The sequence below is a fragment of the Streptomyces sp. BR1 genome (genome assembly GCF_052373795.1).
Lineage (GTDB): Bacteria > Actinomycetota > Actinomycetes > Streptomycetales > Streptomycetaceae > Streptomyces.
The window spans coordinates 113027-169153 of the sequence record NZ_CM126252.1 but is presented as its reverse complement, the minus strand read 5'-3'; the positions used below and the strand labels follow the sequence as shown (position 1 = coordinate 169153).

At 70.9% G+C, this 56127-nt stretch carries 47 protein-coding genes and 2 riboswitches (1 of these 49 running past the window's edge); of the genes, 21 read left to right on the top strand and 26 right to left on the bottom strand.

Going from position 1 to position 56127, the window contains the following annotated elements; all coding sequences use genetic code 11:
- A protein-coding gene (locus tag ACT1U9_RS00735; RefSeq protein WP_444536396.1) for a penicillin acylase family protein crosses the window boundary here: on the top strand, nucleotides 1–2360 show its 3' portion. It extends 52 nt beyond the left edge of the window; 2360 of the gene's 2412 nt are visible here — the last part of the coding sequence; the start codon falls outside the window, past its left edge; its stop codon occupies nucleotides 2358–2360.
- 16 nt (nucleotides 2361–2376) lie between these two features.
- Here the strand turns inward: ACT1U9_RS00735 and ACT1U9_RS00730 are convergent, their stop codons facing one another.
- Nucleotides 2377–3123, bottom strand: coding sequence for a hypothetical protein (locus ACT1U9_RS00730; protein WP_444536395.1), 747 nt, complete (start codon nucleotides 3121–3123; stop codon nucleotides 2377–2379).
- A 131-nt stretch (nucleotides 3124–3254) separates the two neighbouring features.
- Complete coding sequence (locus tag ACT1U9_RS00725; RefSeq protein ID WP_444536394.1) at nucleotides 3255–4016, bottom strand: TetR/AcrR family transcriptional regulator; 762 nt, start codon at nucleotides 4014–4016, stop codon at nucleotides 3255–3257.
- A 478-nt stretch (nucleotides 4017–4494) separates the two neighbouring features.
- Nucleotides 4495–4700, top strand: a riboswitch (cobalamin riboswitch).
- Here ACT1U9_RS00725 and ACT1U9_RS00720 point away from each other — a divergent pair.
- Nucleotides 4698–5858, top strand: a complete 1161-nt coding sequence (locus tag ACT1U9_RS00720; RefSeq protein WP_444536393.1) for a HoxN/HupN/NixA family nickel/cobalt transporter — start codon at nucleotides 4698–4700, stop codon at nucleotides 5856–5858. It overlaps the preceding riboswitch by 3 nt.
- On the opposite strand, the gene ACT1U9_RS00715 is transcribed toward ACT1U9_RS00720, so the two are convergent.
- A complete protein-coding gene (locus ACT1U9_RS00715) occupies nucleotides 5851–6690 on the bottom strand; it encodes an NAD(P)H-binding protein (RefSeq protein WP_444536392.1) in 840 nt (279 codons plus the stop codon). The two genes, ACT1U9_RS00720 and ACT1U9_RS00715, sit on opposite strands and share 8 nt — an antisense overlap.
- 116 nt (nucleotides 6691–6806) lie before the next feature.
- On the opposite strand from ACT1U9_RS00715, the gene ACT1U9_RS00710 reads away from it, so the two are divergent.
- Nucleotides 6807–7796 carry a helix-turn-helix transcriptional regulator gene (locus tag ACT1U9_RS00710; RefSeq protein ID WP_444536391.1) on the top strand — a complete coding sequence of 330 codons (990 nt, stop codon included), beginning with the start codon at nucleotides 6807–6809 and terminating at the stop codon, nucleotides 7794–7796.
- Between the two features lie 68 nt (nucleotides 7797–7864).
- Here the strand turns inward: ACT1U9_RS00710 and ACT1U9_RS00705 are convergent, their stop codons facing one another.
- Entirely contained in the window at nucleotides 7865–8734 is an 870-nt protein-coding gene (locus ACT1U9_RS00705) for an AraC family transcriptional regulator (RefSeq protein WP_444538968.1), read from the bottom strand.
- A 639-nt stretch (nucleotides 8735–9373) separates the two neighbouring features.
- Between ACT1U9_RS00705 and ACT1U9_RS00700 the strand changes: the two genes are divergently transcribed.
- Entirely contained in the window at nucleotides 9374–10471 is a 1098-nt protein-coding gene (locus tag ACT1U9_RS00700; protein ID WP_444536390.1) for a SagB/ThcOx family dehydrogenase, read from the top strand.
- On the top strand, nucleotides 10468–11730 hold the full coding sequence (locus tag ACT1U9_RS00695) for an MFS transporter (protein ID WP_444536389.1): 1263 nt from the start codon (nucleotides 10468–10470) through the stop codon (nucleotides 11728–11730). Before ACT1U9_RS00700 ends, ACT1U9_RS00695 begins: the two co-directional genes overlap by 4 nt.
- A gap of 16 nt (nucleotides 11731–11746) precedes the next feature.
- On the opposite strand, the gene ACT1U9_RS00690 is transcribed toward ACT1U9_RS00695, so the two are convergent.
- Genes ACT1U9_RS00690 through ACT1U9_RS00675 form a run of 4 tightly spaced genes read right to left on the bottom strand, consistent with a single transcriptional unit; the run spans nucleotide 11747 to nucleotide 16075 of the window.
- Nucleotides 11747–12178 (bottom strand): hypothetical protein, encoded by a 432-nt coding sequence (locus ACT1U9_RS00690; RefSeq protein ID WP_444536388.1) that lies wholly within the window; start codon nucleotides 12176–12178, stop codon nucleotides 11747–11749.
- Nucleotides 12175–14139: an FAD/NAD(P)-binding protein gene (locus tag ACT1U9_RS00685; RefSeq protein ID WP_444536387.1), complete on the bottom strand. Its 1965-nt coding sequence runs from the start codon at nucleotides 14137–14139 to the stop codon at nucleotides 12175–12177. The genes ACT1U9_RS00690 and ACT1U9_RS00685 overlap by 4 nt, the downstream gene beginning before the upstream one ends.
- A 20-nt stretch (nucleotides 14140–14159) precedes the next feature.
- Nucleotides 14160–15263, bottom strand: a complete 1104-nt coding sequence (locus ACT1U9_RS00680; protein ID WP_444536386.1) for a 3-dehydroquinate synthase II family protein — start codon at nucleotides 15261–15263, stop codon at nucleotides 14160–14162.
- The gene (locus tag ACT1U9_RS00675; protein ID WP_444536385.1) at nucleotides 15260–16075 is read right to left on the bottom strand and encodes a 2-amino-3,7-dideoxy-D-threo-hept-6-ulosonate synthase; all 816 of its coding nucleotides are present in this window, start codon (nucleotides 16073–16075) and stop codon (nucleotides 15260–15262) included. Before ACT1U9_RS00675 ends, ACT1U9_RS00680 begins: the two co-directional genes overlap by 4 nt.
- A 430-nt stretch (nucleotides 16076–16505) precedes the next feature.
- Here ACT1U9_RS00675 and ACT1U9_RS00670 point away from each other — a divergent pair, with 430 nt between their 5' ends.
- A complete protein-coding gene (locus ACT1U9_RS00670; RefSeq protein ID WP_444536384.1) occupies nucleotides 16506–17357 on the top strand; it encodes an AfsR/SARP family transcriptional regulator in 852 nt (283 codons plus the stop codon).
- 107 nt (nucleotides 17358–17464) lie between these two features.
- On the opposite strand, the gene ACT1U9_RS00665 is transcribed toward ACT1U9_RS00670, so the two are convergent.
- Both ACT1U9_RS00665 and ACT1U9_RS00660 read right to left on the bottom strand, forming a co-directional pair.
- Nucleotides 17465–18517 carry a ParB/RepB/Spo0J family partition protein gene (locus ACT1U9_RS00665; RefSeq protein WP_444536383.1) on the bottom strand — a complete coding sequence of 351 codons (1053 nt, stop codon included), beginning with the start codon at nucleotides 18515–18517 and terminating at the stop codon, nucleotides 17465–17467.
- 81 nt (nucleotides 18518–18598) lie between these two features.
- Entirely contained in the window at nucleotides 18599–19078 is a 480-nt protein-coding gene (locus ACT1U9_RS00660) for an RrF2 family transcriptional regulator (protein WP_444536382.1), read from the bottom strand.
- Between the two features lie 91 nt (nucleotides 19079–19169).
- Between ACT1U9_RS00660 and ACT1U9_RS00655 the strand changes: the two genes are divergently transcribed.
- The 4 genes from ACT1U9_RS00655 to ACT1U9_RS00640 all read left to right on the top strand — a co-directional run bounded on the left by ACT1U9_RS00655 (nucleotide 19170) and on the right by ACT1U9_RS00640 (nucleotide 24520).
- Complete coding sequence (locus ACT1U9_RS00655; protein WP_444536381.1) at nucleotides 19170–20447, top strand: MFS transporter; 1278 nt, start codon at nucleotides 19170–19172, stop codon at nucleotides 20445–20447.
- A gap of 170 nt (nucleotides 20448–20617) precedes the next feature.
- Nucleotides 20618–21835, top strand: coding sequence for an FAD-dependent monooxygenase (locus ACT1U9_RS00650; RefSeq protein ID WP_444536380.1), 1218 nt, complete (start codon nucleotides 20618–20620; stop codon nucleotides 21833–21835).
- Nucleotide 21836: 1 nt separating this feature from the next.
- Entirely contained in the window at nucleotides 21837–23486 is a 1650-nt protein-coding gene (locus tag ACT1U9_RS00645; RefSeq protein ID WP_444536379.1) for a class I adenylate-forming enzyme family protein, read from the top strand.
- The gene (locus ACT1U9_RS00640; RefSeq protein WP_444536378.1) at nucleotides 23483–24520 is read left to right on the top strand and encodes a methyltransferase; all 1038 of its coding nucleotides are present in this window, start codon (nucleotides 23483–23485) and stop codon (nucleotides 24518–24520) included. Before ACT1U9_RS00645 ends, ACT1U9_RS00640 begins: the two co-directional genes overlap by 4 nt.
- Nucleotides 24521–24524: 4 nt before the next feature.
- On the opposite strand, the gene ACT1U9_RS00635 is transcribed toward ACT1U9_RS00640, so the two are convergent.
- Nucleotides 24525–25841 carry an aldehyde dehydrogenase family protein gene (locus tag ACT1U9_RS00635; RefSeq protein ID WP_444536377.1) on the bottom strand — a complete coding sequence of 439 codons (1317 nt, stop codon included), beginning with the start codon at nucleotides 25839–25841 and terminating at the stop codon, nucleotides 24525–24527.
- 288 nt (nucleotides 25842–26129) lie between these two features.
- On the opposite strand from ACT1U9_RS00635, the gene ACT1U9_RS00630 reads away from it, so the two are divergent.
- Entirely contained in the window at nucleotides 26130–26780 is a 651-nt protein-coding gene (locus ACT1U9_RS00630; RefSeq protein ID WP_444536376.1) for an HAD family acid phosphatase, read from the top strand.
- Nucleotides 26781–26842: 62 nt separating this feature from the next.
- Here ACT1U9_RS00630 and ACT1U9_RS00625 read toward each other — a convergent pair whose 3' ends face one another.
- The 3 genes from ACT1U9_RS00625 to ACT1U9_RS00615 form a co-directional block, all read right to left on the bottom strand.
- Nucleotides 26843–28156 (bottom strand): FAD-binding oxidoreductase, encoded by a 1314-nt coding sequence (locus ACT1U9_RS00625; RefSeq protein WP_444536375.1) that lies wholly within the window; start codon nucleotides 28154–28156, stop codon nucleotides 26843–26845.
- A 118-nt stretch (nucleotides 28157–28274) separates the two neighbouring features.
- On the bottom strand, nucleotides 28275–28565 hold the full coding sequence (locus tag ACT1U9_RS00620) for a hypothetical protein (RefSeq protein ID WP_444536374.1): 291 nt from the start codon (nucleotides 28563–28565) through the stop codon (nucleotides 28275–28277).
- 20 nt (nucleotides 28566–28585) lie between these two features.
- Entirely contained in the window at nucleotides 28586–30256 is a 1671-nt protein-coding gene (locus ACT1U9_RS00615; protein WP_444536373.1) for a sodium:solute symporter family protein, read from the bottom strand.
- Nucleotides 30257–30549: 293 nt separating this feature from the next.
- Between ACT1U9_RS00615 and ACT1U9_RS00610 the strand changes: the two genes are divergently transcribed.
- A complete protein-coding gene (locus tag ACT1U9_RS00610) occupies nucleotides 30550–32217 on the top strand; it encodes an alkaline phosphatase family protein (protein WP_444536372.1) in 1668 nt (555 codons plus the stop codon).
- An 18-nt stretch (nucleotides 32218–32235) separates the two neighbouring features.
- Here the strand turns inward: ACT1U9_RS00610 and ACT1U9_RS00605 are convergent, their stop codons facing one another.
- Entirely contained in the window at nucleotides 32236–32439 is a 204-nt protein-coding gene (locus tag ACT1U9_RS00605; RefSeq protein ID WP_444536371.1) for a hypothetical protein, read from the bottom strand.
- 6 nt (nucleotides 32440–32445) lie between these two features.
- Here ACT1U9_RS00605 and ACT1U9_RS00600 point away from each other — a divergent pair, with 6 nt between their 5' ends.
- The 4 genes from ACT1U9_RS00600 (at nucleotide 32446) to ACT1U9_RS00585 (ending at nucleotide 35591) form a co-directional block, all read left to right on the top strand.
- Nucleotides 32446–33000 carry a DinB family protein gene (locus tag ACT1U9_RS00600; RefSeq protein WP_444536370.1) on the top strand — a complete coding sequence of 185 codons (555 nt, stop codon included), beginning with the start codon at nucleotides 32446–32448 and terminating at the stop codon, nucleotides 32998–33000.
- Nucleotides 33001–33206: 206 nt separating this feature from the next.
- On the top strand, nucleotides 33207–33881 hold the full coding sequence (locus tag ACT1U9_RS00595; RefSeq protein WP_444536369.1) for a class I SAM-dependent methyltransferase: 675 nt from the start codon (nucleotides 33207–33209) through the stop codon (nucleotides 33879–33881).
- Nucleotides 33882–34220: 339 nt separating this feature from the next.
- A riboswitch (cyclic di-AMP (ydaO/yuaA leader) is annotated at nucleotides 34221–34404 on the top strand.
- Nucleotides 34405–34408: 4 nt separating this feature from the next.
- Nucleotides 34409–35221, top strand: a complete 813-nt coding sequence (locus ACT1U9_RS00590; protein ID WP_444536368.1) for a transglycosylase SLT domain-containing protein — start codon at nucleotides 34409–34411, stop codon at nucleotides 35219–35221.
- Between the two features lie 73 nt (nucleotides 35222–35294).
- Complete coding sequence (locus ACT1U9_RS00585) at nucleotides 35295–35591, top strand: metal-sensitive transcriptional regulator (RefSeq protein ID WP_444536367.1); 297 nt, start codon at nucleotides 35295–35297, stop codon at nucleotides 35589–35591.
- A gap of 66 nt (nucleotides 35592–35657) precedes the next feature.
- Here the strand turns inward: ACT1U9_RS00585 and ACT1U9_RS00580 are convergent, their stop codons facing one another.
- Nucleotides 35658–36302, bottom strand: coding sequence for a beta-glucanase (locus ACT1U9_RS00580; RefSeq protein ID WP_444536366.1), 645 nt, complete (start codon nucleotides 36300–36302; stop codon nucleotides 35658–35660).
- Nucleotides 36303–36668: 366 nt separating this feature from the next.
- On the opposite strand from ACT1U9_RS00580, the gene ACT1U9_RS00575 reads away from it, so the two are divergent.
- Both ACT1U9_RS00575 and ACT1U9_RS00570 read left to right on the top strand, forming a co-directional pair.
- Nucleotides 36669–36872 carry a cold-shock protein gene (locus ACT1U9_RS00575; protein WP_142215547.1) on the top strand — a complete coding sequence of 68 codons (204 nt, stop codon included), beginning with the start codon at nucleotides 36669–36671 and terminating at the stop codon, nucleotides 36870–36872.
- Nucleotides 36873–37131: 259 nt separating this feature from the next.
- A complete protein-coding gene (locus ACT1U9_RS00570) occupies nucleotides 37132–38658 on the top strand; it encodes a DEAD/DEAH box helicase (protein WP_444536365.1) in 1527 nt (508 codons plus the stop codon).
- Nucleotides 38659–38692: 34 nt separating this feature from the next.
- Here ACT1U9_RS00570 and ACT1U9_RS00565 read toward each other — a convergent pair whose 3' ends face one another.
- From ACT1U9_RS00565 to ACT1U9_RS00550, 4 genes are all read right to left on the bottom strand, one after another.
- On the bottom strand, nucleotides 38693–39103 hold the full coding sequence (locus ACT1U9_RS00565) for a GntR family transcriptional regulator (protein WP_444536364.1): 411 nt from the start codon (nucleotides 39101–39103) through the stop codon (nucleotides 38693–38695).
- A gap of 12 nt (nucleotides 39104–39115) precedes the next feature.
- Nucleotides 39116–40096: an ABC transporter permease gene (locus ACT1U9_RS00560; protein WP_444536363.1), complete on the bottom strand. Its 981-nt coding sequence runs from the start codon at nucleotides 40094–40096 to the stop codon at nucleotides 39116–39118.
- Nucleotides 40093–41028, bottom strand: coding sequence for an ABC transporter ATP-binding protein (locus tag ACT1U9_RS00555; RefSeq protein ID WP_444536362.1), 936 nt, complete (start codon nucleotides 41026–41028; stop codon nucleotides 40093–40095). The genes ACT1U9_RS00560 and ACT1U9_RS00555 overlap by 4 nt, the downstream gene beginning before the upstream one ends.
- A 103-nt stretch (nucleotides 41029–41131) precedes the next feature.
- The gene (locus ACT1U9_RS00550) at nucleotides 41132–42181 is read right to left on the bottom strand and encodes an NAD(P)H-dependent flavin oxidoreductase (protein ID WP_444536361.1); all 1050 of its coding nucleotides are present in this window, start codon (nucleotides 42179–42181) and stop codon (nucleotides 41132–41134) included.
- A gap of 564 nt (nucleotides 42182–42745) precedes the next feature.
- On the opposite strand from ACT1U9_RS00550, the gene ACT1U9_RS00545 reads away from it, so the two are divergent.
- Both ACT1U9_RS00545 and ACT1U9_RS00540 read left to right on the top strand, forming a co-directional pair.
- Nucleotides 42746–44017: a helix-turn-helix domain-containing protein gene (locus ACT1U9_RS00545; RefSeq protein ID WP_444536360.1), complete on the top strand. Its 1272-nt coding sequence runs from the start codon at nucleotides 42746–42748 to the stop codon at nucleotides 44015–44017.
- Between the two features lie 188 nt (nucleotides 44018–44205).
- A complete protein-coding gene (locus tag ACT1U9_RS00540; RefSeq protein WP_444536359.1) occupies nucleotides 44206–44871 on the top strand; it encodes a DUF4232 domain-containing protein in 666 nt (221 codons plus the stop codon).
- Nucleotides 44872–44877: 6 nt separating this feature from the next.
- Here the strand turns inward: ACT1U9_RS00540 and ACT1U9_RS00535 are convergent, their stop codons facing one another.
- Nucleotides 44878–45996, bottom strand: coding sequence for a sulfite oxidase (locus ACT1U9_RS00535; protein ID WP_444536358.1), 1119 nt, complete (start codon nucleotides 45994–45996; stop codon nucleotides 44878–44880).
- A gap of 64 nt (nucleotides 45997–46060) precedes the next feature.
- On the bottom strand, nucleotides 46061–46189 hold the full coding sequence (locus tag ACT1U9_RS00530; protein WP_444536357.1) for a hypothetical protein: 129 nt from the start codon (nucleotides 46187–46189) through the stop codon (nucleotides 46061–46063).
- Between ACT1U9_RS00530 and ACT1U9_RS00525 the strand changes: the two genes are divergently transcribed.
- Complete coding sequence (locus tag ACT1U9_RS00525; protein WP_444536356.1) at nucleotides 46188–47564, top strand: FAD-binding oxidoreductase; 1377 nt, start codon at nucleotides 46188–46190, stop codon at nucleotides 47562–47564. The two genes, ACT1U9_RS00530 and ACT1U9_RS00525, sit on opposite strands and share 2 nt — an antisense overlap.
- A gap of 88 nt (nucleotides 47565–47652) precedes the next feature.
- Here the strand turns inward: ACT1U9_RS00525 and ACT1U9_RS00520 are convergent, their stop codons facing one another.
- The 4 genes from ACT1U9_RS00520 to ACT1U9_RS00505 form a co-directional block, all read right to left on the bottom strand.
- Nucleotides 47653–49002 carry a vWA domain-containing protein gene (locus ACT1U9_RS00520; RefSeq protein ID WP_444536355.1) on the bottom strand — a complete coding sequence of 450 codons (1350 nt, stop codon included), beginning with the start codon at nucleotides 49000–49002 and terminating at the stop codon, nucleotides 47653–47655.
- Nucleotides 48999–49868 carry an AAA family ATPase gene (locus ACT1U9_RS00515; RefSeq protein ID WP_444536354.1) on the bottom strand — a complete coding sequence of 290 codons (870 nt, stop codon included), beginning with the start codon at nucleotides 49866–49868 and terminating at the stop codon, nucleotides 48999–49001. Before ACT1U9_RS00515 ends, ACT1U9_RS00520 begins: the two co-directional genes overlap by 4 nt.
- 119 nt (nucleotides 49869–49987) lie before the next feature.
- Nucleotides 49988–52594 carry a SpoIIE family protein phosphatase gene (locus tag ACT1U9_RS00510; RefSeq protein ID WP_444536353.1) on the bottom strand — a complete coding sequence of 869 codons (2607 nt, stop codon included), beginning with the start codon at nucleotides 52592–52594 and terminating at the stop codon, nucleotides 49988–49990.
- A 123-nt stretch (nucleotides 52595–52717) separates the two neighbouring features.
- Entirely contained in the window at nucleotides 52718–56089 is a 3372-nt protein-coding gene (locus tag ACT1U9_RS00505; protein ID WP_444536352.1) for a patatin-like protein, read from the bottom strand.
- Nucleotides 56090–56127: the final 38 nt, after the last annotated feature.

Below are 56127 nucleotides of genomic sequence, written 5' to 3'. Positions count from 1 at the left end.
TCGCGCTCTGTCTGGCGTCGGTCACGGCGGCGCTGCTGCCCGGATCCGCGTCCGCCGCCCCGTCGACCCCGGCCGTGCGGCAGCCCTCCGGTGACCACGGCTACACCGCACAGATCCGCCGTACCGAGTACGGCATCCCGCACATCCTGGCCCATGACTACGCGGGCCTCGGATACGGGTACGGGTACGCGTTCGCGCAGGACAACGTGTGCCAGCTCGCCGACGAGGTGGTGACGTTGCGGGGTGAGCGTTCCACGTATTTCGGCGCCACGGCCGACTCCGGTGACGGCACCCCCAACCTCGCGAGCGACACGTACTACCAGGGGGTGCGCAAGGCCGGTACCGTACGGCAGTTGCTCGACCGCCCGGCGCCCCTCGGTCCGACAGTCGAGCTGCGCCGTATGGTCGAGGGCTACGCCGCCGGGTACAACCGCTATCTCCGGGACACCGCTGTGGCGAAGCTGCCCGATCCGACCTGCAAGGGGAAGCCGTGGGTCGGCGCGATCACCGCCATGGACATCTGGAACCTCATCCATGACCTCAACGCCAGCAGCGGAGCGGCCTCGTTGAAGCAGGCCATCGGCACCGCGACCCCGCCGGGCGCGGGCAAGTCTTTGAAGCCCAAGCCGCTGCCGTCCCGTACGACCTCGTCCACACGCGCCAAGAGCGACCTCGGCAGCAACGGCTGGGCCCTCGGCCGTGATCTGACGCGCGGGCGGGACGGCATGCTCCTCGCCAACCCGCATCTGCCCTGGATCGGCAACTACCGCTTCTACCAGGTGCAGTTGACGATCTCTGGGACCCTCGATGTGTCAGGCGCGGGTATCTACGGCACACCCCTCGTCGAGATCGGCCACAACCGGAACGTGGCCTGGACGCACACCACCAGCTACACCGACCACGCCTCCGTCTACCGCCTCACGCTCGCGCCCGGCGACCCGACCAGCTACCTCGTGGACGGCAAGGCGGTCCCTATGACCCGCCGGACCGTACCGGTCACGGTCCGGGACGCCGACGGCAAGCAGTCCACCGTCACGCGCACCCTGTACAGCTCCCGTTACGGACCGGTCCTCGCCGATGGCTGGACGGCCACCGAGGCATACGCCCTGCGCGACGCGAACGCCGACAACCTGCGCTCGATGAACGAGTGGCTGGCGATGGGGAGAGCGAAGAACCTCGCCGAGCTGAAGCAGGCGCAGCGCACCTACCAGGGCGTGCCCTGGACATACACGATCGCCACCGACACCAGTGGCACGGCGTACTTCACGGACTCCTCCGTCGTCCCGCACGTGAGCGACGACCAGCTGAAGCAGTGCGCTGTGCCGGGCGGCCACGACGACCTGCCTGTCGTGCTTGACGGTTCGCGCACGGCCTGCGACTGGGGCAGCGACCCGGACGCGCTCGTGCGCGGCCTCTTCGGCCCGGCCAGTCAACCCCAGTTGACGCGTACGGACTATGTGGCCAACTCCAACAACGGCTCCTACCTCACCAACCCCGCCGCGCCGCTGACCGGTTACCCGAGGATGTACGACACCAGTGGCAACCCGCTGGGTCCGCGTGCGCAGCTCGGGCTCCAGATGATCGCCGGTCGCCGGGACGGCACCGACGGGCTCGGCAAGCCGGGGTTCGACCTGTCCACGCTTCAGGCGAGCATGCTCGGTGACCGCGACTACACCGCCGAGCTCGGCCGGGACGACGCGGTCGCGATGTGCCGTGCGCACCCCGTTCTGACGGCCACCGACGGCAGCCAGGTCGATGTGCGTGCGGCCTGTGACGTGCTCGCCGCCTGGGACACCCGCGACGACCCGGACAGCCACGGCTCGGTGCTGTGGCACGTGTTCTACAACGGCATCCGGCGCGGGCCGCACCAGTGGTACCGGGTGCCGTACGACCCGGCGCAGCCCCTCACCACCCCGCGCGGCCTCAACGGCGACGACACGCAGGTGCGCGGCGCCCTCGCGGACGCGGTGCAGACGCTGGCGGCCCGCAAGGTCCCGCTCGACGCGCCCATCGGGAGCGTCCAGCGCTGGAACGGGATCCCGCTGCCCGGGTGCTCCGGGGGCGAGGGCTGCTTCAACGTGGTCAACGCGTCCCCCGACTCGGGCCGCGGAGGCGGTACCGGGCCGGTCGAGCCCGACGCGTACGCGTCCGGGTCCAGCTTCATCATGGCCACACAGCTGACCCCGCAGGGCCCGCGCACCCGGACGATCCTCACCTACGGCGAGTCCGCGAACCCGCGGTCGCCCCACTACACCGACCAGACCGAGCTGTTCTCGCGCAAGCAGTGGGTCACCGAACGGTTCACCGAGGCGGAGATCGCGGCCGATCCGCAGGGGCGGACCACGGTCCTGCGTCGGTGACCGGCGGCGGGTCCGGTCAGGGGATCGAAGGGCGGCCGGCGATCGCGTCGTACACCCTGATGCGCAGACGGCGGCGCCAGCCCTCGCGCTCCTCCCGGACCCGCGCCCGCTCGGCCTTGCGGCTGCCGGGCGGGTAGTGGGCCCGGGCCCAGGGCGAGCCGGGGCGGGCCAGGCGCAGGGCACCGACCACGGCGAACAGCGGGACCAGGACGCCGAGCAGGCCGGTGAAGGCCTTGCCCTTGCTCAGGGCGACCAGTGCGAAGGCCGAGTTGACGCCGACCACGACCGCGTACGTCCAGCCGGAGACGGGAGCGCCGTCGACCGACGCGTCGTTGACGCCGAACGGTGCAGCTCCCAGCAGCAGCAGTCCGCAGACCGCCGCGCCGAGCACCACGGTGTCGACGGAGAGCCTGCCCTCCTCGGACCAGTAGACGTCCCGCAGATGCAGGATCAGGGCGAACTCGTCGAGTACGAGCGCCGTGCCGATGCCGAAGAGCGCGGCCTCGATCTCGGCCCATGGACGCTCGCCGCCGATCGGCGAGGCGAGACCGAGACCACCGATGATCATGAAGACCACGCCGAAGACGACATGGTGGATATGGAGCCCGCCGGGCGTGACGTTCTTGGGCCACCAGGAGACCTCGGCGCGGATCATCCGGACGCTGAACCGGATGAAGAGGAACGCCCCGAGGAAGCCGAGCAGCAGGAACAGCAGTGGCTGCTTGCCCGGGTCCAGGATCTCGCGCCGGTACCAGTCGCCCATGGGTCAGTCCGGCCCGCCGGGCCGCTGCCGGTCGTCCATGCGGTCGGCCCCTTCTCGTGCCCCTCGCGCTGTGCGCAGCGTAACCACGGCGGGGCGGACCGGCATATCGGGGCGCCGCCGACAGCGCCTCGTCAGCCGCCGGCGCCCCGCGCGCGGGCGAGCCGGGCTTCGAGGCCGTCGAGGACGCAGTCGAGACCGTCGGTGAAACCGTCGTCGCGGGCGCTGCCCACCTGCTGCTCGCGCTGGAGGGCGTACAGCCTGCGCAGCCGGGGGTAGGGCTCGACGGCCCGTTCGGCGGCGGGCCACAGACCCGCCACCCACTCCTGTTCGCTCATACCGCTGCGGGCCAGCGTGGTGAGCCAGGCGGCCTCGGTGGTCGACACTCCGATGGCATACGCGGCGACGGCGTTGACGGCCCGGTCCGCCGCCTCCAGGGTGAACCCGGCCCGCTCGAACACGCCGAGCAGGCCCTCGGACATCCGCATCATGTTGGGTCCGAGCGCGGCCACTCCCGCCTCGCCGAGCACCGACACGATCCACGGGTGGCGGTGGAAGGCGGAGCGCAGGCTCTGGGCGCAGTGGGTGGCGGCCGCGCGCCACTCGTCGGGGCTGTCCGTGGTGTCCGGGACCTCGATCTCGCCGTAGATCTCGTCGACGACCAGCTCGATGAGCTCGTCCTTGTTGGCCACATGGGTGTAGAGCGAGGTGGCGCCCGCGTTGAGGCGGCTGCCGAGCTTGCGCATGCTGAGCGCGTCGATGCCCTCGGCGTCGAGCAGTTCGAGGGCGGCCGACACGATGTGGTCACGGCTCAGCGACGGCTGCTCACGCTTGCGGCGCTGGGGGCGGGTCCACACCGAGGGGATGGTCCGCGTCGGCTGGGTTTCGGCCGGCATCCGGCCTCCTCTCTCTTTCGCCCCAGCGTATCGGCTCGACGGCACGTTGTACGCCGCCACGAACGGCGTACGCAGGGCGAACAGTGTATGGCGGGGGAGTGGGGAATCCGGCGCGCGCCGGGCAGCCCCGAGCCCCCGGCGTGGAGGCGGGGCGTCCGTGCGCCGGTCGTGTCACCGGTGAGCCGACCGGCGGCGCTGCCGCACGGACCGGCGTGGGTCTTCGGGGGCATCATCTGCCCGCTGCTGTTCGCAGTGTGTGCACGCGAGGGGGTGCGAGGGCGGGGGGTTCAGCCAGTAGGCGCCCGCGAGTTCGGCAGGGTGGGCGCGGGCTCTCTCCTCTTGGGAAGCGTTCATATCCGGTCCAACTGCCCTTCCGCCGCCGGGGGGACGGGGTGCGGGCGCTCTGCAATCGGATCGTCACCCGCGCCGGAAGAAGTGCCTCCATTTGGGTGGACTTGCAGGTCAGGCGGACCCCCACCTACGGTTGGCGGGCCGTGGTGTTCGGGAAGACCGGTGCAAGACCGGAGCGGCCCTCGCCACTGTGATCGGGTCCCACAGCGTTCAGGCCATGAACGCCTTTGGTAGCCCGTCCCGTTGTGCCACTGGTGCCCGTGAGGGCGCTGGGAAGGCAGGGGCGGTGCGACACCCGTAAGCCAGGAGACCGGCCACGGCATCTCGCAAATGATCCACGAGGTGCTGGAGCGTGAACGAATGACCCTGCCCACTCCGTTTCACTGGCGGCGTGAGGACACCGTCCGAACTGCCTGGCTGCTGGCGGTGATAGCCGCCCTGCACATCGTCGCGTTCGGGATCCTCTTCCTGCTGGTGGTGCCGCGTCACTACGAGGTCGGCTCGAAGACCTTCGGCCTCGGCCTGGGCATCACCGCGTACACCCTCGGCATGCGCCATGCCTTCGACGCCGACCACATCGCGGCGATCGACAACACCACCCGCAAACTGATGGCCGACGGCAAGCGGCCGGTGTCCGTGGGTTTCTGGTTCGCGCTCGGGCACTCCAGCGTGGTGGTCGTGATGGCCGCGCTGGTCGCCGGGGGCGCGCAGCTGGCGGGCACCCTGATGAACGACGACTCGCGCACCCACCAGACGCTGGGCGTCGTGGGAACCACCGTCTCCGGCTCGTTCCTCTACCTCATCGCGGCGCTCAATCTCGTCGCCCTCGTCGGCATCCTGCGGGTCTTCCGGGCGATGCGCGCGGGAACGTACGACGAAGTGCAGCTCGAACAGCACCTGGACTCACGCGGGTTCATGAACCGCATCCTGGGGCGGTTCACCAAGTCGATCACCCGCCCCGGCCAGATGTACCCGCTGGGCTTCCTCTTCGGGCTCGGCTTCGACACCGCCACCGAGGTCACCCTGATGGTCATGGCGGGCTCCGGCGCGGCGGCCGGACTGCCCTGGTACGCCGTCCTGTGCCTGCCGCTGCTGTTCGCGGCGGGCATGAGCCTGTTCGACACCATCGACGGTACGTTCATGAACTTCGCCTACCAGTGGGCATTCTCCAACCCGGTCCGCAAGGTCTTCTACAACCTCACCATCACCGGGCTCTCGATCGCGGTGGCCTTCCTGATCGGCACGATCGAGCTGGTGGGCGTGCTGCACGACAAGCTCGACCTGAGCGACGGGCTCACCGGGTGGGTCGCCGGACTCAACCTGGACAACGTCGGGTTCATCATCGTCGGCCTCTTCGTCGCGGTGTGGGCCGCCGCCCTGGCGTACTGGCGGCTGGCCAGGGTCGAGCAGCGCTGGGCGGTGCGGGCCGCCGCGGCCGAGGTGCCCGGTCAGGGCAGCCCGGACACGGCCGCACCCGCGGACGTCATCTGAAGGCCACGACGTTGTCCGCCGCCCACGCGGCGAACGTACGCGGTGCCCGGCCGAGTATCCGCTCCACGGCCGGGCTCACCCGCCGCTCCTCGGGCGTGGGTTCGCCGAGGATGCCGAGCGTGCCCTCGACCGCGGGCTCCGGCATGAAGCGCAGCATCAACTCCCGCGCCTCGGACCGGCTCTGCTCGACGAACCGCACCGGCGTCCCCAGCGCATCACCGATCGCCGTCGCCTGCTCGCGCGGCGAGACCGGGGCCGGTCCGGTGAGTTCGTACGTCCGGCCCGCGTGGCTCCCGTCGCGCAGGGCCGCGGCGGCGACGGCGGCGATGTCGGCCGGATCGATCACGGGCAGGCCGACCTCGCCGAAGGGCGCGGTGACCAGCCGGTCCGAGCGGACCGAGGCCGCCCACATATAGGCGTTGGAGGCGAACCCGCTGGGCCGCAGGACCGTCCAGCCGAGGCCCGACTCCCGTACGGCGTCCTCGAAGGCGCGCAGCCGGGCGTGCGCGGGGGAGTCCGGCCGGGTCGCGGTGGCCTGCGAGGACTGGAGGACGACCCGCCGGACCCCGGCTGCCCGCGCCGTGTCGAGGATCGCGTACGGATCGAGGCCCTCGCCGTCACCGGGGACCAGCAGATACAGCGCGGCGGCCCCGTCGAGGACGCGCTTGAGGCTGTCGGGCCGGGCCGGATCGGCCTGCTGGAACTCGACGTTGCCCGGCACGTTCCCGGTCGGCACCCGACGGGAGAGCGCCGTGACCCACTCACCCGCTGCGGCGAGGGTGTGGACGAGATGCCGTCCGACATTTCCGGTGGCTCCGGTCACCACGATCATGATTTCTCCAAGATGGTCGGTGTGGCGCGGCTTTCGTTCCGCCGCGCTCGATCTGTACTCATCCTGGAAGCCGAACTGGCCATCTCCTGGCCAGTTTCCCAACGAGAATGATCGGTATGAGAGCCGATCGTCTGGTGGCGACCCTGCTGTTCCTGCAGACCCGCAGGCGCGTGACCGCGCGCGAGGTGGCGGCGGAGCTGGAGGTGTCCGAACGCACCGCGCGCCGCGACCTGGAGGCGCTGGCGGCCGCCGGCATCCCCGTCTACTCCCAGCACGGGCGGGGCGGCGGCTGGTCGCTCGTCGGCGGGGCCCGCACCGATCTCACCGGGCTGACCGCCACCGAGATCCGTGCGATGTTCCTGGTCACGGGGCCGTCGGCGGCTTCGCCCGAACTGCGTACGGCACTGCGCAAGTTGATCCGGGCGCTTCCCTCGACGCTGCGGCCCGACGCCGAGGCCGCGTCGAAGGCCGGGGTCCTGGACGGCACCGACTGGTGGCGCCTGCCCGTCACGGCGGGCACGCCTCAACTGGACGCGTTGCAGCACGCGGTGGTGGAGGGCCTGCGGATCCGGCTCGGCTACGCCCGCCCCGGCAGCCCCGCCGGTACGCGCACGGTCCACCCGCTGGGCCTCGTCACCAAGGCGGGGGTGCCGTATCTGGTGGCGGGTGTGGAGAAGTCCTCCACGGAGGCGAGTGAAGACGCCACCGCGACCGACGCCGGTCTGCGGGTGTTCCGGATCGACCGCATCACCTCCGTGGAGCTGACCGCCGACCCCGTCGTCCGGCCCGACGGCTTCGACCTGGCCACGGCCTGGCGCGAGTTGGCCGCCCCGATGGAGGAGCGGATGCGCGGGGCGACCGTACGGGGGCGGGTCGAGCCCTCGGCCGAACGCGTCCTCACGATCCTGTTCGGCGGCCGTCTGCGCCTCGGTGGCCGACGGGCCGACGGCTGGCTGGAGATGGAGATCGACGGCCCGTCGCCGCGGATCGTGGCCGCGCAGCTGGCCGGGCTCGGCGCGTGCGTGGAGGTCCTGGAGCCGCCGGAGGCCCGCGACCGGCTGGCGGAACTGGCCGTCGAACTCGGCACGTTGTACGGGAAGCCCTAGGGTGCGCCGGACGGCCATCGGCCCGGGGCGTGTGCCCCGGGCCGATGGCCGTCCGTGCCAACTGAACGTCAGCGAGGGTCCCGCTCCACCGGGATCCACAGCGCCGCATCCGCCTGCCCCGCCTGCTCCTGCGAGAACCGCACGCGCAGGATCTCCGGCCCCGGCCTGCTCCGGTACGGGTTGGAGGGGAACCACTCCGTGAAGACGTCCCGCCACATGTACTGGAGCGACTGCGGGAACGGCCCGGAGTTCTCGAAGACCGCCCACGTGCCGGCCGGGACGGTGAGCGCGTCCAGGTCGTCGGGCGGGGTGAGCCCCGTCACCACCGCGTGGTAGTAGTCGAGTTCGGTGCCCTCCGCGCGGCTCGGGTCGATGTCGTCGGTGACCGACACGATCCCCTCGGGGTCCTGGTCGGACAGGCCGCTGATCCGCTGCACGGTCTCCTGGCCGATGCCCGCGATGAACTCGGCGATCGCCGGGTTCACCCCCTCGTGTATCAGGGGGACCCGGGCCTTCTTGCCGACCACCCGGAACTCGTCCTTCTCCACTACTCGGTATCGCATACTGCTGCTCCCTTCGACGATGAGGCGGAAGGACATCCGGGGCTGGGAACTCAGGGCCGCGCCGGTCCGCCGGGCCTCGCCCGGGCCGACACCGTGCACGGCCCGGAACGCCCGGGCGAACGCCTCGCCCGAGCCGTAGCCGTATCGGACCGCCACCTCCAGCAACGTCCGCTCGTCGGTGAGCACTTCGGCACCCGCGACGGTCATCCGCCGACGCCTGATGTACTCCGAGAGCGGTAGCCCGGCGAGCGCGGAGAACATGCGCCGGAAGTGGTACTCCGACGTCGCCGCGATCCGCGCCAGCTCGGCCGCCTCGATCGGCTGATCGAGACGGGCCTCGATGTGGTCCATGGCCTGGTTGAGCCGTTCCAGCACCCCGGCCTCCTTCCTTGTGATCACCACGTTAGGAAGGACCCAGTGTCCCCGACCCGACATTCTGTGCCCGAAGCGGTCGGGTGGGTGCGCGGGTACGCCGGTCCGGGCATGGGAAAGGGGTTCCGAGGAAATAGCGCGGGGCACCTTAATGCGTGCCTGTCGAGATCCGCTCAATATCCGGCCGATAATTGTGTGGAGACGTTTCCGGACAGGTGAATCCGGCTGTGGGCATCGCCGGAACACCATCTCACCTGGGAGTTCATTGACGCGCGTTCCCCACATGCACGTTTTTTCGCCAGACGTCGTGACGCTTGTTGATGCCCGCGAACGAGGGGTCTATGTTTTGCGAGCGGCGGGAATTGGGACACGGAAAACCCTTCTCGCCGTGCGAACCGAAACCAGGGAAGGGGGTGACAGAAATGAAGCTCGTCATCGAGATCGTCGAGGACGCCCAGGTGCTGGTGCACCACCCGGGCACCTGACATCGGCCCCATGGGGGCCGAGTGCGAAACAACGCGAAGTAATGCGAAGGAACGCGAAAGTCCGGCTGTGATGCGGGCAGTGCATCACAGCCGGACGTCGTTTTCGGGGCAGCGCCCCGCTGTTGCCACGGTACGCCTAGCACGCCCGGGGAGAGTGATGAAGGTCCGTCGCTGTGAGCAGTTGGTCTGCCGCTGGCTCGTCGGCGGTCTGGAAGTGGCGATTCCCGGGCGGCGGCAGTGGATCCGGCTGACCGACGATTTGCGCAAGGTGTTGGACAGAGCCGGTGAGGGCATCGAAGTCGACGACCTGGCGGCCGCGTTCGGCGCCGACAACGAAGCGGACGTACGCGAGGCCGTGGCCGCGCTCACCGGGCTCGGCGTGCTCGTCGACGTGGACCGGGCACCGGGTACGCCGCCCCTGTGGGAGCGGTGGGGCGCCCTGGCGCAGCGCATGCACCTGGAGGCGCGCGACGCCGACTATCTCGTCGACTCGCCGCAACGCGCGGAGACGGTCGACGCCATCGTCGCCGAGGGGGGCGCGCCGGGCGCGTTCAAGGAGTACCCCGATCGGCCCTCGCTGCCGCTGCCCCGCAGACCGCTCCCGCTGAACGCGCCCGTCGAGGACGTCTTCGCCCTGCGGCGCACCCACCGGCGCTTCTCGGACGACCCGGTCACGCTCGACGAGCTCGCCACCCTGCTGTTCCACAGCTTCGCCCCCCACCGCTTCCTCGACGGCGGCGCGTTCGGGACCCAGCAGTGCCGGGTCAGCGCGTCGGCGGGGGCCCGGCACGAGGTCGAGGCGTACGTCGTCGCCTACAACGTCACCGGGGTGCCGCCCGGCCTCTACCACTACTCGGTGGCGCGCCACAGCCTGGAGCTGCTGGACGACGATGTCCCGCGCGAGCGGATCGCCTCGCTGACGTACCGTCAAGACGCCTCATACGCCGGGGCGTTCACCGTGCTGACCACCGCCGTGGCCAATCGCCTGGCCTGGAAGTACCGGCATCCGCGCGCCTACAGGCTGTGGATGTACGACGCCGGGCACTATGCCCAGACCTTCGCGCTCACCGCCAGCGCGCTGGGGCTCGGCCCCTTCCAGACCGTGGCGTTCGTCGACAGTGAGGTGGAGCGGCTCCTCGGTGTCGACCCCGACGAGGAGTTCGCGGTGTATCTGCTCGCGGCGGGCGTTCCCGAGGCGTCCGGCGGGCTGCTCCCGGCCGGCTTCGCCCTCCCGGCGCCCGGGCAACGCCGATGAAGGAAGACACCACCGCGCCCCAGGACCGTACCGACGAGGCCGGTCCGGCCGACGCGTCGACGGGCGGCAGGCTGCGCGACCATCCGCAGTTCCTGCGGATGTGGCTGGGGCAGGCCGGTGGAGCCGTCGGCGACCAGGTGCTGCCCGTGGCCCTCAGCCTGTACGTCCTGCACCGGGGTGGCGGCGCCGCGGACGTCGGGCTCGTCCTGTCCGGCCGGGCCGTCTCGCTCGTCGTGTGTCTGCTGGCCGGGGGAGTCATCGCCGACCGGATGCGGCGCACCCGGGTGCTGATCGCCGCCGACGGCTTCCGCTCGGCACTGCTCCTGCTCACCGCGGTGCTGCTTCCCGTACTGCCGCTCGGCCTGCTGCCGCTGGTCACCGCGCTCGTCGGGGCCGGTGAGGCGCTGTCGCGGCCCGCTTCGCGCTCGCTGCTGCCCAGGCTGCTGCCCGATGGCCTGCTGGAGCGCGGCAACGCGCTGGTGTCCGCCGCACAGCGGGGTTCGGCCGTGCTCGGCGCCCTTGTCGGGGTGGCGGCGGTGGGTCTGATCGGGGTCCGGGCGGCGCTGTCGGTGACCAGCGTGATGTTCGCGCTCGCGGTGCTCGCCGTGCTGCGGGTCCCGGACACCAGGCCCTCGGCCGGCGCCCGCGCGCCCGTGCTCGGCGAGGCCGCCGCCGGGATCCGCGCGATCCGCCGGCGCCCGTGGGTGCTGGCGGTGATGGGCACGGTGTGTCTGCATCTGTTCGCGGGTTCGGCGACGGCGCTCACGCTGCTGCCCGTGGTGGCGCGCCGCGAATTCGGCGGTGACGTCGCCTACGGGGTGGTGCTTGCCGCGATGAGTGTGGGCGGGCTGCCCGCGATCGCGCTGGCCGGACGGTGGCGGCCGAAAGCGCGGGGCGCCGTGAGCATGCTCGCGCTGACGGGGTACGCCCTGGTGCCGCTCAGCCTGGCCGGGCCGTTCCCGCTGCCCGCCGTGGTGTGCTGCTTCGCGGTCGGCGGATTCGTCATCGAGCTCTACTTCATCTACTGGGTCTCGGCGCTGCAACGCGCCTTCCCCGATGAGCTGTTGGGGAAGGTCTTCGCCTTGGACCAGCTCAGCGCCTATGCCCTGCTGCCCCTCGGGTACGCGCTGGTCGGGCCGCTGGTCGCCGCCGTCGGCGCGCGCGCCACCCTGCTCGGCGGCGGGGCCGTGGTGGCGGCGTCGAGCCTGCTGTGCCTCGCGGTGCCGGGCGTCGCCCGCCTCGCGGATGTGTCGAAGTAACGCCGACAGGTGCCCCTCACACCGCCGCCGCCAGATAGCGCAGCGACACCGGCGCCCGCCGGACGACGCTCCTCGTCCGGGCCGCCAGGATCTCGCGCAGCAGCTCCTCGCGCTGGTGCGCGGCGCCCGGCCGCCCGGTGAGTACCCGCCGCCAGGAACTGCTCCGGGCCGGCGAACGGCCGTCCGGGGCCCGGTACTCGGCCCGGCACTCCAGCAGGATCGTCCCCTTGGCATCGGACGGCAGCCGGGACACCGTGATGCGTACCGACGTCTCGGGGAAGTCCACGCGGACCGTGTCCAGGCGGCACGAGACATGGTGGGCGTCGGCCAGCCGAGGGTCCCCGATGATGAGGACGAACCGGAGCGCGAGGCCCTCGGGCCGGGCACGCGTGCGCCGGGGCTGCCCGTTGTCCGTAAGGGAGTTGATGAGATGGCGGGGCCGTGTCATGCCGTCACCTCGGTGAGCCGGTCGGCCGGGGCGGTGCCGTCGGTGTACGCCGGGGAGAGCGACAGGACCGCCCGGGCGATCGCGTCGGCGTCCCCGAGCAGTACCGAGTCGACCCCGGGGCGGGCCCCGGCGGCCGTCAGCCAGCGCACGGACTCCGTCGGGACCCCGAAGGCGAAACGCCGTTGGTGCGCGCGGCCTTGAGCATCGACGACGTGGTTCGGCCTCCGGGTGATCTCCAGGCCACCGGTCTCGTACGTACGACCGCAGGCGGCCGGTATGCGGAAGGCGCGGCACTGTCCGGTGTCCAGCATCCGGCGCAGCAACGGGTCCGCCGTCTCGCGCAGATCGGGCGCGGGCAGCCGGGCCTCGATCAACGCGGACGCCCGATAGCGCGCGCCCGGCACGGCGGGCGATTCCACCACGAAGGCGGGGTCGTCCCGGTCGACACGGACCTGGATGCCCGGGCCCACCACCGTCAGGACCCCGGCCTCGATCAGCGCGGCCATCTCCTCGATACGGGAGACGGGCGGGCCGATCGACAGGAACGCGTCCAGTCTCGTGTACCAGCCGTCGAGTTCGTCGCGGTGCGAGTCGCCGTCCAGGCCCGCGTGGTCGACCACGAGCCTGATCTCGTTGCGCAGATCGCGCAGTACGTCGACGGCGGCCTTGTGCGGGTCCGAGACATTGCCGCCCCTGGCCCGCCGGACGTCGTCGCCCAGATACGCGAGCAGCCAGTCGCGGAAGTCGTCCGGGTCGGTGAACGTCCTTTTCCAGTACGGGAGTTCCGTGTGTTCCCAGTCCCATCGGTCGTCGTCCGCGATGCCGAAACGGCGTACGAGCTCGGCGCGGGCATCCTCGTCGGAGGCCGACGCGTACGCCTCGGCCAGCTGGGCGCCGTCCGCCGCGCGCCCCCGCGTGGTGAGCAGGCGGCGGTAGTAGACGGCCTCCACCTCGGCCGCGATGAGCGGCCACAACGACGTGGAGAAGTACGGCCGTTCGCCGTCGTCGCGGCACTGCCTCAGCTTCTCGATGGTCTGCGGGGTCAGCAGCCGTGGTGTGTGGCGGCCGTGGGCGCCCTTCTCGTTCTCGCCGCGTGCCTGGTAGGGAAGTCCGCGTCGTGATCCGGCGAGGAGACGGGGTTCGCGTCCGGACGGCAGATAGCGCAGTCGGCCGGGCCGGTGGGGATCGGGCTCGAACCGGCCGCCGCGTCCGCCGGTGAACAGTGCCATGTGGTCGAAGAAGCTGAGGCCGAGGCCGCGCAGCACCACCGACTCGCCCGGGCCGATGGGGGAGAGGTCCAGATCGGCGGGGTTGGCCGGGGGCAGATACTTGAGGCCCAAAGCCCTGGCCCTGCGCGCGAGGTCGGTGGTCGCCCGGGAGCGTACATGGCCGAGGGTGAGCACCACGGCGTCGAGCCCCGTCAGCAGGGTGCCATTGGCGAGCCGCAGGGTCTGTGCGCCGCTGTGGTCGTCGAGGGCGACCGCCGTCGAGCGATGCACGATGACGGTGACATGCTCGGGCGCGCCGGTGACGACCGTACGGAAGCAGTCTTCCAGGTAACGGCCGTAGAAGGCCCGTGTCGGATAGTCGTCGGCGCCGAGGCGGCGTGCCTCGGCCAGGGTGGCGTCGTCATAGCCGCCGAGAAGTTCCTGCAACCTGCTCAGGCCGCACAGCCCCCGTGCCCAGTCATGGAGGCTCGGGCCGGTCTCGACCGGCCCGGCCATCTCCACGGAAGCGTCGGTGTAGACGGTGGCCTGGGACGCCACCGTGTTCATCAGCAGCTCGCGCGGCTGGTCGGTGCGCCATACGCGTCCGGCGCCGGGCCGTTCCGGGTCGACGAGATGGATCGTGACCGCCGCGTGGGAGGCGGCCGCGCGCTCGTTGGCGCAGAGTCGTTCCAGCACCGACAGGCCGCGCGGTCCGGCACCCACGACGCAGACGGTTAGCTCTGTACTGCTCACGGAGCCTCCCCGGGCGGGCATCACTGTTCGAGGCAGAACTCGGCGATCGGGTAGCCGACATGGCGGTCCTCGCTCGGCAGGAACCCGAGCACCTTGTCGCCGGGCTTGAGCTCGGTGCTGTTGAGTACGGTGCCGCCGGGCCCGAGGACCCGTACGTGCCAGTCGTCCTGGAGGATCAGGTTGGCGGTGCGGCCGTCGGGCCCCACCGCGTCCACGGACAGCAGCGGACGGGACTCGATCTTGACGCGGCCCACGGTGACCAGCCGGGTCTTGCCGTGGATGTCCACGGCGGTGACCTTGCTGCCCGCCTTCAACTCGCTGAGGTAGCTGGTGCGCGCGTCCTTGGCGAGGGTGTACGAGTGGATGGCGCCCGCGTTGACGCGGAACGGCCGGGTCGGCATGTACGGCAGCGGATGGGTCTCGCTGACGCACAGGATCATGCCCTTGGAGTGCGAGCCGACCAGGATCCCCTCGTCCTTGCGGAAGTACGTGGCGGTGTCCACGCACGCCCGCTCGCCCATGCCGACATGGGCGGTGGCGGTGATCTCCAGCTCGACCAGTTCCAGATCGGGCACGCCCGCCTCGGCCGCCTGCTTGAGCGCCGAGGCGTCACCGACCCGTACGGGGGCCATCAGGACACCGTCCGAGCCGAGTTCGAGGACACCGAAGATGATCTCGGCCTCCTCGACGTCCTGGGCGACGGTGATGAGACTGCCCTTGGCGCCGGCGGCCGCCGCGATCACGATCTCCAGGGGGATCTTCGTGGGGTCGCGGAAGAGCAGCACGCTCCACTGGTCGGTGCGGCCGGAGCGGCAGGCGTCCTCCAGGGTCTCGGCGTCGACGATCTCCACGAACCGGCCGAACTCGATGTCCGGGTGCAGGGTGGCGAGTTCGGCGGGGTCGCCGTGTTTCGCCGGGTCGACGACGACCACGTCGGCGGCGCCGAAGTCCTCGGGCAGCGGCTGGCCCTGAGGGAACAGGATCTTCTTCACGGTGGGCGGCAGATTCTCCAGGTCCGCGGTGTTCGCGGCGAGGATGCCGTCCACGCGCGCGTGGATCGCCTCCTCGATCACCGCCTGCTTGGCGGAGCCGACCGTGCGGATGTCGATCCAGCTGAGCTTCACAGCACACCTGCCAATCGCGTGGGGGAGAGGGTGAGTTCGTCGGTGAGGGAGCCGTGGACGATGTCCGCGATGTCCCGTACGGCCTGTCGGGGGGTGGGCGAGGTGAAGATCCGTCGCCCAACCGCCAGGCCCTGGCAGCCGGACGCCAGGGCTTGGCGGGCGAACTCGGGCAGGCTCTGGCGGCTGTCGACGCCGCCCGCGACCAGGACCGGCACCGGGGAGCTGGCGACGACTTCGGCCATGCGCTCCGAGGGGCTGGCGAAGACGGTCTTGACCAGGTCGGCGCCGAGGTCGGCGGCCACATTGACCACGTGGGCGACGAGTTCGGGCGAGGGGAGGCCGGTCATTCGCGGGCCCCGCGGATAGATCATCGCGAGCAGCGGCATGCCCCAGCGGTCGCAGGCGGCCGCCACGGTGCCCAGATCGGCGAGTTGGGCGGCCTCGGTGTCGGAGCCGATGTTGACGTGGACGCTGACCGCGTCGGCGCCGAGGCGCACGGCCTCCTCCACATCGGCGACCAGGACCTTGGCGTCGGTGTCGCCGGCATGGACGGTGCTGGCGCTGAGGTGGACGATCAGCGAGCAGCTCGACAGGAGTTGGGGGTCGATCAGCCGCGCCCGGCCCTTGTGGACGACGATGCCGTCCGCGCCGCCCGCCACGAGATCGTGGACCAGATCGTGGAATCCGGCGGCCGTGGTGATCGGTCCGTCGGACACGGAGTGGTCGAGCGGAATGAGGAGAAAACGGCCGTCTCCATGACCGGAGAGTCTGGCCAGACGCAATGCGGTACCGGGTCGGGCGGTTCTCACCATGGGCTGCTCCTCGAACGGTTACTCGATGTCGGTTTGAGAAGATCCACAGGAAACCGGGCGGAAAAACTTATTCCGTCCCCGCGCCCTTCCCTGTGTCGTTCCCTTCATCGTTTACGGAGTGCCAGCAGCGTGGCAAAGGCCGTTCGAGAAACTGTCGGTAAGACGTCGAAGCCCAGTTCAGGGCGGGTGTGCGCGGATTCGCGCGAATGGTCCGCGTTGGCCGGTTGTGCAAGTGGGGAATCTCCTCACTTGCACAAGACGGGCGATCTCCACGGGTGGGAAAACTTTCATTTTCCCGTACTGCGGGCCCGGCAGGAGTCTGTTTAATCGTGCCGATCTCTGTGTATCTTCGGGCCACCGTGATGGTCCAACCACGAGTTGCCGATACCTGGCGACCGGACTGCGCAATGGGGGAATTGTGTACCTTTCCGTGTATCCAGCAGACGGTCGACTCGACCGCCGTGCGACGCCCGAGTTCCTACCCGAAGAGAGCGGCCCGGACCGCATCGACTGCGGTGTCCTGGGCCCCCTGCGTATCGGCACCGGCCCGAGTGCCGAAGCGGTGACGGTCCCGCCGAAGATCCGTACAGTGCTCGCCATGCTGGTGGTGCACACCGACCAAGTGGTCCCGGTGTCGGCCCTGATGCGCGAACTGTGGCAGGAGCGACCACCCGTCAGCGGCTTACGGACACTCCAGACGTACGTCCTGAACTGCCGCAAGCTGCTGTCCCGCCTCACCGGTCTGCCCGCGCCCGTCATCACCCAGGACGTCCTGGTGACCCGGGCCGGCGGGTACGGCCTCAACGGCACTCATGTGCGCCTGGACTGGCTGGAGTTCCAGCGGCTGGCGGAGCGCGGTGTACGGGTCCTGGCCACGGGCGACGAGCCCGGCGGCATCGAACTGCTCGACGAGGCCCTCGGGCTGTGGCACGGCAACGCCCTCGCCGACGTACCGGCGGGCCCGGTCCTGGAGTCCAAGCGCCGGCTGTACGAGGAGTCCCGGCTCGGCGTCATCGGATCCCTTGCCGAGGCGCGGATCCGGGCGGGCCTGCACCAGGAGGCGATCACCCAACTCGCCGCCGCCACCAGTGAGTACGCCCTGCACGAGGGGCTGCACGCGCACTACATCCGGGCGCTCGCGCTCGGCGGCCGCCGCGCCGAGGCGCTGGGGGTCTTCCAGAGTCTGCGCGCGCGGCTGATCAGCGAGATCGGGATCGAGCCCGGGCATCCGCTCCAGCAGCTCCAGCTCACGGTGCTGAACTCGGGGTCGCTCGGCATGTGAACACCCCCTCGTCCTGGGCCCGGTGGACGTCCGCCCGGGCAAGGGGCAAGCGCCGGTCGGGCCGCTGTCGGCGGTGGTCCGGCCGGTGCGTCCACGGCCCCCGGATCTCACCACACCGTGTGGGCCCGGTGGTCGAGGGAGACGAAACCTTCCGGGGCGGCGGCCGCGTCCCTGAGCCTAGCCGCCAGGTCCTGCCACACCTCGGCGCAGGCCGTGGCCATCGCGGAGACCGCGTCGGCGCAGTGGCTCGGCACCGAGTCGGCCACCCGGTCCCACTGCTGGGGGTCCGCCATATGGATCTCCATCATGCGCAGCAACAGGCGGCCCGTCTCCGTCAGTCGCAGGGACGGGTCCCGGCACAGACTCCGGAACAGCGCCTCGCGGACCTCGGCCGACATCCGCAGCTGCGGACCCTGGTGATCGGGGCACGCGGCCGAGGGCCGTGCGGGCGCCGCCTGTTGGCCCGTACTCCCGGAGCTCACCTGGCGGCGCTTGGCGGGCACCGGGTCCTCGCCGCGTTTGAGGCGTTCGCGTACGTCGCGCACGGTGCCGGGGGAGATGCCCGCCTTCTGGGCGATCTCGCGCAGCGAAGCGCCGGGGTTCTCGGTGATGAGTCGGCTCGCGAGGCGGCGCCCCTCGGTGCTGCTGAGCGGGCGGACCCGGCCGTCCTTGCCGATCCTGGTGGACAGGTGCGTGGAGTCCGTGCGCATTCTGCGGCGCTGCGCGCCGACCGTCTTGGCCGAGAGCCCGGTGACCGACGCGATGGCCCGGTCCGACCAGTTGTGGTGGGTACGGATGATACGGGCGGCGGCCGCCGTGCGGTCGGCGGGCGAAAGGGGCAGCCCGTGCATGATGTTGGCCTCGACGGCGAGGATGAACGCGTCCTGCGGCGGGCCGTCGTAGAACCGCGCCTGGATGGTGAGTCTGCCCCGTAACCGCGCGGCCTGCAGGCGGTGCATACCGTCGATGACCCGCATGGTGGGGCGGTGCACGACGATCGGCGGAAGAGGGTCCTCCGACTCGGCGAGCAGCCGGGTGTGTTCGCCGTTCTCGCCGAGGCGGCGAGGTGAGTCGGCGCGCAGCAGTCGGCTGATGGGCACCGTTTCCACGGCGGACAGGGCGGGTCCGGGCAGCGGGATGCGGCCGTCGGCGAAGCTCATGTTCCGTGCACCTCATGGAGTCGGGCTGCCGGGGCAGTCGGCGGGTGGGGCAGGGAGCGGGAGGCGTGCCTGTGGTCCGGGCTACTCCGAGCCGACCAGCCACTCCCGTACGTCCCGCTTGGCGGTTCCCGAGCTGTCGGCGTCGATGGTGTCGGCGAGTTCGGCGATGGTGATCTCCTTCAGCGCGCCACGCCACGCCTTGTCGGCGCTCTGCATGGCGCGGTTCACCGCGCACGGCTTCACGCACTCCTCGGCCGGCAGCGCCAGGGGGCCCTGGCGGCGGATCTCCGTGCAGCGGAAGGCCGGTTCGCGTCCGTCGACGGCCTGGACGACGTCGAGGACGGTGATGTCCTCGGCGGGCCGCGTGAACGAGTAGCCGCCGGTCGGCCCTGGTGTGGAGCGCAGGATTCCGGCCTGGGAGAGGGCCTGGAGGTGCTTGGCGAGGTAGCCCGGCGGGACGCCGTGCAGCTCGGCGAGGCGGGCGGCCGGTACGGGGGCGTGGCTCTGGCCGAGGGAGACGCAGCAGTGCAGGGCCCACTCGACGCCGTTGGAAAGCTTCATGACGCCAGGATAGCTATTCCGGTTATTAAGTGTCCGCGATTCTGCTATAAACACGGATACTAAGTGTCCGAGATTGCGGAAGGTGCAGGTCATGAGTGAGACAGAAGACCGGTTACAGACAGCGCCGAGCACCGGTGCCACCAACTCCGGGCCACGCGCGGCCCCTTCGGCGGCCCAGGGGCGTACGGCTCTCGGCTTCGCCGCCGTCGCCCTGTTCGTGGCGGCGGCCAATCTGCGGCCCGCGATCGCGGCGGTGTCACCGCTGGTGGACCGGATCCGCGACGATCTGGGCCTGTCGGCGACCGGGGCGGCGCTGCTGACCACCATCCCGACGCTCGCGATGGGGCTGTGCGCGCCGCTGGCCGCGTCGGTCGGCCGTAAATGGGGGCTCTACCGGGGAGTCCTGATCGGGCTGTTCGTCGTCGGAGTCGCCACCGCCGCGCGCGGCCTCGGCCAGTCCACCTGGCTCCAGCTGTCCTGCGCGGCCGTGGTGGGCGGCGGAATCGCCGTCGCCCAGACCCTGTTGCCCGCCATCGTCAAAACGCGCTTCGCCGACCGGGCGGGCCTGGTCACCGGCATCTACACCGCGGGCCTCGGCCTCGGCGGCGCCGTGGCCGCCGGGGTCAGCGCCCCTCTCGCCGACGCCTTCGACTCCTGGCCGGGCGCACTCGCCTCCTGGGCCGTGCTCGCGGTCGCGGGCATCGTGCTGTGGTCGGCCGCCAAGAAGTCGCTCGGCCTGGAGCACATCGACGGCCCCAAGGGCCCGGCCACCTCGGGCCTGCCCTGGCGCTCCGCGCTCGCCTGGCGGATCACCGCACTGTCGGCGGGCAACTCCGCGCTCTACTACTGCGAACTGGCCTGGATCGCCCCGCTGTTGCACGACGACGGCGGACTCACCGAGTCCAAGGCCGGTTTCATGCTGACGGTGATGATCTCCATCCAGGTCGTGGCGATGCTCGGCGTCCCGGCCCTGCTCGGCGAGCGCGCCGACAAACGGCTGGGGCTCGCCGTCACGACCACGCTGACCGCCGTGGGCTTCGTGGGCTTCGGCTTCAGCCCCGGCACCGGCACCTGGCTGTGGGTCCTCGCCATGGGCATCGGACACGGCGGTCTGTTCACCCTGGTGCTCACCCTGCCCGTGGCGGCGAGCCGCGACATCGCCCAGGCGGGTCGCTTCAGCGCCATGGCCTTCTTCGTCGGATACGCGTGCGCGGCCGTCGGCCCTGTCGTCGTCGGCGGTCTGCGCGACGCCACCGGTGACTACCGGCTGGCCTTCGCCCTGCTGGCCGCGATCACGGCGCTGATGCTGGTGCCCATCGCCCGGCTCTCTCCGCACCAGATCGAAAAGGCCCAGCGCGCGGGCGACTGACCTGCCCCGTACCACCCGACGAGGACCCTGCCCACGGGCGGGGTCCTCGTGCCATGTCCGGCCCTCTTCCAGGGTGTTGAGCGATTCTGCGGCTCGCTCTCGACAGCCCTCGGTGACGCTGGTGACGGCAGCAACGCCGTACCGCGCCGATCCGATTCGAGAGGACGCGCATGGCCCACCGCAAGGCTCGTATCGCCATCGTGGGAGGAGGCATCGCCGGCCTGGTCACCGCCACCCTCCTGCACCGCACCGGTATCGACGTCCGGCTCTTCGAGCAGTCCCCGGCCTTCGGTGCGGTCGGCGCCGGCATCCAGCTCTCGCCCAACGGCGTCCGCGTCCTGCACCGCATCGGCCTCGCGGACGCGCTCACCGCCACCGCCGTCCCGGCCCGCTCCATCGAGACCCGGCGCTGGGACGACGCGAGCCCGATCGCCCAGGTGCCGCACGGCAACGCCTGCGGCCAACGGTTCGGCGCTCCCTACTACTTGATGCACCGCGCGGATCTGCAACGCTCCCTGCTCTCGGTGGCGCCCGGCGACATCGTCGAACTCGGCAAGGGCTGCACCCGGGTCATCGAGCGGCCCGACGGCGTCGAACTCCACCTCACCGACGGCTCCGTGGTCCGCGCCGATCTCGTCGTCGGAGCCGACGGGGTGCACTCCGCCGTGCGCAAGGCGGTCGTCGACGACCGGCCGCGCTTCTCGGGCTACGCCGTGCACCGGGGCCTCGTCCCGGCCGGTCTGGTGCCCTCCTTCCGCGACGACCCCCGGGTCCTGTTCTGGCTGGGGCCCCGGAGGCACGTCACGTACTACCCCATCGAGGCGGGCGACACCGTGCACTTCAGCGCCGTCGGTGCCACCGACCGCGCGCCCGCTCCCGCCGCCACCGGCGGCGCCGTCGAAGACCTCGACGCGGCCTTCACCGGCTGGCACGACCAGGTACGGGAGGTCGTCACGGCCGCCCGCTCGGTCACCCGCTGGGACCTGTACGACCGTGACATACCGCCGCGTTACGCCACCGACCGGATCGTCCTGCTCGGCGACGCCGCGCACCCGACCCTGCCGTATCTGTCGCAGGGCGCCAACCAGGCACTGGAGGACGCCGCCGTCCTCGCCCGCTGCCTGCTGGAGTGCGACCCGGGCAACTGGTCGCGGGCCCTGCGCCGTTACGAGGCGCTGCGCCTCCCGCGTACCGCCGAGGTCCACCGGCGGGCCAGGACCCTGGGCACCGCATTTCATCTCCCGGACGGCCCCGACCAGGCGGCCCGCGACCGTGCGATGGGCGCCGACCAGAGCCTGGCCCACCTGGACTGGCTGTACGGATACGACGCCGAGGCCCCTGACCCGTCGTCGCCGTCCCCCGCCCCGAGCCTCACCCAGAGGTTCTGACATGAGGAGAACCAACACCGTGCACGCCCTGCTGCGCCGGGTCACCCGGGGGAACGGCTTCTACATAGGCGAGCTCTTCCACGCCGCCGCGCGTCGCAACCCCACGACGCCCATCACGCTCGACCGTCCGCTCCAGTGGGCCCCCGACCGCGGCCTCGACTTCACCGTCGGCCAACTCGCCGACCAGATCGACGACTTGGCGGCCCGGCTGTGGGCCGCCGGAGTCAGGCCCGCCGACCGGGTCGCGCTCTACAAGACCGACAACTTCGACATCGCGCTGCTGGCCTGCTCGGCCGCGCGGATCGGCGCGGTCCCCGCGCTGCTCTCACCGGCCCTGGACGGGAGCGTGGCCCGCGAACTCCTCGCCCGCCTGGACCGGCCGTGGCTGCTCACCGACGGGGACATGCTCGCGGGGCAGCTGAGTGGGATGCCGCTGACCGACGTCGTACACACAACACTCCTGTCGGCCGGGAAGGCACCCGAACAGGGCGACGGCACCCTGTCGTTGGCCGACTACGCGGGCGCGCGTCGCCGCGATCCCGTCTTCCTCCACCCCCACCAGCCGTCCCTGATCACCCACAGCTCGGGCACGACCGGCATACCGAAGCTGGCCGTGCACTGCCCCGAGACGGGCTGGCACCGGCTGGTCCCGCAGAAGATCGTGGCCTGGCCGATCCGGGAGCGCGAGACCGCCGCGCTCTGCATGACGTTCGTCCACTCCCGCTTCTACCAGGGCCTCGCCATGTTCCTCGGCCACGGCAACCCGATGGTGATCGCCGTCGACCCGGACCCGGCGCACATCGGCCCGCTGTTCGCCCGGACCCGGCCCGGATACATCGAGACCCACCCCAACACGTATGTCGACTGGGAGGAGTTGGCCGAGGCCCCGGGCGCACCGCTGGCCGGCGTCCGTGTCTTCGGCGCCACCTTCGACGCCATGCACCCGCGCACCATCCAGCGCATGCTGGGGGCCTCGCGCCGCAACCGCCCGCTGTTCGTGCAGTTCTACGGGCAGTCGGAGATCGGGCCGATGGCCGGACGCTGGTACACCAAGCGCAGTGCCCACAAGGCGGACGGCCGGTGTGTGGGGATGCCGCTGCCGGGCTTCATCTCCCTGCGGGTCGTCGACGACACGGGCAAGCGGGTGGCGAGCGGACGCACCGGCCACCTCGAAGTACGCAGCCGCACCCGCATCCTCACCTACCTCGGCGAGGACGACCGCTACAAGAGCCAGCTCCACGACGGCTGGTGGCGCGTCGGCGACATGGGGCACGTCGACCGCTGGGGGCTGCTGCACCTCATGGACCGCGAGGTCGACCGGATCGGGACCATGGACAGCAACCTCGCGGCCGAGGACCTGCTGATGAGCCGTCTTGAGGAACTGCGCGAGATCGTGATCGTGGCGGGCCCGGACGGCGAACCCGTGCCCGTGGTGGCCACCCGGGGCGAGCGGCCCCTCGACCCGAGCCGATGGCAGCGGGCGACCTGGGACCTGCCCGCGATGGCCCCGTTCCGCCAGTTCCCCTTCGACGAGCTGCCCCGCACCTCCACCCGCAAGATCCAGCGCCCCGAACTCGCCCGGATCGTCCGGGAAACCCCACCCCCACCCATCGCGGCCGGACAGGGCCCGGGCAGCGAGGCGGGAGCATGACGATGGAGCACTCCGAGAACTTCGAGGACCGCCACCTCGCGGGCCGCCGGCTCATCGAGCTGATGACCGGCTTCTGGAAGACCCAGGCCATCTACATCGCCACCGAGCTCGGCCTCATCGACAAGATCGCGGCGACCGGCCGGGCCACGGGCGGTGAGCTCGCCCTGGAGACCGCGACCGACCCGGACGCGCTGAACCGGCTGCTGCTGTTCCTGGCCCGCCTTGACGTCGTCGTCGGCGACGAGCAGGAAGGTTACGCACTCACCCCGGTCGGTGAGCTGCTGCGCACCGACATCCGCGACTCGATGCGCGATCACGTCCGTATCTACGGCTCGCACTTCTACCCGGCGTGGGGCGCCCTGCCGCACGCCCTGCGCACCGGCCGCTCGGCGTTCTCGCATGTGTTCGGCAGCGAACTGTTCCCGTATCTCCAGCAACACCCCGAGACCTCACTGACGTACGAACGCGCCATGGTCGCGGGCACCCCGTTCTTCGCCGAGGTCGGCCGGGCCTTCGACTTCTCGGCGGCACGCCGGATCGTGGACGTCGCGGGCGGCCATGGCGCGCTGCTGCACGAGATCCTGACCCGCAACCCGGGCCCGCGCGCCGTCCTGTTCGACGCGCCGCACGTCATCGAGGAGTCCGCGGCCCATCCGATCGCCACCCACCACGCCGACCGGTGCGAACGCGTCCCCGGCAACTTCTTCGAAGCCGTACCGAAGGGCGGGGACGTCTATCTGCTCTCGCGCATCCTGCACTGCTTCGACGACGAGGCGTGCCGGCAGATCCTCACCAACTGCCGGCAGGCCATGAGCCCGGACGCCCGCCTCGTCATCGTGGAGCGCATCCTCGGCAAGGACGCCGGTTCGTCGCTGGCCGAGGGGTACAACATGCACATGCTGGTGGTGCTCGGGGGCGGTCGCGAGCGGGACGAGAACCAGTACCGCACGCTGCTCGACAAGGCGGGTTTCAGGGTGGCGGACATCCATCCGCTGCCTCTGGAAACCCACCTCGTCGTCGCCGCACCCCAATAGCCCCTTAGCTCAGCGGCTTCTCCAGGATCGCCTTGCGGTGGCTGAAGGTCTCGATCGAGTAGCGGCCGTGGTAGTTGCCCATGCCGCTCTCGCCGACGCCGCCGAACGGCAGGTCGGAGACGGTGAGATGGGCCAGCGGCAGGCCGATGCCGAGCCCTCCGGAGGAGGTTTCCTCGGCGAGGCGCCGCTTGGTGGTGTCCGACTCGGTGAAGGCGTACAGGGCGAGCGGCTTGTCGCGGTCGTTGATGAACCCGATGGCCTCGCCCAGGTCCTCGACCGTGACGATCGGAAGGACCGGGCCGAAGATCTCCTCCTGCATCACGGGGGACTTCGGGTCGACGTCGGCGAGGACGGTCGGGGCCAGGTACTTGGTGGCGCGGTCGCCCTGGCCGCCGATCACCACTCGGCCGGAGTCGAGCAGTGAGCTCAGCCGGTCGAAGTGGCGCTCGTTGACGATCCGGCCGTACTCGGCGGACGCCTGCGGGTCCGCCCCGTACAGCGCCTCGATGGCGGTGACCAGGGCGGGCTCCAGGGCGCGGGCCGTGGCGGGGTCGGTGAGGACGTAGTCGGGCGCGACGCAGGTCTGCCCGGCGTTGAGGAACTTGCCGGCCGCGAGGCGGGCGGCGACGGTGGCGATGTCGGCGTCGCGGTCGACGAACACCGGGGACTTTCCGCCCAGTTCGAGGGTGACCGGGGTGAGGTGCCGCACGGCGGCGGTCATCACGATCCGGCCGACGGCGCCGTTTCCGGTGTAGAAGATGTGGTCGAACCGCTCGGCCAGCAGCGCCGTGGTCTCCGGGATCCCGCCTTCCACGACAGCCACCGCGTCCGCGTCGAGATACTGCGGCAGCAGCCGCGCAAGCACTGCGGAGGTGGCCGGGGCCAGCTCGCTGGGCTTGGCGACCACCGCGTTCCCGGCGGCCAGCGCGCCGATCATCGGCGTGAGCAGCAGTTGCGCCGGATAGTTCCAGGGCGCGATGACCAGGACGACACCCAGCGGGTCGTACTGCGTCCGGGCCGTTGCCTCACCAAGGTGCGCCGGTACGGGCGCGGGTTCCGGGCGCAGCCACTCGGCGAGGTGGTCCAGGGTGTGGTCGATCTCCCGGACGGTGAAGCCGATCTCCGTGCGCTGCGCCTCGGCACTGCTCTTGCCCAGGTCCGCGTGGAGCGCGTCGACGAGCTCGCCGCCGCGCTCGGTCAGCATCTCGCGCAGTCGGCGCAGCTGCGTGGTGCGCCACTCGACGGGCTTGGTGCGGCCGGTACGGAAGGTGGCGCGCAGCCGGGCCACGGTGTCGGCGGGCTGCTCCGGGATGGTGTTCATGGTGCCTCGCTGCTGGGGACGCGTACCCGTCGGTCCGCGTCGGTGACGTCGAGCGATCAGCTCGATGTAAATGCCAACAGTTCATGGTGGAAAATAAATTCCCGCCGTGGGCGACCGATCGAGAACCGGGTTCATCCCACGTCCACGAGAAATTTCCTACCCGCCAGTAGACATCAGGCCAGAAGCTGATCATTGTTGGCCGTGACCATGTCAATGCCGTGCGGTCCGGGTACCCACCGACGCCCGGCGGGACTTCCCTGCTTCGTGACCGAGGAGCAACCACCCCCCATGCACCGCACCGCTTGGACCACGCGCGCCGTCGTCACGTTGGCCGCCGCGGCGACCGCCCTCATCGCCGTGCCCACCGCCTCCCAGGCCGCCCCGCGCACCGTCGAGGTCCAGTCCGCCGTGACTTCGGGGGCGATCACCGCGCCCAAGGGCGTCGACTACACGGCCTGGCTGCACGATGTCGGCTCGGTCGTGGACGTGGCCCGCCCCTACCTCAAGCAGCGCCTCGCCGCGTCGCCCGCCGGGGAGAAGCCCGCGATCGTCCTGGACATCGACAACACGTCGCTGGAGACGGACTTCCACCACTTCTGGACGTTCCCGACCCCGGCCATCCAGTCGATGCGCGACATGGTGCGGGAGGCGAACGCGGAGGGTGCCGCCGTCTTCTTCGTGACCGCCCGCCCCGGCATCATCGAGTCCCCCACCTCGTACAACCTCAAGGCGGTCGGCTACCCGGTCACCGGTCTGTACGTGCGTGACCTGGACGACCTGTTCGAGAACGTGAGCACGTACAAGACGGAGAAGCGGGCCGAGATCGAGGCGCGCGGCTACACGATCGTCGCCAACTTCGGCAACAACACCACCGACCTGGTCGGCGGCCACGCCGAGCGCACCTTCAAGCTCCCGGACTACGGCGGCAAGCTGTCCTGACCGTTCGCCCGAAAAGCAACAGGTGCCCCACGGCCGAGCCGTGGGGCACCTGTGTGTGTGGATCAGCCGAGTACGGGGAAGTTGCTGCGGAAGACGCCGCGCGGGTCGCGGCTGCGCTTGACCTCCTGGAGCCGGGCCAGCGCCTCCGGGGCGAAGGCGGCCGAGGCGGAGTCGCCGGGGGAGAGGTACGTGTAGGGCTTGCGGCCGCTCACGTATGAGCCGAGCGACTCGACCAGCGCCTCCTGGCGGGCGGCGATGGCGGCCGCGCGGTCCGGCGCGAACGGCACACCGAACATGGAGAGGGTGTACGGCTCGGTCAGCGGGCCCTGCGGGTTCCGCGTCGGCCGGGCGAACGCGCCGCCCAGGTGGCGGATGTGCACGCCGAACAGCGGGTCGATCGGCTCGGCGAGCAGCGCGGCGGCGACCTTGTCGTCCAGGTCGGTCAGCAGCTCGGCGCGGGTCGCGCTGGGCCCGGGCTCGGTGGGCTCACCGGTGATGGACCCGAGGTCGGCCACCGGGACCTCCCCGCGCGTGTCGGTGTTGGCGCCCTCGATCCCGTCGAGGAGGCGCAGCAGCTCCTTGCCCTCGGCCGCGTCGCCCAGGTAGGTGCTGTCGACCGTGACCAGCGAGGGCCCGTTCGGGATCTGCATCAGGTTGAACCAGGCGGTCAGCTCGTCGGGCGCCTCGGCGGTGATCCGGCGGAAGGCGTCCAGGACACGGGCGGCCTGGCTGCCGTGCCACACCACGCGCCCGCCGTAGAGCGCGGGCGCCGGGTGCAGGTTGTACTCGATCGCCGTGACCAGGGCGTAGTCGCCGCCACCGCCGCACAGCGCCCAGAAGAGCTCGGCGTCGGAGTCGGCGGTGACCCGGGCCCGGGCGCCGTCCGCGGTGACCACGTCGAAGGCGGTGACGCTGTCGGCGGCCCAGCCGAACTTGCGGCCGAACCAGCTGAGCCCGCCGCCCAGGGTGTAGCCGACGACGCTGACCAGCGGGGAGCTGCCGGGCACCCCGGTGAGACCGAGCGGCCCGGCCACCTCCTGCACCTGTCCGCCGAGCACACCGGCGCCTACGCGCGCGGTGCGGGCGGAGGCGTCGACGTGCAGCTCGTCGAGCTTGCCGGTGCGCAGCAGGATCACACCCTCCACGTCACCGCTGGCGCCCCGGCCGCCGGGCTGCGGCGCGACCGACAGACCGGCCGCGGCCGCGTACCGTACGACGGCCGAGACGTCGTCGGCGTCGAGGGCCTCGACCACCGCGGAGACGGGCTGCTGCACGGAGAGGTTCCAGGGCCGGCGTGCCTGGTCGAAGCCGTCGTCACCGGTCAGAAGGACGCGGCCGCGTACCTGGGAACGCAGCTCGGCGAGAGTCGTGCTCATGGTTCTTCCCTACTTCCTCGTCATGCGTGTGCCCCCGGAACTCACCGGCCGGCTTTCGCGATCACTTCCCTGACGGAACCGGAGCGGGAAATGTGACGGGAAGAGTGTCGGAAGTGGGCTACGCCTCTTCGTCGGCCTCGTCCCCGGGCGTGTGTGTCGCCAGGGGGCGCAGCTTCAGCCAGACCAGGAAGAACAGCCCGAGGGCGAGCATCCCGAGCCCGGTCCACAGGTTGATGTTGATGCCCTGGGCCTTCTTCAGATCGGCGTCGGATGGGCTGATCCCGGCGATCGTGACGATCACCCCGTACAGGGTGAACAGTCCGCCGATGATCCGGCGGATGTCGAAGAGCCGGGCCGCGGTGGCGGACTTCTTCTCCAACTCGGAGACTTCGCGCTGCAGTTCAGACATTTTGCGGGCCTTTGATCAGATCAGAGCGAGTAGGGCAGGTAGCAGAGCGCGGCGAGGACCACCGCTCCCCAGCCGAGCAGCGCGGGCTTGCGGTACCAGGCGTCGTCACCCTCGGCGGGCGGCTCCTCCAGACCCGGCGCGGTCGTCCCGTACACCAGACCCGCGAGCTCGGCCTCCGGCTTCGGCTCGGTGAAGAGGGTGACGACCACCATGACCAGCGCGCCGGCGGCGAAGCCGACGATCGCGGAGACGAAGTTGGCGCCCTGGTCGGTGGGGATGGAGATGACGCCCTGCTTGTAGATCCAGAAGTAGTTGAGCATCGCCGCCGTGGTGCCCGCGAGCAGTCCCCACACACCGGACTTCATCGAGGCCCGCTTCCAGAACATACCGATGACGAAGACCACGAACATCGGGACGTTGAAGAAGGAGAACAGGGTCTGGAGGTACCCCATGATGTTGGAGAACGACGAGGCGATGAAGGCCGTGCCGATCGAGGCCAGCACACCGACCGCCGTGATCAGCCGCCCGAAGCGCAGGTAGTACGCGTCCGGCCGGTCCTTGCGGACGTACTTGGCCCAGATGTCGTACGTGAACACGGTGTTGAAGGACGACACATTGGCCGCCATGCCCGCCATGAAGGCGGCGAGCAGACCGGTGACGGCGATGCCGAGCACACCGTTGGGCAGCAGCTCCTGCATCAGATACGGGATGGCGTCGTTGTACGTGAGGTCCGAGCCCGGGGTGCCGATCTTCGGGACGAGCACGGCGGCGACCAGGCCCGGGATCATCACCAGGAAGACGATGAACATCTTCGGGAACGCGGCGATCAGCGGGGTGCGCTGGGCGGCGCTGAGGTTCTTCGCGGACAGGGCGCGCTGGACCTCGGCGAAGTTGGTCGTCCAGTACCCGAAGGAGAGCACGAAGCCGAGCCCGAGGATGATCGTCAGCCAGTTGGCGCCCAGCGGGTTGGCCTGGCCGATGCCCGTACCGCCCCACGCGGTGAGGTAGTTGTGGCCGTGCGCGGACTCCAGGGAGTCGCTGAGCGCACCCCAGCCGCCGACCCGCTTGAGGCCGAGGACGACCAGGGGGATCAGGGCCGCGAGGATCACGAAGAACTGGAGCACTTCGTTGTAGATCGCCGAAGAGAGTCCGCCGACGGTGATGTACGCGAGCACGAAGAGCCCCGCGACGACGATGGCCACCCACTGCGGCCAGCCGAGCAGCGCCTCCACGACGATCGACAGGGCGTAGAGGTTCACGCCCGCGATGAGGATCGCGGCGAACGCGAACAGCGCCGAGCTGAGCAGATGTGCGGATTTGTCGAACCGCTGGAGCAGGAACTCCGGGACCGAGCGGACCTTCGAGCGGTAGTAGAACGGCATCATCACCAGGCCGAGGAAGACCATGGCCGGGATGGCGCCGATCCAGTACCAGTGGACGACGGCCACGCCGTACTGCGCGCCGGTGGCGGCCATGCCCAGGATCTCGGTCGCGCCCAGGTTGGCGGCGACGAAGGCGAGCCCGGTGACCCAGGCGGGCAGCGACCGCCCGGAGAGGAAGAAGTCGAGGCTGGTCTTCACGCTGGCGCGGGCGGCGAAGCCGATGCCCAGGACCACGACGAAGTAGATCGCCAGGATCGTGTAGTCGAGCCCGTTGGTGGGGAGCCGCAGTCCATCGGCCAGATATTGCATACGTACCCGCTTCGTCGCGCGAACTTGATCGGAACGGAACCTACGCCTCGATGGTCAGAACCTGAAGAGTTTTGTTGGGAATGTTTGTTGGATTGTGATCGAGCGCGCGGGGAGTGATGGGTCGGGTGTGAGCCGGTCCGGGCGCGGGGCGGCGGAACCTTGGCCCTCGCATGGGCCGTTCCATACCGGCCATGCCCTGGCCGTTCACCGTTTTGCCCCGCCCGATACACACACCGTCACTACTCATGGGGCACACCCCCCACCCCCGGTTCCACCTACGTCAGGGGAAACCCGTGAACCGCCGCTTCCTCCGGCTCGCCGCCACCTTCGGCGCGGTCGGCGCGCTCGCCGGAACGACCGTGCTCCAGGCCGGTGCCGCCCCCGCCAAGCAGCACGGTGCCGCCGCCCGGCACGTCCTGCTGATCTCCGTGGACGGCCTGCGCCAGGCCGACCTCGCCCGCTACACCGCGCAGCACCCGCAGTCCGCGCTCGCCCGCCTCGCACGCGGGGGAGTGCAGTACACCCACGCCGCCACCACCACGCCCTCGGACTCCTTCCCCGGGATGACCGCCCAGGTCACCGGCGGCGGCCCGGGCACCACCGGCGTCTACTACGACGACTCCTACGACCACACACTGCTCCCGGCCGGCACCACCGACTGCGCCCACACCAAGCCGGGTGCCGAGGTCGACCTCACCGAGGACCTCGACAAGGACAAGTCGGCGCTCGACGCCGGCCAGGGCCTCACCGGCCTGCCCGGCAGCATCCTGAAGATGACCGGCCGCCCGGGGACGCTGATCAACCCGGCCGCGCTGCCCGTCGACCCCAAGACCTGCAAGCCGGTGACCCCGCACGCGTATCTGCGGGTCAACACCGTCTTCGACGTGGCGCGCAAGGCGGGTCTGCGGACCGCGTGGTCGGACAAGCACGCCGCGTACGACATCCTCAACGGGCCCTCCGGCGACGGCATCCAGGACCTGTTCACGCCGGAGATCAACTCCGACGCCATCGGCTTCCCGAAGGGGACCGACTGGACCAAGGACAACCGGGCGACCGAGCAGTACGACCACTACAAGGTCCAGGCCGTCCGCAACGAGATCGACGGCTACGACCACAGCGGCACCCACCGCACCGGCACCCCGGCGGTCTTCGGCCTCAACTTCCAGTCCGTCTCGACCGCCCAGAAGCTGCCGTCCTCCGACGGCCTCAAGGGCGGTTACGCGGCCAAGGACGTGCCCGGGCCGCTGGTCGCCAAGAACCTCGACTTCGTCGACACCGAAATCGGCTCGCTGGTCGCCGAGTTGAAGGCGCGCCACCTCGACGGCAGCACCACCGTCATCCTCTCCGCCAAGCACGGCCAGTCGCCCGCCGACCCCACCGCGCTCACCCGCGTCGACGACGGCCCGCTCGTCGACGGCCTCAACGCGGCCTGGAAGAAGGCGCACCCGGGCGCGGGCGACCTCGTCGCGCACAGCGCGGACGACGACGCCTTGCTGCTGTGGCTGGGCGACCGCTCGCAGGCCGCCGCCGAGTTCGCCAAGACGTATCTGCTGGCGCAGCACGGCACCGGCACGGACATCGACGCCAAGCCCAAGGCGTTCACGCGCGGCGGTCTGGCGACGGTGTACGCGGGCGCCGCGGCGGCCCGCCACTTCGGTGTGCGCCCCGGTGACTCCCGTGTCCCGGACGTCTTCGGCGTGGCCCAGTACGGCGTCGTCTACACCGGCGGCACCAAGAAGATCGCCGAGCACGGCGGCGCCGCCCCCGACGACGTGAACGTCCCGCTGGTCGTCTCCGGCGCGGGCGCTCCGGCGGGCGTGCGTGACGCGGCACACGTCCACACCACCCAGATCGCCCCGACCATCCTGGCCCTGCTCGGCCTGGACCCGCGCGACCTGGCGGCCGTACGCCAGGAGCACACGCGGGTGCTGCCGTTGCGCAGTGGCGCGACCCACCGTTGAAATGACGTGAGTTCACGCTCATAGCGTCACGGGCGTGCGCAGACGTTCTATCGCCGTGGCCGTCGTCGCGAATTGCGCGGCGGCCGCGTGCTTTTTCACTTTGCCCATGCGCTGGGCGAATTCCTGGGCGGTGAGCCAGTTCGACAAAATGGTGTCGAGTTCGATGAGGCTCACGTTCTGCGACTTGAGCGTATTGATCACGGACTTCATGCGGTCGATCATGGGGCCATGACGAGCCCACGCAGCAGAAGAGCCCAGTTGTTCATCGACGCCGAGCGGGACAGCCGGTTCAGCAGCAGTGCCACCGTCGACGAGCGGACCATGCTGGTCGACTTCCTGGCAGCTCAGCGCACGACGCTGGAGCTGAAGTGCGCCGGTCTGGAAGCGGAATTGTCCCGGCGTTCGGTGGCTCCCTCCACGCTGTCGCTGCTGGGGCTCGTACGCCATCTCGCCGATGTCGAACGCCGGTGGTTCCGGCAGGTCCTGGCAGGGCAGGACGCGCCGCTCCGCTTCTCCTCGGCGGCGAACCCCGACGGGGACTTCGACGACGCGGTGGCCGACCCGGCCGTCGTCGCGGAGGCGTGGGAGGCGTGGCGGGCCGAGGTGGCGTTCGCGGAGAAGTTCGTCGCCGAGGCGCCCGATCTCGACGTCGCGGGCGAGGACGCCTGGCGCGGCCCGGTGTCGCTGCGCTGGGTCGTCATCCACATGATCGAGGAGTACGCCCGGCACAACGGCCACGCCGATCTGCTGCGCGAGCGGATCGACGGAGCGCGCGGGATGTGACCGAGTGGCGGTGCTGTGACCACGCTGGACGGTCTCACCGCCGGATTCCGCGGTTGCACAGTAAGGAGTCCTGTCGCCATTGCCCGTGTCATATGTTGTCGATCAACGGGCCACTAGCCCGAGGCACTTGGGACGTGCTTGAGCGGGGCCTGGGCCGAGGTCGGCCACGGGGGCCTGTGCGATGACGATGACGAAAGGCGCACTTGATGACCATCACTGCCGCAGAGAGCTTCGAGGCCGTGTACCGGGGCGAGGGCGCGTTCGCGCTGCCGCCGTGGGACATCGGCGAGCCGCAGCCCGAGTTCGTCCGCATCGTCGAGGCCGGGGATGTCAAGGGGCGGGTTCTCGACGCGGGGTGCGGGACCGGCAGCCTGGCCCTCTACCTGGCACGTCAGGACCTTGACGTGGTGGCGCTCGACTTCTCGCCGACGGCCGTCGAGTCGGGCCGCCGCAAGGCGGCCGACCAGGGCGTGGACGTCGAGTTCGGCGTGGCGGACCTGTCGGCCGTGGAGGGTTACGACGCCGAGTTCGACACCATGCTGGACTGCGCCCTGCTGCACGCGCTGGAGGAGCCGGAGCGCGGGCGCTACATCCGTGAGCTGTACCGGATGGCGCGGCCGGGCGGCGTCGCGCACATCCTCACGTTCTCCGAGCGCGTCCCCGACTTCGTCGAGGTCGTCAAGGGCATCGGCCCGCACCGGGCCACCAAGGACGAGCTGCACGGCGAGTTCACGGCGGCGGGCTGGGACGTGCTGTCGATCGAGGAAGGCACCATCGTCGGGCAGATCGCCGTCACGGAGATGGCCTCCGAGCTGGGCGCCGAGGTCACCACCCGGATCGACCTGCCGTCCTGGCTGCTGAAGGCCCGGCGCCCGCTGTAGCCGCGCGCATGGCTGCGTAATGTCCGAAATGATCCTTCAGGGTCACTTTCTTGCTTATTTCGCTAATGATGCCACTGCGGGTGAATACGTAAATTAGGCGGCATTTACGTGCCGCTTGCCGGGGCGTTGTTTTCGGCCCGGGAAAGTGAAGTGGGTCACGTGGTCGGTCGCAGGCCCAAGGTCGGCGGCCGACCAATTCCCTTTGCGGCGAAGGCGAGTTGAGGATTCCGGTCGGGCGCGTGCGGGGCGCCTGTCTTGCAGTGGATCTTTATCTGATATGGCGCGGTGAATTCGGTCCTTGTTTCTCCCGGACCTATTCGCTTACGGTCACGGCTAAATCCGGATGGACCGCCGAATCCTGCCGCCGTCCGGATACCTCCCACACACGAATGGCAGGAGCGGGGGACCCAAGTAGGCCGCCGGTCCGGTTTCCGGAACGGCTCGGGGTCAAGCCGCGTGCGCCGCGGCCGGGCATCTCCTGCCCGAACCCGACAGCTCACCTCGCAGGCGAAGGAGAGGAATTCGCCATGGCCGCAAAGGGTAAGCACCGCCGACCCAAGTCCAACTCCCTTACCCGTGGCCTCGCCGCCGCCGGTACGGGGGGCGCCGCGCTCGTCATCCCCGTGATGGGTGCGACCACCGCCGGTGCCGCACCCGCCGTGACGTACTCCGCCCCCACGATGAAGGCGTCGGTCCTCGCGGCCGCCAAGCCGGCCGTGGTGAAGGCCGTGGCGAAGAGCGCCCCCACCAGCTACTCGGTCGTCGCCGGTGACTCGCTCGCCAAGATCGCCCACGACCTCGATGTGAGCGGCGGCTGGAAGGCGCTCTACCAGGACAACCGCCAGGCCATCGGCGGCGACCCGACCATGATCCACCCCGGCCTCACGCTCACGATCGGCAAGCAGGCCCAGACCTCGGCCACCGCCGACCGCGCGGCCACCACCACCCGCGCCGACCGCTCCGCGCGCTCGACCACCCTCACCCAGGCCACCGCCGCCGTCGCGAAGACGACGTCGTACGCGAACAACCTCGACGGGTGGATCCGGCAGTCGCTGGACATCATGGCCCAGCACGGTATCCCCGGCAGCTACGACGGTATCTACCGCAACGTCATGCGCGAGTCGTCGGGCAACCCGCTGGCCATCAACAACTGGGACTCCAACGCCGCCGCCGGAATCCCGTCCAAGGGCCTCCTCCAGGTCATCGACCCCACCTTCCAGGCTTACCACGTGCCCGGCACGTCGACGGACAGCTACGACCCCGTCGCCAACATCACCGCCGCGTGCAACTACGCGGCGAGCCACTACGGGTCGATCGACAACGTGAACGGCGCCTACTGACCGGACCCCGGGCAACAGGTCACCTTCCTCGCCACTTCGTCGGGGCGATACCCCCCGGGGTACGCTGGCACGGATGCGCAGCGAGGAAGGACCGCCCATGGCCAGGACCGTCGACGAGGAAGCCACCACCGCCGTACTGAACCGGCTGCGCCGTGCCCAGGGGCAGCTCGCCGGTGTCATCGCCATGATCGAGGCCGGGCGCGACTGCAAGGACGTCGTCACGCAGCTCGCCGCCGTGTCCCGCGCGCTCGACCGCGCGGGATTCAAGATCGTGGCCAGCGGTATGCGCCAGTGCATGGCGGCGGCGGACGGCGAGACCCCGCCGATGACCGAGGCCGAACTCGAACGCCTCTTCCTCGCGCTCGCCTGACGGGGAGGGGGCGCAGCGGTCGGCCCGGTCCGCTTCGGCGAAGTGCCGTGACATCACGGCGAGTTGTCACTGTTCGCGATGCACCCGCAGCATCGGCACCTCGAACGACATCTCCGATACGCCGGGTTGTGGCGGTGGGTGGTAACGGCCCGCGCAGACCGACAGGTTGACGATGAGGTGGGCCCGCCAGTGCCGGCCCACTCCGCGCTGATCGGAGAAGACAGCCGCACCGTTCACCCACCAGGTGACCGACCCCGCGCCGAACTCCACCCGTAGGTCGACGAGGCCGCCGGGGCGGACGGCCGGGTCGCGGTGGTAGTGGTGCGCGCCTCTGACGTGGTTGGACAGCTCCAGCAGATCCGGGTTGTCCGGGTGGTACTCGAACACGTCGATCTCCTGGCCGCCGTCCCGCCAGGTCCAGATCGCGGGCCACGCCCCCAGCTCCTGCGGGAGCCGTACGCGTGCGTCGAGTACGTCCCCGGCGCACACCATGAAGTCCTCGTCGCCGCCTTCCGTGGTCAGCAGTCCCGTACTCCACGTCCCCTCGGGGCGGCGCCGTGCCCGGAAGGTTCCGGTGCGGCTGTAGGAGGGGTCGGCGACCAGGTGGTCCAGCTTGTCGTCGCCGGGGTTGACCGGACCGCCGTCCGGATACGCCCAGGAGCGGCCCGCGACCCACTGTGCGGGCGAAGCGAAGTCGGCGGTGAAGAGCACGGCCACACTCTGGCACGAACCGGGCACGCTCCGGCACGAAGCGGCGCCCAGGCCCGCCGAGCACCCCCTGCGGTGTGCTTTACGTAAGCAAATATGTGATGTCACCGTTCGAAAACTTGGGCAATGGGCGGCGAAGTTCCATGGTGCTCCAGGTGAAAATTGAGCATTTGCTGTACGGGGCGACCCTGCCGTGCTACTGTTGATCCAGTTGCAGTTGTGGTTCCCAAAAACTTCAAGTGCCTTGACGGTCTTCTTCCGTCGGGCACTTTTGTATTTCCGGTGCTTTTCCGGACGGGGCAATCATCACGGCGACGCCGGGGTCCGCACAGTGTGGACCTCTGGGCACTGCCCCGAAGGAGATATGACATGGCTACTGGCACCGTGAAGTGGTTCAACGCGGAAAAGGGCTTCGGCTTCATCGAGCAGGAGGGTGGCGGCCCGGACGTGTTCGCCCACTACTCGAACATCGCCACCTCCGGCTTCCGTGAGCTCCAGGAAGGCCAGAAGGTGAACTTCGACGTCACGCAGGGCCAGAAGGGCCCGCAGGCGGAGAACATCGTCCCCGCCTGACGCGTTTGACGCTCAGATTTGACGCAGCTGGGGCCCGCACCTTGTGTACGGGCCCCAGCTCGTTGCTGTCTGCGGGACCGTGCCCGCCGCGCCGTGAACGGCGCCTCGCACACTGCACGGATCACATGACGCCGACCCGGGCTCCGTTCCCGGCTCCGGCCTCGTATTCGTTTTTTCTTTCGGCTCGTTCTTGCGATTCCCAGGCCGTTGTTCCGGTCGCGAATTCCTCGATACGTGCCATATCGAGGAAGGTTCTCCTTTGAACCGTTCAGCTCGCACGAATGACCGTTCCTTCGGCGCCCGCAAGGGCGGTGGCCCGGCCGGTTCCGACCGGGGCGCGCGCTTCCGTCCGCAAGCCTCCGGGCGCTCCGGTGCCCCCGGTGGCCGTGGCCGTCGTACGACCGCCCCGCAGGGTGAGTTCGCGGCGCCCGACACCCTCACCCCCGCGCTGCCCGCCGTCGAGACGTTCGCCGAGCTGGACATGCCGGCCGAGCTCGTGAAGACGCTCACCGACCTCGGCGTGGACACCCCGTTCCCGATCCAGGCCGCCACGCTGCCGAACTCGCTCGCCGGTCGCGACGTACTAGGCCGGGGACGCACCGGATCCGGCAAGACCCTCGCCTTCGGCCTGGCGCTCCTCGCCCGTACGGCAGGAAAGCGCGCCGATTCCAAGCAGCCGCTGGCCCTGGTCCTCGTCCCCACCCGGGAGCTGGCCCAGCAGGTCACCGACGCGCTCACGCCGTACGCCCGCTGCCTGAAGCTGCGCGTGGCCACGGTCGTCGGCGGTATGTCGATCGGCCGCCAGGCCGGTGCGCTGCGCTCCGGCGCCGAGGTCGTCGTCGCGACGCCCGGGCGCCTGAAGGACCTCGTCGAGCGCCGTGACTGCAAGTTGGACCGGGTGAACATCACCGTCCTCGACGAGGCCGACCAGATGGCCGACATGGGCTTCATGCCGCAGGTCACCGAGCTGCTCGACCTGGTGCGTCCCGACGGTCAGCGGATGCTGTTCTCGGCCACGCTCGACCGCAACGTGGACCTGCTGGTCCGCAGGTACCTCCACGACCCGGTGGTCCACTCCGTCGACCCGTCGGCCGCGGCCGTCACGACGATGGAGCACCACGTGCTCCAGGTGCACAGCGCCGACAAGTACGCCACGGCCACCGAGATCGCCGCCCGCGAGGGCCGGGTGATCATGTTCCTGGACACCAAGCACGCCGTCGACCAGTTCACCAAGCATCTGATGAGCAGCGGTGTACGGGCGGCCGCGCTGCACGGCGGGAAGTCCCAGCCGCAGCGCACGCGCACCCTGGCCCAGTTCAAGGACGGGCACGTCACCACACTGGTGGCGACCAATGTCGCGGCCCGGGGCATCCACGTGGACAACCTCGACCTGGTCGTCAACGTGGATCCGCCGACCGACCACAAGGACTATCTGCACCGCGGCGGCCGTACCGCCCGCGCCGGTGAGTCCGGCAGCGTGGTGACGCTGGTGCTGCCCAACCAGCGCCGGGAGATGAGCCGCCTGATGTCCGACGCCGGTATCCGGCCGCAGGTCACCCAGGTCCGCTCGGGCGAGGCCGAGCTGAGCCGTATCACCGGCGCCAAGAAGCCTTCGGGTGTCCCCATCGGGGGCGCGGCGCCTCTCACTGATCGCCCCAAGCGCGGCGGCGCCCCGTTCCGGGGCATGGGCACCACGCCGGGCCGCTCGGGCGGCTCGCGCCGTACCACCGAGGCCCAGCAGCTCGCCGAGGCGCGCAAGGCGGCCCGGGTCCGGCGCTCGGCGTAGCGCTGTGAGCGTCACGCCGAACGCCGGGGGCCGCTCAGGGGGTGGGGGTGTGCGTCGGCGGGGCCGTCGGGTAGGTCTCGCCGAGCAGGGCGTCGAACAACGTCGTGACCTCGTGCTCGGTCAGCCCCTGCTCCTTGGCCTGGCGCATCCACTCCCCGAGCCCGGCCCGCAGCGGTGACTCCGGCGCGGTCTGCGGGGTGGCCAGGGAGCGGGTGATGAACGTGCCCGCGCCCTGACGCACTTCGACCAGGCCGGAGCGCTCCAGCTCCCGGTAGGCCTTGAGGGTGGTGTTGGGGTTGACCTTCGTGGTGGCGGCGACCTGCGCCGCGGTGGGCAGCTTGTCGCCCTCGGTCAGTGCCCCCATGCGCAGCGCCTGCTCCACCTGATGCACGATCTGCAGATACGCGGGCAGGCCGCTGCGGCGTTCGATGCGGAAGACGACCACGGTGCCGCGTCCTCAGAGCGCCCGGCGGCGGGTCCGCCACAGGACGAGGGCGACGAGCACCGCGCTCGCCATCAACAGGACGGCGGCCGCGGTCCACTGCAGGGTCGCCATCTGGTCGTAACCGAAGTACTCCCAGACGGAGTTGACGATGCCCTTCTGGGCGCGGCAGGTGTCCGCGTCCGCGTTGACACAGGTGCCGTACCCGTAGAGCTTGCCGGACGCGGTGCCGACCCACTGGTCGATCTGGGCCACGTCGGTGGGCACCGGCGGGTCGGCGTGGAGCGGGAACGCGATCCGGCGCGGGGTGGCGAGGTGGGGCTTGACGTAGTCGAAGAGGACCGCGAAGGCGTACGAGCCGAAGAACGTCAGGGTCATCGCGGTCACCACCCGGCGCACCAGGGCTCCGACGGCGAGGCCGAGCGCCATGGTGAAGAACGCCGTCGCGACCAGCATGGGGCCGGTGGTGGTCAGCACCGGACCGGTGTACCAGTCGGCGGAGATGAACGGGTGGGCCGCGCGCCAGTACCAGGTCAGCATGGCGCCGAGCACACCGGTCGTCACCGCGGCGAGCCCGAAGGCGAAACCCAGCTTCCAGCGCAGCCAGCGCATCCGGGGCACCGACTGGGTGGTCACCAGACGCGCGGTGCCCTGCTCCTGGTCGGCGGCGACGAGCGGGGCGGCCAGGAAGACGCCGAGCAGCAGCGGCAGAGCGGACACATACCCGGTGATGTCGTTGAAGGTGTTCCCGGTGCGCTCGCGCAGAGCCGGGTCGATGGCGTCGACGGACGTGCCCGGCCACCCGGCCGCGTGCATGTTGTCGAGCATCGTGCCGCGCTCGTACGCGATCCAGAGCGAGCCGAGCACGGTCGCCGCGATACAGAAGAGCAGCGGCACCCGGTGCTGGCGGGCCATGAGCCAGGCCAGTCCGCGCAGCCTGCGGGGCTTGGCGGGGGCATCCGTCCGGTCGACGGCGGGGCGGGTGAGCGTGCTCATGCGGCGTAGTCCTCTCGGTGGCGGGGAGCGGCGGCCGGGGACAGCAGCGCGGGTGCCTCGGGGTTGCGGAGGTAGGCGAGCAGCACTTCTTCCATACCGGGTTCGGAGAGCTGCCAGTCGCCGGCCAGCCGCCCTTCATGGCGGACCATGGCCGTGAACTGCCGTCCAGCGGTGCGGACTTCGATCGCGGTGTGGGTGGCCAGGGCGGCGGGCAGTCGGCCGTCCTCGGTGACGCCGGTGACCAGGGTGTGCATCGGCACCAGTTCGTCCGTCTCACCGGCCATACGGATGCGGCCACCGGCGAGGACCAGGAGGTAGTCGCACATGTGCTCAAGCTCGCTGAGCAGATGGGAGGACATCAGGACCGTGGTGCCGCGCTCGGCGGCCTCGGCCATGAGCAGCGAGCTCATCTCGTCGCGGGCGAGCGGGTCGAGATCGGCCATCGGCTCGTCCAGGAGCAGCAGATCGGGCCGCTTCCCGAAGGCGAGCGCGAACGCGACGCGGGTGCGCTGACCGCCCGAGAGGCTGCCGACGCGGGCGTCCACGGGGATCTGTCCGCCGCGCACGATCCGCTCGGCCGCCGCCCGGTCCCAGCCCGGGTTGAGCTCCTGGCCGAGCCGCAGGGTCTCGGCCACCGTGAACCGCTTGAACAGCGGTTTGTCCTGGCCGAGATAGGCGTAACGGGGCAGCGCCTCGGGCGAGTCGGCCGGGACGCCGAAGATCCGCAGCTCGCCGGTGGTCGGCTCGGTGAGCCGGGTGGCCAGGCTGAGGAGGGTGCTCTTGCCGGCGCCGTTGGGCCCGACCAGGCCGCAGATGCGCCCGGCCGGAATCCGGAAAGAGCAATCCTTAAGCGCCCAGCCCCGACGGTATTTCTTCCCCAGCCCACGGGCCTCCAGGGCCCACTGGGTATCGGCCGCGCCAGGAGCGGTCATGCCTCGCACGCTTTCCCCCTTCCATGATTCCACTAGTTGACTAGTGGAATCATGGTCTTCGAGTCGACGACGTGTCAAACGAAGAAGGGGTTGCGCAAGCGGCTCAGCTCGCCAGTGCCGCGCGCGTCCGCTCCCACAGGTCGCGGGTGATGTCGGCGGCCGGAGCGGAACGGGCCAGGCGGTAGCGCTCGCCTGCCCACAGGTGCAGCCGCTCCGCGTCCCCGCTCTTGGCGGCCGCCGCGCGCAGACCCCGGGTCAGGTGATGGACCTGCGGATACGCGCTGGGGGCGGTGGCGTCGTGGGCGTCGATGAACTGGTTGCGCAGACCGCGCGCGGGCCGTCCGGAGAACGCCCGGGTGACGACCGTTTCGGCGAAGCGCGGGTCGATGAGTGCGTCCTGGTGCGTACGCGAGGCGCCGGATTCGTCCGCCCGCAGATACACCGTGCCGAGTTGCGCCGCGACGGCACCGGCCCGCAGCACGGCGGCGATGTCCTCACCGGTGCCGAGCCCACCCGCCGCGATCAGCGGGATCCGCACCCGCTCGCGGACGGCCGCCAGCAGATCGAGCAGCGGCACCTCCTCGGGCCGGTCGTCGGCGTCGTGCGTTCCCCGGTGCCCGCCGGCCAGCGGACCCTGTACGCACAGCGCGTCCACCCCGCACGCCTCGGCGGCCACGGCCTCGGCCACCGTGGTGACTGTCCCGATGAGATAGCTACCAACCCGGTGCAGGGCCTCGACCGCGTACGGCGTGGGCAGCCCGAAGGTGAAGGAGACGACCGGAACAGGCTCATGTACCAGCACGTCGAGCTTCGCGTCCCACTCGTCGTCATCGGCCTCGTCGGTGGGGACGGGCAGCTCGATGCCGTACGCGGCTGCCTCGGGCAGCAGTTCCTCTCGATAGGCGGCCATGGCGTCGGCGGCGCTCGGAGCGGGCGGGCCCGGCACGAAGAGGTTGATCCCGAAGGGGCGGGACGTCAACTCCCTTGCTTTGTCCCGCTGTTCGCGCATGCCCTGCGCGGTGCGGTATCCGGCGGCGAGGAAGCCGAGACCGCCTGCCTCGCTCACGGCGGCGGCCAGTTCGGGCGTGGAGGCGCCGCCCGCCATGGGGGCCTGCACGAGGGGGATGGTCAGGTGGTCGGGCTGGAACGGCACGGTCGTCCTCCGTAGGGTCGGGGGTTGCGTCGTCGGACGGATCGATCATGCCCGTGGTGGCCGGGGCCACGGCAGCGTCGACGGGGCGGATTTCGGCCACTGAGGGCGTGCGAAGGCGGACCGTGACGGACCGGCACCCCGCACCGGCGGCCCCGGTGTCCTTCCGGCCAGACGCATTCTTCGGCCGTACGAAGCAAAACCCTCGTGCCACGCGGGGAGGCGACCTGGCGGGGCCCTCTCACGGGATGAGAGCCGGCCGGAGCATGGATCACGGAACGCGGTCGGTCTCGTGAGCCGAACTAGCGCCGCTGACAAGGAGTTTGGCCGATCTGGGACGGCTTTGGACGGCTTGGTCGCCGTGGCGCACGTATCCGAATGAGGCATGTGGCCATCCCCTGAGCGGGGTCGGAGGACGGGTTGATGGCCGAGGGATCCATATCGTCCGTACACGTGTTCGTCGTACGATTCCGGCCGCCCTGCGGTCGTTGCGGCCGTGGGCCACGGAGATATGGGGGAGTCATGTCCGGCGTGGAATGGGACAGATCGCGACGGGACGACGGTGGGATGCCCGATCCGGGGGCGCTCACCACGGTGGGGGAGTTCGTCCAGGCGCTCCGGGTCATCAAAGTGGTGGAGAGCCTGTCCCTGCGGGAGTTGCAGCGGCGCAGCGGCTTGCCGAGGACGACCATCGCCCATGCGCTCAACGGGGAACGCCCGTCACTTCCGCCCTGGGACCGGGTGTTGGCGCTGCTGCGGGCGTTCGGCGTGGCGGAGGGCGAGCTGGGGCGGTGGAAGGACACCTGGACGCGGATCCGGCTCACCTCGACACGGGAAGCGACGGCGGAAGCGGGTGCGGAGGCCGGTGCGGAGCAGATCGTGACCCTGATCGAGCACCCGGCGCGCGACAAGCCGCAGGGGCACGGCCAGAAACAGGACCCGGACGCGGAAGCCACGGTGGAGACGGCCGATGTTCCCGAGGCACCACGCGCCCGGTTCGGTCCGAGGCGTCGGCTGATCGCGCAGGCGGGCCTCCTCGCCCTCGGCGTGGGCGTCGGGGCGGCTGTGGTCTTCGGGATAACCGGCGCGTCGAAGAGTTCGGACCGCACGTCGGCCGCCGCGGTGGCGGCGGCGACCTGTTCGCCCGGCCTGGGCGGTCAGATCTCCGAACCGCTGCCGCCGAAGCCGACGCAGGGCGACGCCGTGCCCAACCCGCCGAAGCAGCGCCCCGCCTGGGTGGCGCGCCCCGCCTCGGACGCGCAGATCCTCGACGACACCGATGTGGACCTGCCGATCACCACGCCGGTACGGGCCGGGGACGCGCTCGTCGTCAGCGTCATGCTGACCAGTACGTGCCCGGGCCGGGTCGAGGTGACGGACACCAAGGGGGACGAGTTCCGCCTCGCGGGCGACGTGACCGACGCGCGGCGCCACCGGACCATGGTGTTCGTGGGCTTCCGCGTCCATCCGCTCACCACGGCCGACACGATCCGGGTGGTGTATCCGCACGCCAGCAAGTACCACGTCGCGGTGGACGAGTTCCGTGGCGTCAGTGAGGTGGTCGGCCACGCCGAGAGCCACGGGGAAGCCGGCGGGGCGTCCTTCAGCACCAACTACGTCAAGCTCGACTGCGCCCCCGGGGATCTCCTGGTGGCGGCGGTGGGCACCAACAGCGGTACCGCGCCGACGTTCATGGGCGACTGGAGCGCGCTGCCCGTGCTCCGACTGTCCTCCTACCGGCTGTCGACCGCGTACCGCATCGCCCCGCAGGACCGCGCGTGCGCGGCCACCGGCAGGACCACGGCCCAGTGGGGCGCGCTGGCGGTGGCCTTGCGGTAGAACGCACCGATCGCGTACGTCCGCGAGGGCCGGATCCCCGTCGGTCCTCGTGGACGGGGTGCGAGGTGACACTGTGCCGTTCGTGTAACTGTCGCGCCACAGCGGCGCGTACACGTGAACCGACCGGGGGCCCGTGGTGTGTTGAGCGGCGAGTGCCGGACGTACTGGCCGTACCCATGGGGGAGATCATGCAGAGCAAGAGCGGGCGTCACGCGGTGATGGTGGCGGCGGTGGCCGTGGTGGCCGGTGTGCTGGTGGTCGGCTGCGACCCGAGCGGCAACGGGGGCGGGACTGGTTCCGGCAACGGTGCGTCCACCGTGCCGAGCGCCAAGAATATGCCGGACCCCACGGCGCCCTCCGCGAAGACTCCCGCGTCCACGGGCAGCGGCACCCCGTCCAAGCACACCGCCGCGCACTGCACCATCAAGGACGTGAAGGTCACCCCGGCCCACCAGGCGGCGAAGCGCCCGTCGGGTACGGGGACGGGCGCGGCGGTCGTCGGTGTCGTGAACACCTCCGCCCACCCCTGCTCGGTGAAGGGTTACGTGACGGTGGCGGGCGCGGGCAACGGCGCGCCGGGCAAGAACGTCCCCCTGACCGTGCACCACACCGGCACGGCGTCCACGGTCGTGCTCGCCCCCGGTGCGCAGGCCTGGACGAAGCTCACCTTCGTGCAGGTCCAGGGCGAGGGCGACGGCTACTGCAAGTCCGGGTCGACGCCGTACTCGTACCCCACCATGGTGATCGGTGTGCCCGGTGCGGGTGCGCATCAGACCGCCATGGACGACGGGGTGTTCGCCGAGTGCGACAACACCGTCACGGTCACCGCGCTGTCGAGCACGAAGCCGGCCTGAGCCCGCTCACCCCTCAGCCGGGCAGTACACCGCGATCCGCTGGACGAGGTTGTTGGCGAAACCACCCCGGTTCCAGGGCTGGGTGAGCGGCTGGGTGTTGCCCGCGGCGTCGGTGGCGCGGGCGCTGAGGACATGGTCGCCGGGGGTGGCCGTCCACGGCGCGTGCCACCGCCGCCAGGCCCAGTCGTGCCCGTCGGGCGGGGCGAGTTCGGCCCCGTACCAACCGCGCCCGTCGTCCGTACTCACCTCTACTTTGGTGACCGGGGCGCGGCCCGACCAGGCGCGGCCCTCCAGGCGCACCGGTCCTGGGCGTACGACCCGGGCGCGGGTCATGAAGTCGGGGAAACCGGGCGGGATCATGAGCGCGCGCGGGGCGATCCGGGTGACCGGCTCACCCGCCTCGTCGGCCGACTGCCGGAAGCGGTAGGCCACTTGCTGCTGGAATCCGGTGTACGGGGTGTCCGTGAGCTCGATGTCGCGCAGCCACTTCACGTGCGCCATGCCGTACCACCCGGGCACCACCAGCCGCAGTGGATGGCCGTGTTGGGGCGGCAGGGGTGCGCCGTTCATCGCGTACGCCACCAGCACCTCGGGGTTGCTCGCCAGAGCGTCGTCCAGTGGCAGGCTGCGCCGGTAGTCCTGCTCCACACCGCGCTCGACGCCGTGGTCGGCGCCGGTGAACACGGCCTCGACGGCGTCCGGCCCGACCCCGGCCTCGTTGAACAGCGTACGCAGCGGCACCCCCGTCCACTCCGCCGTCCCCACCGCCTCGACCAGCCACGGCTGACTCACCGGCCGGGGGCTGAGCCGGGCTCGGCCGTTGCCCGCGCACTCCATGGTGACCCGGTGGGTGACGGGCGGGAAGGACCGCAGAGCCGCGAGATCCAGGGTCAGCGCGGTGCGCACCCGGCCGCGCACGGTGAGTTCCCAGCCGTCCGCGCCGCAGTCCGGGATGTCGTAGTGGACCAGTACGTAGTGCAGCCCGGGCGGTGTGAGGTCGTAGCGCAGGGCTTCGAGGGGCAGCCCGTGGTTGCGGGTGGCGAGCGCGAGTTCCTCGGGGCTGATGCCCTCGGCGGGCCCGGCGAGACGCCCCGGTGGACTGATGTCACCGATGCGGCCGTTCATGTCCCCATGGTCCCCCGTCGGCCGGGAATTGCGAGTCCAGGCGTGCGGGCGGACGCTGGAGATGTCAGCCCTGTGGCGCCCGCTCACGGCCGTGGCCGACGAGGGCGCCGGGGCACCGGCGCGCGTACCCACCGGCGGCCCAGCAGGGGAAGGGCCGGGCGGCGTATACCGTGCCGCTGAAGGAGATCGTCATGGACGGCACGACGCTGGAGGCGATGCGGACCGTGCTGCGCGGTCCGGTCATCGGCCCGAAGGACCCGGAGTACAACGAGGCCCGCACGATCTACAACGCGATGATCGACCGCAGACCGGCCGCGATCGTACGGTGCCAGGACGCCGGGGACGTCATCGACGCGGTCGACTTCATCCGCGACCACGGCCTCGAACTGGCGGTCCGGGGCGGCGGACACAGCGGTGCGGGTCTGTGCCTGGTGGACGAGGGTGTCACCGTCGACCTGTCGCCGATGCGCTGGGTACGTGTCGATCCCGCCGCGGAGATCGCGCAGGTGGGCGGCGGCAGTCTGCTCGGCGATCTCGACCACGCGGCCCACGCGTTCGGTCTTGCCACCCCAGCCGGCATCATGTCGACGACGGGCGTCGGCGGGCTCGCCCTCGGCGGTGGCCACGGCCATCTGACCCGCAAGTACGGGCTGACGGTGGACAATCTGCTGGCGGCCGACGTGGTGCTCGCCGACGGCAGTTTCGTCACCGTGGACGAGCGCAACCGCCCGGATCTGTTCTGGGCGCTGCGTGGCGGCGGCGGGAACTTCGGTGTCGTCACCGCCTTCACCTTCCGGCTGCACCCCGTGCACACCGTGGTGCTCGGGGTGACCGTGTGGACGCTCGACCGCCTTGCCGACGTGCTGAAGTGGTACCGCGAGTTCCTGCCGCAGGCGCCCGACGACCTGAACGGGTTCTACGCGGAACTCGTCGTCCCGCCGGGGCCGCCGTTCCCGGAGGAGATCCACGGGCAGAAGATGTGCGGTGTCGTGTGGTGCTGGACGGGCGACCCGGACCAGGCCGAGAAGACCCTCGAACCCATCAACGAGCCCGGCCCGCCCACCTTCCACTTCACCGCGCCCATGCCCTACCCGATGGTGCAGAGCATGTTCGACGAGCTGATCCCCAAGGGGTTGCAGTGGTACTGGCGCGGCGACTTCTTCGACCGCATCACGGATGCGTCCATCGATGTGCACGCGAAGTATGCGGAAGGTATTCCCACCGGGTTGTCGACGATGCACCTGTACCCGGTCGACGGTGCCGCCCATCGGGTGCGTGCGGGGGACACGGCCTGGGGGTACCGGGACGCGGTGTGGTCCGGGGTCATCGGTGGCATCGACCCCGACCCCGCCAACGCGGAGGTTGTCCGGCAGTGGTGTGTGGACTACTGGGAGGAGTTGCATCCGCACTCGATGGGTGGGGCGTATGTGAACTTCATCGGCGCGGGGGAGGGGGCGGACCGGGTGAAGGCGACCTACCGCGACCAGTATGACCGTCTTGCCACGGTCAAACGTACGTATGACCCGCGCAACCTGTTCCATGCCAATCAGAACATTGAGCCTGCGTGACGCTCCGCGGGTGTGCGGTTGTTCGTCTGCGGGTTGGTGGGGGCTGGTCGCGCAGTTCCCCGCGCCCCTTAAACGCGCAGCCACTACGTCAGACTGGTAGTAGGCGGGCTATCAGCGCGCTCAGCTGTTGTGCGTTGCGGCATGCGTGCATCTCCACTACGTCCGCATACGCCAGGGCCGCAGAGTCTCCCGTCGACCAGAGCGATGGTTGCTCGGGGTTGAGCCAGTAGACGCGGCGGGCCCGTTCCGTAATGCGGCGTAGGGCGGGGACGTTCGGGTCGGTCATGTTGGTGCGGGCGTCGCCGAGGATGAAGACGGCCGTGCGGGGGCCGACCGCGTCCAGGTGGCGCTCGGCGAACTCCCCCAGCGCGGCGCCGTAGTCGCTGCTGCCGTGCCAGCCCGTGACCGCCGCCTCGGTGAGGATGCGGCCGCCGAGTCCGGCGGGGTCCGCGGTTCCGTGGCGGACGAGGCCCGTGACCTCGTCGATGCGGTTGACGAAGGCGAACACGCGGACCTTGGCGAACTGGTCGTGGAGCGCTTGGACGAGGAGCATCGTGAAGTTGGCGAAGCCCGCCACCGAGCCGGAGACGTCGCAGAGCAGGACGAGTTCCGGGCGGGCCGGTCGCCTGCGGCGCAGGACCGGGCGCATGGGCACCCCGCCGGTCGACAGCGAGCCGCGCAGGGTGCGGCGCAGATCGACCTGGCCGCGTGCCGCACGCCGTCGGCGCGCAGCGAGTCGGGTGGCGAGTTTACGGGCCAGTGGGTGCACCGACCTGCGCAGTTCATCGAGTTGGGCCCGGCCGGCGAGGAGGAAGTCGACCCGGTCGGCGGTGGGCGGCAGGGCCCGGCGGGCGATCTGCTCGGCGCCGCGCCGTTCGGCGACCCGGCGGCGCGCCTCGGTGCCGACGCGCTTCCGGAACGCCTCGATCCGGCGCCGGATCTCGTCGTCGGTGAGCCGGTCCGTGAACTCGGGCCCTTCCGCGCCCTGCCCGAGTGTCGTCCGTACCCGTGCGAGCAGGGTCTGGGGCCGTAGCCGCGAGAGGGTCTGATGGGCCGACCAGCCGTCCGAGCCCGGCGACGACCCGTATCCGCCGAGGCTGTCCACGGCCTCGCCCGCCAACTGCCCCAGCAGCGCTTGGTCGTTGGCGGCCAGCGCGGCCGCGAGGCGGTCGCGCAGGTCGGCGGTGTCTCCGCCCGAGTGGTCCGGCGCGCCCACGCGGAGCGGGAAGTACAGATCGAAGACCGGGTCGAAGACGGCGCGTTGGCCCTCCTGGTGGAGCAGGGCGGCCGCGAGTCCTTCCCGTATCCGCTCCCGGTCGTCGAACCCCAGCACCTCCAGGGCGGCCGCCGCGTCGACGGTCTCGCCCGGGCCGATCCGGATGCCGTGCGTGCGCAGGCTGCGGACCAGCTCGGTGAGCCGGTCGGGCAGGGCGGTCACACGGCGTCCAGGTCGAGCTTGGCGGCGGCCTTCAGCACGTCGTCCTGGTGCTTGAGGATCACGCCGAGGCTGTCCCGTACGACGTTCTCGTCGAGGGTGTCGGCGCCGAGGGCGAGCAGGGTGCGCGCCCAGTCGACGGTCTCGGCGACCGACGGGGCCTTGCGCAGGTCCATCGCCCGCAGCGCGCCGACCACCCGTACGACGGAGGCGGTGAGGGCGTCGTCGAGGCCGGGCACCCGCATCCGTACGATCCGGCGCTCCAACTCCTCCTCGGGGAAGCCGATATGGAGGAACAGGCACCGGCGGCGCAGGGCCTCGGAGAGCTCGCGGCTCGCGTTGGAGGTGAGCACCACGAACGGGCGGCGGGTGGCGGTGATGGTGCCGAGCTCCGGCACGGTGACCTGGAAGTCGCTGAGGACTTCCAGGAGCAGCCCCTCGACCTCGACGTCCGCCTTGTCGGTCTCGTCGATCAGCAGGACCTTGGGGTCGGCGCCGCGGATCGCGGTGAGCAGCGGGCGCGGGAGCAGGAACTCCTCGCTGAAGATGTCCGTGCGCGTCTCGTCCCACGACTCGTCGCGGCCCGCGGTGATCCGCAGCAGCTGCTTGGCGTGGTTCCACTCGTAGAGCGCGCGGGACTCGTCGACGCCTTCGTAGCACTGGAGCCGGATCAGCTCCGCGCCCGCGGCTTGCGCGACGGCCTTGGCGAGCTCCGTCTTGCCGACGCCCGCCGGGCCTTCGATGAGCAGCGGTTTGCCGAGGCGGTCGGCGAGGAAGACGGTGGTGGCGACGGCGGGCGAGGCCAGATAGCCGGTCTCGGCGAGGCGCGCCGAGACGTCGTCCACGGACGTGAAGTACCCGGTCGTCATGGGATGTTCTCCTGGTCTCCGGCTCGGCGCGACGGTGCTCCGGCCCTCGTACTTGATCAGTACACGAGCCGGACCACAACAGGGCGACGCTGTTTGCGGTGAACGTCACGGTGCCGGGGCTACGGGGCCGACGGCGTCGCTCGTCGCGTGGTCAGCAGGAGGGCGATGTCGTCCGGGCGGTCCGTCGTCTGGCGGGCCCGTTCGATCAGCAGATCCGCCGTGCCGGTCAGGGACGCGCCGCCCCGGCGGGTGGGGGCGGCGGCGTGGGCCAGGGCCGCGCGGAGGCGTTCGATGCCCGTGTCGATGTCGGTGCCGGGGTTCTCGACGAGACCGTCGGTGTACAGGGCGAGGACAGCACCCGGCTCAAGGCGCAGCTGCGTCACGGGATATACCGCAGTCGGGTCCACCCCGAGCACCACGCCGCCGGACAGGTCCAGGACCTCGGTGGCACCGTCGGGGTGGCGCAGGAGCGGCTGGGGGTGCCCGGCGCGGGCCGCCTGCGCCAGCCCGGTCACGGGGTCGAGGCGGATGTAGCAGCAGCTGGCGAACTGGCCCGGGTCGAGATCGATGAGCAGCCGGTTCGTCCCGCTCATCACCTCCTGCGGGGAGTGCCCGCCGAGCGCGAACGCCCGTACCGCGCTGCGCAGTTGACCCATGGTGGCGGCGGCCTGGACACCGTGCCCCTGGACGTCGCCGATGACCAGGGCAAGGCCTTCGCCCGCCTCGATCACGTCGTACCAGTCGCCGCCCACGTCCATCCCCTGCGTGCCGGGCAGATAGCGGCCCGCCGTCTCCACCTGCGGGTGCGCCGGAAGGCGGTGGGGGAGCAGGGCCGCCTGGAGCCCTCGGGCGAGGGCCGCCTCGGTGTCGTAGCGCTGCGCCCGCTCCAGGGCCTGGGCGATCAGCCCGGCGAGCGCGGTGAGCACCGTGCGCTCCTGCGCGCTGAACGTACGGGGGATGTCGAAGCCGAGGATGCAGGAGCCGACCGGTCGGCCGGAGGCGATCAGCGGCAGGAAGGCGCGGGCGCCCTGTTCGGCGTCGAGGGCGATGCCGGGGTAGGCGGCCGCCAGCTGCTGCATGGACTCGAAGAAGAGGGGGCGGCCGCTGGTCAGCGTCTCGACGCCGGGGAGCCGGACGTCCAGGCCCACGCCGTCGAAGGGGTCCAGGAACCCTTGGGGGAAGCCGGTCTCCCAGGCCAGGTAGAGGCGGCGCTCATGGAGCAGATAGATGGCGAGCCTGCGGCCGCCGAACGCGGGCAGCAGCTCCCGCATGACCACGGCGGACACCTGCCGCGCCGTGACCGCCTCGCTGAGCGCGATCGCGAGGAAGAGCGGCGGATACAGCGGCGCGGTCGCGTTCGCCACCGCCTCGGGAGGGGGTGCGGTGCCCGCAGAATCCGCCAGGGACGCGAGCGCGGTCGGTGGCAGGGGGCCGACGGCCGCCTGGTCGGCCGCGGCGTCCACGGGCCCGGTCTCGGTCGCCGGGTCGGCCGTGGAGGCGCCCACGGTGTCCGCGTCGTGCCCCAGCGGGACCGCCGTGAAGGTCAGGCCGTCCGGGCCGGGGTAGGCGGAAAGGGACAGCCATTTGTCGTACCCGGGCCGCGCTTCCGGCTGCCCGTTGTCCGGCCGGGGGCGCCTGACCCGGAAGTGGACCGGATCCCGCGACAGCAGCGCGCCGCGCAGATGGTCCTCGTACGCGGGCCGGTCCAGCCACGGCACGGCCTGCCACAGGGGCTGGCCGAGGAGTTCCGCGCGGGGCCGCCCCAGCAGCAGGGCGGCGCGCGGGTTGACGTAGCTGATGAGCCCGAGGCGGTCGAGCGTGAAGACGCCCTCGGGCAGCAGCTCCGCGGCCCCGTCGCCCGCCGTGCCGCCGCCCATGTCGACCACGATGCCGCTGAGGCGGGAGTCGTCCGGTGCCGCGCCGCCCGGCCCGGAGAACTCCAGCAGACGCATTCCGCCGTCCGCCGCGCGCACCCGCAGCGGCCGGGGCGGCGCCTGACCGGTCTCCGCCGTCTCGTGCAGCGCGGCGAGCAGCTGGTGGGCGTCGTGCGGGGCCACCGAGGCGGCCAGTGCCTCGGGCGTGCCGGTGAAGCCCCTGGTGCCGAGCAGGGCGGACAAGGTGTCGTCGGCCGTCACCGTGCCCGTCGACAGATCCCAGGAGAACCGCCCGACACCCCCCGGCGGGGCGTCGTCGGCCGGTGGCCGTACGCTCAGCGGCTCGCCGTCCCAGACGATCTGCGGCCCGTCCTCCTCCAGCTCGGAGAGCGCGGCGCCCAGTCCCTGCGCCACCTCGGTCAGACGGTCACGGTCGAGTTTCACGGCCGTCGCGTCCGGCGTCGCGGGCCGCAGCACCGCGAGGACCCCGTACGGCGTGGATGCCCCCACCACGGGCACGTACACCGAACCGAACCGGAACGGCAGACCGGCCGCGAGCTGGGGATACCGGCGCATCGTCTCCGTGGAGTCGGCCAGCTGGATCTCCACGCCCAGGCGGTGGGCGTCGGCCACCGGGAACGGCCGGTCCATGTGCATCCGCCACCAGGGGCGGAACAGCGGCCCGGGCAGCCCGGCGAGCACGGCGAGCCGTAGCAGCCCGGGCGTGCTGGACCGCAGATACGCACCGCCCACATGGCCGCCGACCGCGCGCATCGACTCCGCCACGGCCCCGGTGAGCAGGGCGGTGAGCCGTCCAGGCGCCCGGTGCCGGCTCTCGGCGCTTCCAGTCATCGGTCTGCCCTCGTCCGCGTGCCGCGCGGTAGGTGATACAGCAAGAATGCGCCCCGGCGCCGCAGCCCCGCACTTCGGCGCCGGACCATCCGGCCCAGCCGGAATGGATCGTACGTTCGATATCTAGCGTGCCGGGACCGGGCCGCCGGGGCTCTGCTTCGGCCGGTGCCGCAGCGCCCGCACGGCCTTGCCGATGCCCCCGCTGAGCAGCAGACCCACCGCGCCGAGCACGAGCAGCGCCACCAGCGGATGCCACCACGCGGACTGCAGCCAGGGGAGCGCATGGCGGCCGACCCAGCCGATGTCCTTGCCCGTGCACTTCACATCGCAGGCGCCGGTCCCGAAGAGCGATCTGCGTCGGAAACTCATCGCGGCGACGAGTCCCACGACGACCAGTCCCACCAGGGCCGGAACGAGCCGTCGGCTCAGCCCCCAGGCGGCGAGCGCGACCAGATACACGCCGATGGCCATGACCACCGCGCCGCCCAGGCTCAGCACCCGCGTCCCGAGGACCATGGCGGCGACGCCGATCACCACGCAGACGAACCCGGCGATCGTCAGCGCCCGGGGTGCGCCGCCGAAGAGGCCGGACGCGCGATAGCCGGTCATCGTCACCGTGCGCGCGGACGTGAGGAACGGTTTGACCGACGCCGGGGACTGCTTCACCGCGGTCGCCGTGGCGGTCGCGGTGGCGAGTGCCTTCGTGACGGTACGGGTGAACAGCGGCTCGCCGAGCTCCGTCGCGAACGTCTCGTCGGGGACCGGGCAGTCCGCGAGCCGCGCGGCGATCGCGTCCGCCGTCGCCGAGATGGGCTCCGACCCGGCGCCGGAGGCCGTGGTGTCGAGCGCGGACGCGATGAGCTTGTTCTGCTCCGGGCTCCACTTGCGGGTCATGACCGCCGACGCGGCCGCCTGGGCCGCCGCCACCGCCTTGTCGGGCTGCCCGGCCGCGTCCAGTACCTCAACGGCCCATGAAGTATGGTGAGTTGACGGATTGCCGAGCACATGGCGGGCGACGACCGGCAGTTCCTCCGCCGCGATCCACCGCTGCCAGCTGTGCGCCGCCCACAGCGCGGTGAGCGGAAGACAGGTCGGCAGGGCGCGGGCATCGTCGTCGAGGAACCCCAGCTCCGCGATGACGGCGTCGCGGGTGAGCTGGACGGCGTCCTCCCCGGCGGCTTCGATGGGCCAGCCCTGCGGCTCCGTACCGTCGAGGACCTCGTCGCGCAGCCGCTCGTAGAACCACCGGCTGCGCGGGATTCCCCCGGCCGGGTCGTGGGACTCGGCCAGTGCGTGGACGCGCCGGGGGTCGAGGAGCAGATGGACGATCCAGCCCGCGCCGTCCAGGCGGCCCCAGGCCCAGTCGTTCGCCCGCCAGGACGACTTGTAGAACGCCCCGAAGTGGAACAGCTGCATCCCGGTGAGCTTCGAGGCCGCGGTGGCACGCTGCGGGGCGAGCACACTGCGGGTGTCCGCACTCACCTGGATGAGCTCGACCGGCTGCTCCACTTCCATCGCCACAGGGAGCACCGAGCGGGTGGCGACGTGGAGTTCGAAGAGGCGGTACGCGATCGCGTCGGCGTCGTCGGAGTCGATGCCGCCGCACAGGAAATGGACGTAGGTCGCGAGTTCCGCCGCCGCTTTCTGCCGCGTCCGCTGTGTGGAGTCGGGCCGGAAGGAATCCGCGCCGACCGCCGCGTGACCGCTCCGCACGTACCCGCGTAGTCGGCCCACCACTTGTGACAACTGACGCCAGCCGTCCTCAAGGGAGTTCGGCGGTGGGTCGGACGGCGGCGGTGTCGCCAGCAGGCGCGCGTACTGCCCCGCGAGGGACTGGGCGAGTTGAGGGAGGGTGCGCTGATCCCCGTCGTCGCCGTCGAATCCCTTCAGCTCGCTCTCGACGAGCTCGTCGGCCTGAGGTCGCTCGCCCGGGACGAACCCCTCGTGCACCTGCTTGTTCAGCACGGCCAGCTCGGTCCACTTCTCGGGCCGGCTGACATACGCGGCCTGCAACATCGCGAGGACCGTGGCTTTGGCGCCGTCGAACGCCGGGCGCCCGAACTTCGCCAGCCCGTCGAAATCGCGTCGGTCGGGCAGTGCCCAGTGGACGGCGACCGCCGACGCGGCCGCCTCCTGGCACTCCTCCTCGGCGCTGCGGCCCGGCGCCAGCGCCTTGCGCCAGTCGTCAGGCATCCGCTGCCCGGGCATCGTCGTCAGCGCGCGCATCAGCGCCGTCACCACGGGCTGGACGAGCCAGGTGGCCTCGCGGACGCGGTAGTCGTCCAGCACCGTCCCGGTGAGCAGGCGAAAGCCCGGGAACTCTTCGGACGGCCGGCGGTCGGCCAGCCGGGATCCGATCTCCGCCATCCGCAGCCGGGTGTCGCGCACCGCGTCCACCCGGTCGTTGTGCTGTCGCAGGGCCTTGAGGTCGGCGCTGATGCTCTGGTTCAGCACAGTGCCGAGATCCTTGAGCAGCGCCTCGCCGAGCGTCCAGGGCGCGTCGAACGACTCCTGGAGCGCGGGCGCCTGGCGCGGGTCCGGGGCCCCGCCGGGCGACGGGACGACGTACAGCAGCACGCGTCTGATGTGGCGTTCGGCCGGCCGGTCGAAGACGGCCTGGAGCACGGGGGCGATCGGCCGGTTCGCGAGCAGCCCGCCGTCCGCCACCCAGTGGTCGCGCGTGATGTCGGCGTACGGCTTCATACCCGGGTGGCGCAGGATCCCCTTCGCCGGGACGGCGGGGATCTCCTTCTCGAACGGTACGAACGCGGGCTCGAAGGCGAGGGGATACGAGGCGCTGCACCGCGCCGCGAGCGACACCATGTCGAAGGCCGCCGCGCCCTTGAGCTGCTTCTCGTCGAACGCGAAGAGCCCGCGGTGATCCACATCTTGGACCAGGGTCCCGAACGCGTCCGTGAAGCGGCTGGTCTCACCCGTGAGCAGGGTGGTGGTGATGAACAGCTCGGTCCGCGGATCCGGTTCCACAGCGGTCGTCGGCGGGCGGTACAACAGGTCCGACTGGCGCAGGCCCTTGATGCCGTTGAGCAGATCGTTGAACAGCACGCCGTCGCCTTGCAGCAGCGAGGGCGGGTTCTTCTCCTTGGGGTCCCGCAGCAGCGTCTCGAAGGCGCCGGACTTCAGCCAGAACTCCCGCAGCGGGCCCAGGTCGAACGCGTTGACCCGGGCGAGGCCGAGCAGCGCGCCGTTGATTCCCCCGGCACTCGTACCGGACAGGACGTCGATGCTGACCGTGGTGTCGAGCAGGTTGAGCAGCCGTACGTAGAGCTCCCGCACCTTGCCCTGGGGGTCCGGTGCTGCGCCGAGGTCCGCGACGAAGTCGCCTTCGGCCGGTGGATGGCGGCGCCATGCGGCCTGTTGCAGCAGATTCAGCTCGCGCGCGACACCGCCCATCCAGATGGCCAGACTCACGCCTCCGGTCATGGCGGTGGCGATACGGATCTCCTGCGTACGCGCGTCGACCGGCTTCACATCCATGCTGCTCCTCTGGGGCGGGACTGCTCTGGCTGTGCAGA

Excerpts from the sequence above, each read along its gene's own strand:
- ACT1U9_RS00730 (WP_444536395.1), bottom strand. The coding sequence starts at position 3,123 with ATGGGCGACTGGTACCGGCGCGAGATCCTGGACCCGGGCAAGCAGCCA.
- ACT1U9_RS00725 (WP_444536394.1), bottom strand. The coding sequence starts at position 4,016 with ATGCCGGCCGAAACCCAGCCGACGCGGACCATCCCCTCGGTGTGGACC.
- ACT1U9_RS00720 (WP_444536393.1), top strand. The coding sequence starts at position 4,698 with ATGATCCACGAGGTGCTGGAGCGTGAACGAATGACCCTGCCCACTCCG.
- ACT1U9_RS00715 (WP_444536392.1), bottom strand. The coding sequence starts at position 6,690 with ATGATCGTGGTGACCGGAGCCACCGGAAATGTCGGACGGCATCTCGTC.
- ACT1U9_RS00710 (WP_444536391.1), top strand. The coding sequence starts at position 6,807 with ATGAGAGCCGATCGTCTGGTGGCGACCCTGCTGTTCCTGCAGACCCGC.
- ACT1U9_RS00700 (WP_444536390.1), top strand. The coding sequence starts at position 9,374 with ATGAAGGTCCGTCGCTGTGAGCAGTTGGTCTGCCGCTGGCTCGTCGGC.
- ACT1U9_RS00695 (WP_444536389.1), top strand. The coding sequence starts at position 10,468 with ATGAAGGAAGACACCACCGCGCCCCAGGACCGTACCGACGAGGCCGGT.
- ACT1U9_RS00690 (WP_444536388.1), bottom strand. The coding sequence starts at position 12,178 with ATGACACGGCCCCGCCATCTCATCAACTCCCTTACGGACAACGGGCAG.
- ACT1U9_RS00675 (WP_444536385.1), bottom strand. The coding sequence starts at position 16,075 with ATGGTGAGAACCGCCCGACCCGGTACCGCATTGCGTCTGGCCAGACTC.
- ACT1U9_RS00665 (WP_444536383.1), bottom strand. The coding sequence starts at position 18,517 with ATGAGCTTCGCCGACGGCCGCATCCCGCTGCCCGGACCCGCCCTGTCC.
- ACT1U9_RS00660 (WP_444536382.1), bottom strand. The coding sequence starts at position 19,078 with ATGAAGCTTTCCAACGGCGTCGAGTGGGCCCTGCACTGCTGCGTCTCC.
- ACT1U9_RS00655 (WP_444536381.1), top strand. The coding sequence starts at position 19,170 with ATGAGTGAGACAGAAGACCGGTTACAGACAGCGCCGAGCACCGGTGCC.
- ACT1U9_RS00650 (WP_444536380.1), top strand. The coding sequence starts at position 20,618 with ATGGCCCACCGCAAGGCTCGTATCGCCATCGTGGGAGGAGGCATCGCC.
- ACT1U9_RS00645 (WP_444536379.1), top strand. The coding sequence starts at position 21,837 with ATGAGGAGAACCAACACCGTGCACGCCCTGCTGCGCCGGGTCACCCGG.
- ACT1U9_RS00640 (WP_444536378.1), top strand. The coding sequence starts at position 23,483 with ATGACGATGGAGCACTCCGAGAACTTCGAGGACCGCCACCTCGCGGGC.
- ACT1U9_RS00635 (WP_444536377.1), bottom strand. The coding sequence starts at position 25,841 with ATGAACACCATCCCGGAGCAGCCCGCCGACACCGTGGCCCGGCTGCGC.
- ACT1U9_RS00630 (WP_444536376.1), top strand. The coding sequence starts at position 26,130 with ATGCACCGCACCGCTTGGACCACGCGCGCCGTCGTCACGTTGGCCGCC.
- ACT1U9_RS00625 (WP_444536375.1), bottom strand. The coding sequence starts at position 28,156 with ATGAGCACGACTCTCGCCGAGCTGCGTTCCCAGGTACGCGGCCGCGTC.
- ACT1U9_RS00620 (WP_444536374.1), bottom strand. The coding sequence starts at position 28,565 with ATGTCTGAACTGCAGCGCGAAGTCTCCGAGTTGGAGAAGAAGTCCGCC.
- ACT1U9_RS00615 (WP_444536373.1), bottom strand. The coding sequence starts at position 30,256 with ATGCAATATCTGGCCGATGGACTGCGGCTCCCCACCAACGGGCTCGAC.
- ACT1U9_RS00605 (WP_444536371.1), bottom strand. The coding sequence starts at position 32,439 with ATGATCGACCGCATGAAGTCCGTGATCAATACGCTCAAGTCGCAGAAC.
- ACT1U9_RS00600 (WP_444536370.1), top strand. The coding sequence starts at position 32,446 with ATGACGAGCCCACGCAGCAGAAGAGCCCAGTTGTTCATCGACGCCGAG.
- ACT1U9_RS00595 (WP_444536369.1), top strand. The coding sequence starts at position 33,207 with ATGACCATCACTGCCGCAGAGAGCTTCGAGGCCGTGTACCGGGGCGAG.
- ACT1U9_RS00590 (WP_444536368.1), top strand. The coding sequence starts at position 34,409 with ATGGCCGCAAAGGGTAAGCACCGCCGACCCAAGTCCAACTCCCTTACC.
- ACT1U9_RS00585 (WP_444536367.1), top strand. The coding sequence starts at position 35,295 with ATGCGCAGCGAGGAAGGACCGCCCATGGCCAGGACCGTCGACGAGGAA.
- ACT1U9_RS00575 (WP_142215547.1), top strand. The coding sequence starts at position 36,669 with ATGGCTACTGGCACCGTGAAGTGGTTCAACGCGGAAAAGGGCTTCGGC.
- ACT1U9_RS00560 (WP_444536363.1), bottom strand. The coding sequence starts at position 40,096 with ATGAGCACGCTCACCCGCCCCGCCGTCGACCGGACGGATGCCCCCGCC.
- ACT1U9_RS00555 (WP_444536362.1), bottom strand. The coding sequence starts at position 41,028 with ATGACCGCTCCTGGCGCGGCCGATACCCAGTGGGCCCTGGAGGCCCGT.
- ACT1U9_RS00545 (WP_444536360.1), top strand. The coding sequence starts at position 42,746 with ATGCCCGATCCGGGGGCGCTCACCACGGTGGGGGAGTTCGTCCAGGCG.
- ACT1U9_RS00540 (WP_444536359.1), top strand. The coding sequence starts at position 44,206 with ATGCAGAGCAAGAGCGGGCGTCACGCGGTGATGGTGGCGGCGGTGGCC.
- ACT1U9_RS00535 (WP_444536358.1), bottom strand. The coding sequence starts at position 45,996 with ATGAACGGCCGCATCGGTGACATCAGTCCACCGGGGCGTCTCGCCGGG.
- ACT1U9_RS00525 (WP_444536356.1), top strand. The coding sequence starts at position 46,188 with ATGGACGGCACGACGCTGGAGGCGATGCGGACCGTGCTGCGCGGTCCG.
- ACT1U9_RS00530 (WP_444536357.1), bottom strand. The coding sequence starts at position 46,189 with ATGACGATCTCCTTCAGCGGCACGGTATACGCCGCCCGGCCCTTCCCC.
- ACT1U9_RS00515 (WP_444536354.1), bottom strand. The coding sequence starts at position 49,868 with ATGACGACCGGGTACTTCACGTCCGTGGACGACGTCTCGGCGCGCCTC.
- ACT1U9_RS00510 (WP_444536353.1), bottom strand. The coding sequence starts at position 52,594 with ATGACTGGAAGCGCCGAGAGCCGGCACCGGGCGCCTGGACGGCTCACC.
- ACT1U9_RS00505 (WP_444536352.1), bottom strand. The coding sequence starts at position 56,089 with ATGGATGTGAAGCCGGTCGACGCGCGTACGCAGGAGATCCGTATCGCC.